Raw genomic sequence first — 57671 nt, forward strand, 5'->3', positions numbered from 1 at the left:
TAAGCATAAACGGCAATATCTTTATAATAACCTTCATTCTTTTCTGGTTGAGGTAGAATTATCTTATTAACTGAATTACTGATATTTATTTTTGATGAAACTACCTTTTGCATGGATAGTTCGGGCTTTATCCACGGACCGCCAGCTAAAGCGAAGCCATCACTAACATGCATCCCAAGTTTTAAATTTAAACGCTTGGCTTCATCCATAGCAAACTTAACCATCTCCCACCATTGTGGTGTAAGTTGTGTAATGGCTGGCGAATAAATTGGCGGATTGGCAGGACCTTTAATTGACATTAAATATGCACCGCCAATTCCATTCGTTTTCATGGCTTCTAAATCTGCAGTAATACCAGCCTTAGAAACCCCAGCTTGAATCCAATACCAAAATACCCAAGGTTTAGCCTGTTCATTTTGTTGCGCAAAAACCGTTGAAGAGGCAATGCTCAACAACAAAATCAACGTAAATATTTTAGTAATCCTTAGTTTCATTTTTATAATTTATATCGTCATTGTGAGGATTGGTTTTTCACCATCCGAAGCAATCTGCTTTTGTTTTGAGCATCTTCTATCCCATCGCTTTTTAGCAGATTGCTTCGTGCCTCAATGACGCACATTGTTTTAAATTATTTATGTGCGATTTTATAACCTCTTAAGCCAAAATATAAAATGATTAAAAAGCAAACTAGAGGAATGCTGTAGCCGATTTGGACATTATCATTATTGAAATCTATAACAGCACCCATTGTGAGCGGTATTATCGAACCACCAATAATCGACATAATTAGCCATGATGAACCAGGTTTAGTGTCATCTCCGATACCTTCAATTCCCAAAGCAAAAATGGTAGGAAACATAATTGACATAAAAAAACCTAAACCACCTAATGCATAAACAACTATGGAACCATGGCTAAATATTGCAATTAAACACAATACAATTGCAACACATGCATATATCGATAAAAGCTTTGGAGATTTTACATACTGTAACAATGCTGTTCCAACAAAGCGCCCAACTGTGAAAAGGATTCCGTAAATGAATAGATAAATACCTGCTGTTTTCTCATCAAAACCTGCTCCTTGCTGTGCAGCACGAATAAATGAACTTGTTACACAAACTTGAGCACCAACATAAAAAAATTGAGCTACAACAGCCCAACGTAAATGTTTATGTTTTAAAGAACCTAAAAAACTCCCTTTAGCCTCGCCATCAATGCTCTTAGTTTTTATTTCTGGAAACTTAATAAAACAAAAAGCTATCGCTATAAGTACTAAAACAGTTCCAAGAATGATATATGGTGTCTTTACTGAAGATGCCTCGGTTAAACGAAGGGCTTCGGTCATATTTGATAATTCATCTTTTGAATAGGTTTTGCCTGATAAGATATAATGTGTACCAACATAGCCAGCTACTGCGGCAGCTAAACCATTAAATGATGCTGCGAGGTTTAATCGACTAGCAGCTTTTTTGGGATCTCCAAGAACAGCCGCATAAGGATTTGCCGAAGTTTCTAATGTTGCCAAGCCACATCCAATGATAAAAAGCGCAATTAAAAAAGTAAAATAAGAAAGATTATTTGCAGCAGGAACGAATAAAAATGCACCAAAAGCGAAAACTAATAAACCTACAATCATAGTAGTTTTATAGCCCCATTTCTTAAGAATGATACCCGCGGGTATAGCCATCACAAAATATGCAAAAAAAATAGAGGTGTCGATCAGCATGGATTCGAGATTACTCAAATTAAATGCCTTGCGTAAATGGGGTATTAAGCTAGAATCTAGATTATGTGCCATCCCCCATAAGAAGAAGAGACTTATTACAAGAATGAATGGGAAAAGATACTTTTTACCTGATGAATTTTCATCTACAGTAATAATTTCGGGTTGATTGTGGTTCATATATTTGGTTTTATGTGGTTCAATAGTTCATTAGTCATTAGTTCATTGGTATTTAGAATTTAGCAAAGGATAAGTTCATTAGTTTGATTTGTCTAGGTATTTTGACAAATGAACGAGTGAACTAATGACTAATGAACCTTTTTCTTAACTACAAGCAGATGATCGCAAACTAAAACGACTTCTCCATGTTGATTGATGATTTCTACGTGTTCTGTTACGGTTCCATATCCTGGTCTTTTGCTCTCTCCTTTTTCTGAGATTGTAATTTCTGAGTGAATGGTATCGCCAATGAAAACAGGTTTTACAAAACGCAACTTATCATACCCCTTAGACATTGCTTCTGGATTGATTTCTGATGCTGTTAAACCGATCCCAATACTAAAAATCATTGTTCCATGGGCAATACGTTGTTTAAAAGGTTGTGTTGCACACCATTCTGCATCCATGTGGTGCGGAAAAAAATCTCCTGTGTGCCCAGCGTGAACAACAAAATCAGTTTCTGTTATTGTTCTACCTAAGGTTACACGTTTATCCTGTAATTGGTAATCTTCAAAAAATGTTGATTTGAAATACATTTTAATATTTTTTATTTAATGGTTGATGAGCCATCAGCCAAAGTTTCATTTTATTTATCTCACTTATATTTCGGTCGGTGAGACACCAACCGATAGGTAAAATATTTTTTAATTATAATCCCGTCATTGCGAGTTTTCGATTTTTCATCGAAACGAAGCAATCTCTCACGAAAAGTAGATTGCTTCGGCTCGCTCATCCCCTGTCTCTCAATGACGATATCCCTATTTAACCTTTATTCCTCCAATATCACTCGATTGATAAGCACTTTCTACGACTGCCATCGTATTAATTACATCTTCAACACTGGTATTTAAAACATCCGTCGATCCTTCATTATAGCGCATTAAATTGGCCATTGTACCAATAAATGCTTCGGGAAACCAAGAACCTTCCAGTTTAACTGTTTTCCATTCTGGTGATCTTCCTTCTTCAACAATACAATATTCAAAAACATCTGGAACCCCATCCGGATAATCCATAAGCAAGCCAATTTTAGCGATAATTGCCCCTTTTGTACCTTCCCATTTAATATAGCTTTCTTGATGATCGGGTCCAAAATCATGATCGTGATTGGTATTAATTACGGCATGCATCGTATCGCCATAATCGAACAATATAGTAGAACGAGATGACGATAAATTTTTAGCTGGATGTTTTAATGTTTTAGCCAAAACGGATGTTGGATTCCCCAAAAACGAACGGATTAAATCTACATAATGAATGCTGTGGTATTGAATTTCTAAACGAGGATGAACAATAACATGAGGGAAAATTTCCCATGGTGTTTTTATTGTCACTCGCACCTCCATATCGTACAATTCGCCAATTAAACCAGCATCAATTAGATATTTGGCCGCACTTACAAATGGCGCAAAACGCAATTGAAAATTAATAGCAGCTTTAAAATTTCGTTCCTTACACAAAGCCAAAATTTCTTTTGCTTGCTCAAAATTATCGCCCATTGGCTTCTGAATTAGAACAGCACTTCCAATTGGCAGTTGTTTTAAGGTTTCAATGTATTGCTCTGGAATAATGGTTAAATCATACACAGTATTTTCTGGAGCGTGGGCAACTGCTTCTGCAACAGAATTATAAACATTAGCGATTCCAAATTGATCTGCCAGTTTTTGCGCTCTTTCTTTTGTTCTATTTACAATCCCGTGAATCTTAAATCCGGCTATTTTGTAAGCTGGCAAATGTGCATCAGCTACAATTCCGCCCGCACCAATAATAATTATGGGTTGTGCAGTTTTGGGCAATTCGGGTTTATATTTTATATCAATACTCATTTTTCTAATTCATTAATTTTTAGTTGCGCATGTTCAACTAGTTTTTCTATTGGTTGATCGCTATTAACTACACTTAAAACCATTTCATCAATTACAGCAGCAATTGAAGCCCAATTTTTCTTTTGTGGCAACATTTTAGCCACTGTATGTAAAGCATCTAACTTGTGGTAATAAGGAATTATTTTATTGATTTCTGGATCATTCCAAGTCGACATTCTGCAACCAATGCCACCTTCTAAAGTTAGTAGTTTATCATTTTCTTGATTGGTTGCAAAACGTAGAAATTCATAAGCGACTTCCTTATTCTTACTTCCTTTACCAATGGTATATAACCAATAAACATTGAGCGAAGCTGAGATTTGATCTACATTTGAAGGTAAAACATCTACATCAATTTTACCTTTTACTTTCGAATTTTCATCTACTTCGCACATTGTAGCAAAGCCAAACCAATTAACCATCATTGCGGATTCGCCATTCATAAAAGCCAAGCCGGCAGCAACAGAATCAAATTGCGCAGAACCAGGATGTACAGCTGTTTGATCATTTACAATGCTTCTATAAAAAGTTAATCCTGCTATCGAAGCTTGCGTATTGATGTTTATCACGTCATTTTTATCGACCAAACTTCCACCTCTTGTCCACAATTGCAGGCAATAATCAAAAACAGTATTGTGGCCATCTGGATAGCAAGCGAAAATACTTCCGTATAAATTTGCTTCCGGACGATTAAAAAACTGGGCAATTTGATGGAAATCTTCCCAAGTTTTTGGCACCATTAAAGCTTTGCCATATTTGGATAAATAATTTGCCTGCTCTACATGGCTTTCAAAAAGATCCTTTCTGTAGATAAAACATTCTGGTCCATCATGAAAAGGCAAACCAGCCACTTCCCAGCCGAAACGCTGTAAGCTTAGAAGAGATTTGCTCCATCCTCTTGGAAAATCATCTGGTTTATTTTTGTTGATGTAAGGATTTAATATTTCGAAATCTTTGTTTAAATATCCCTCATAAATCCAATCGGTATTGATGTGGGCGAGATCGAAATCGCCATTGGCCATCCCCTTTTTTGTAATGGTTCGATCATAAAGCTCATGTAAATCCATCACGATCATTTCCAATTTCAAATCACAGCCAGAAATTGCACAAAACTTATCCCAAAATTTCTGCATCGCTGCTTCAAACGGAGCAAATTTTCTTACCGCAATTTTGAAAGTACTTTGGTTAGACATTGGTAACGGCATTTAAGGTGATGAATTCTTTAATAATATTTTGATTATCCTGTCCTAATTTGGGAGAACCTTTGGATGAAGTTAATAATTCTCCATCAATCCGAATCGGACAACGTGTAGTTTCGTATTTGTAGCCGTCAAGCATTTCTACTTCTTGAATCATATTTAACACTTTGAAACCGTCGTGTTCCATTAATTCTTTCCAATTTAAAACATCTGCGCACCAAATATCTGCAGGCTCTAAAAGTGAAAGCCATTTTTCTGTAGTGGCCGATAAAAGATGATTCGCCAAGATTGCCTTAATCTCATCGCGTTTATCAAATGCTTCTTTTATGTCGATATATATTAACAGATCTTCACAAATTAATAGTTTTCCAAGCATAGGAATTGAACCCATAGCCAAAGCGATATAGCCATTTTCAGTTTGGTAAATGCCGTAGGGAGCGCCCAAGTAAGCATTCGCATTGTTTTTCAAAGAGCGTTGTGGTAAAGCTCCACCATCATTCATGAAAGTAGTGATGGTTTCAAATTGAAAATCGTAGGCAGATTCCATCATGCTCACTTGCACCAAACCGCCCTCGTTTTTAATCACTTTGCGATATAAACAAGCTAAAAGCCCTTGTGCCAAATGTGCTCCAGCCAACATATCTACAATGGATAATCCCATGGCAATTGGCCCATTATCGGCATTGCCAGTTAATGAGGTTAAGCCAGTTACCGATTGCAAAAGTAAATCCTGACCGGGTTTATTCTTCCATTCGCCTTCGTTTCCAAAACCAGAAATTTCTCCATAAATGATGGTTGGATTTAAGGCTGAAACAGATTCGTAATCAAATCCTAATCGGTCCATTACGCCAGGGCGAAAATTATGAATCATTACATCTGCCTTTTTAAGCAATTCGCGAACCATTTCACAATCTTCTTCTTTTTTCAAATCGACTTCAAAACTTTCTTTATTGCGGTTTATAGCATGGAAAACCGAAGATTCTCCATTCATAATTAAGTTAGAAGTGTACAAAGTGCGACAGATATCTCCCACACCTAGGCGTTCAATTTTAATTACCCGAGCGCCCATATCGGCCAAGCGCAAGCTTGCCGATGGACCTGAAAGGAACTGACTAAAATCGATAACTAAATAATCTTCAAGCGGTCGCATATTTTTTTTGTCAATGCCGTCATTGCGAGAATTGGTTTTTTACCATCCGAAGCAATCTCCCTTGTGGGCAATATCAGATTGCTTCGTGCCTCGCAATAACGGACTTACGTTATTTTAAACTCCTGATTAATCTCTCTATTATTAATACCTAATTTTGGTGCTGCTACGGCTGATTTCAATTTTAAACCATCCAACCTAATCGGGCTAACTGTTGTTTTTATATTTTTCCCATCGCCTAAATCTAAATACTGTTCTATATCTAAATTTTTGTAAGCATTTAAAGCAGTTGCTTTTTGGTAATCCAATACTTCGGCGCACCAGATTCCATTAGTTTCTAAAATATTTAACCAACGCTGAGTGTCTTGCTTTTTAAAAGTTTCTGCTAATCTCAAAATTAACTGATCGCGATTTTCAAATGCAGCGTTCGGGTGGAGGTACAAATCGGTAATATCGCAGTTTATTAAAGCACAAATATTTTCCAAATTGCCCATTGCCATTGCCAAATAGCCATTATTTGTTTCGTACATTCCGTAAGGTGCACTTAAATAAGCATGTGCGCTTCCCTTTGCCGAACTGCGCTCTGGTAACTTGCCACCATCGTTTAAATAGGTTGTAATTACTTCAAACTGAACATCCAAAATTGATTCGAGTAAACTAACTTCAACTAAAACGCTCTTATTGGTTTTGGCTCTTTTAATTAATCCAGCCATCAAGCCCTGCGCCAAATGGTTGCCACACATAATATCAGAAACGGATAACCCAAATGGAACCGGACCATCAATATCGCTTCCAGATAAATAAGTTAAACCGGAAACGGATTGAACCAATAAATCCTGCCCTGGTTTGTTTTTCCATGGTCCTTCTGTACCATAACCGGTAACCATGCCATAAATAATTTTATCATTAAGTTGTTGAACATTAACATAATCAAGCCCGATTTTCTCCATAACACCTGGCCTAAAGTTATGAGTCATGATATCAGCTTTTGAGATCAATTTTTTCAGTTTTTCTAAATCTTCAGGATTTTTTAAATCTGCTGCATAGCTCTCTTTATTTCTGTTGATGGTATGAAAAAGCAAGCTGTCATCCTCTACAAAAAGATTTTTAATAGACAATTGCCTACAGGCATCTCCCCCTTTTGGTCGCTCAATTTTGATTACTCTTGCACCAAAATCTGCCAATTTTAATCCAGCAGAAGGGCCTGCCAAAAACTGGCAAAATTCTAGAACCAATACACCTTCTAACGGTCTGCTCATGCTAAGGTTAATGTTTTAGATTCTTGATATAGTTTATTTAAGTCTGCTAAAACCTGCTCTTCGTTGCCACCCTTCATCAGATAATCTCTAACAACATCGCCAGCATGATCTTGAAAAAACATACTTCCGTGGTAACGCGGACGAAGAAAAGCCCGTTCTAATGCAGGCAAAGTATTTGAAAAATAGTTCTGACTTTGTCTATTTACTTCGGCGTTTTTCCAAGCCATTAAATGCCCCGGCTGACCACCACTTTCAAAGAATAAGCTTTGTTGGCAAGCTGAAGAACCCACATATTTTACATATTCTACTGCGGTTTTCAATTCTTCGCATTTAGAAGAAATGGCCAATCCTGTTCCGCCCAAGGTGCTTCTTAAATTTGTTTTTCCATCTAATGAAATCATATCGTGGAAGTGCAAATGCTTACGACTATAACCATTTCTAGAGTAATTTGAATAGCCATAAGCAAACGGACAATATGCAATTTCATCCGTTAAAGTCATGGCTTCATAAACCTGAATTGGGTTTCTATTAAAGTTAGCCTCATCCATTTTTGTGGCCAGCTGGCGATACATTTTTAAAGCTTTTACCCCAATTTCTTTGGAAATAACAAGATCATCAGCTTGATAAGGATCTTCGCCCAATGAGCAACATAATGTGTAAAAATTCATTAAAACATCAATCGGGATACCGGCAAAAGCAACTAAGCCTTTATCTGCCAAAGCCAATAAATCTTCGAATGATTTTGGTAATGATAATCCCTTTTCAGCTAATAAATCTGGCCGACTAGAGGCTACAGGGGTTGCTGCATCAATTGGTAATCCCCATTGATGGTTATTAAAATTATAACTTTCGTAAGATGCGCCAACTGAGTTTTCTTCTTGATCTTTTAAATATTCAGGCGATAAATGATCATCCAATGGAATAATGGAGTTTGTTTTTGAAGCAAAACCTGCCCAGGGGTGATCGATCACCAACAAATCAAATCGCACTGCCAATTCTTGAATGGAAAAATCTGCGAACTGTTGCAAACTTCTTTTCTCCCAAGTGATTTGTACATGAGGATGAAGTTCGGAAAATCGTTGCGCAGTGGCCACCATGGGCAAAAACCCACGACTGTGATTCCAAGTTATTCCTTTTAAGTTAATTGTCTTCTTCACTTTATTTCCTCTAATTATTTCTGTCATTCTGAGCACGGCGAAGAATCCCTAACCTATTCCTTACAAGCCTAACGCCAGCTACTGCTTTGGTAAAGACTGTGTCTTATAGCCCGCAGATTCTTCGTTCCTCAGAAAGACAATACCTAAAATTTTATTCGTTTTACTTTATTGCTAACATCTTCCTTTTTTCCCTCAAAAGGCAAAAGATAAAAGCTGTATTTATAATTTTTTGATGGGATTTGGTATTTTGGTAAAGGCGCTGCAACATCGCTCCAGCTATCATTCCCGCCAACGCCCATCTGAATTAAATCTACGTTTACCGTTAAATAGCCCGCATCTTTAAGCTTATTGGTATGTTTAGCCGATTGAATATTTTCTTCTGTGTAAGGCCAAGCACTCATGCTTAATAAACTATCTGCAACGAAAACTAAGCCTGTCTTTTTCGCTGGGTTAGAGAAATACATCCAACGTACATCTGTACGATTTCCATTTTCTTGAGGAACAGCATAATTTTCCATAAAATCGTTAATGGGTTCGCTGTAAGTGGCAACATCGAAACCATAATTTTTATCGATGTAATTTTCCATCGGCCCTTTTCCATACCAAGTAATATTATCGTAATTACGAAGAATACCCATTTGCATGCCCACTTTAGGGATATTCGGCAAACCTGATTTAACTGTTAATGCATAATCAACCTTTACGATTCCTGTATTGGAAATGCTATAGCTCACTTTAACGGTTGCGCTATCGTTAATTAAACTGTAATTGCTCGTAATCATTATTCCCGAACCGGAAACTCCATCGAATTTGCCCATGCTAGAACCTGTAAACTTCAGATCATTTTGATACCACTGCTTTAATTTCTTGTTCGATTTCCAACCGCGTTTATCGTTATCTGTTAACGGACGGGTGAAATGTGGCAACAATGGGGCAGAAATCTGTTCAACACCTCTCCATTTATAAGATGTTAATGCGCCATTCTTTTTATTAATGTTAACTTCAAAATTTTGTCCGGAGAAGATTTCATTATCGATTGTAGAACTGTATTTTGGAGGAGAAATTTTATCTACAAACTTTGGTTCGGCCAAGCCGGTTAGAAGAAATTGATTGGATGCAACATCAAATCCTTTCTTCGCCCAAAGTTCATCTTGTGGTAATACAAAATGAATATCAGCCAAATATTCTGAGCCCGATTCAATTTTTGGCAAGTAAGTAGAAATATTGATTACCGTATCTTTTCCTGCTGAAAGGTTAATCTTAGGTAACGATTTTTTACTGATTACAAAACCATCCTTTCGCACAATCAAATAAACATCGTAACTGTTGAGGTTTTTAACCGAATGTCGATTGGTAACTTTTACAATCCCTTTTTTTGCATCTAATAATTCGCTTTCAGCACCTTGATAAACTCGTTTACATTCGTACATGGCTCCTTTTGGTTTCCCATCAGAATTAACCACGCCCTTGATTGTGAAATTATCAAAATATTTTTCGCCAAAATCTCCTCCATAAGCATAAAATGGAACACCAACACTATCAGTTTTTAAAATCCCCTGATCTTTAAATTCCCAGATGGCACCTCCAATAATTCGTGGTGTAGAACGAAAAACATCCCAAAAATCTTTCATATTCCCAACCGAATTGCCCATTGCATGTGCATACTCTACAAAGAATATCGGTCGATGATCACCATTATCTTGCTCTGCCAACATTTTTGGCGTGTAGATGCTTGGATACATTCTACTAATAATATCCACATAAGGCTCATCCTGTGGGTTTTGCAAACGGCGCGAATGATCATTTGGTTTTAGGTAAGCCGGATTACTCGGATCCATATAACCATCCAAACGCGGATTTCCCATTGCAGGCTCGTAATGTACCGGGCGTGTAATGTCAAAATCGTGAATCCATGCCGACATGGCCGCATGGTTTGGCCCTCTACCACTTTCATTGCCCAAACTCCAAATAATAATACTTGGGTGGTTTTTATCACGCATCACCATTCTACTACTGCGCTCTAAATAAGCAGAAGTCCAAGTTGGATCATTGCTCAATTTCCCACCTAAACCATGTGTTTCTAAATTGGCTTCGTCAATCACTAAAATTCCAAATTCATCGCACAAATCGTATAAATATGGATCCATTGGGTAATGACTTGTGCGGATACAGTTAAAATTGAAACGTTTAATGGTTAAAACATCCTGCAAAATATCTTCGCGACTTAAAGCTTTTCCCTTTGATGGGTGATGATCTGGGCGATTGATTCCATATAAATAAGTTTCCTTTCCGTTGATCAACAACTTACCATTGGTTTTAGAAAACTCGATACTTCTAAAACCCACTTTACAGGTTTTAACTTCTAATATTTTCCCTAAACTATCTTCTAATGAAATCGTTAGCGTGTAGAGATTTGGAACTTCATCGCTCCATTTTAAAGGGTTTTTGATTTTAGTTTCCAGTAAGCCAAATTTCACATTATCCAATCGAGGCCAAATCTCATTTATAATACTTTCCACAGTTCGCTCCAATGGTTTTTCCAGAATATCTTTTCCAGATTGATTAAAAAGTGATGCTATGACTTTATAACCTTTAACTTCTTTGCCTGTTAGGTTTTCAATTCGTGGGCGAATGCTTATCGTTGCATCTTTATAATCCTTGTCTAACTTTGTTTGTACAAAGAAATCGGCGATTCGTAATTTAGGTTCTGCCAAAAGCATTACTTCACGATGAATACCACTTAAACGCCAATGGTCTTGATCTTCCAAGAAACTTCCATCCGTCCAACGCATGACTTGAACTGATAAAATATTTTCTCCAGCCTGTAAATATGGTGTCACATTAAACTCTGATGAAAGAAAACTATCCTCAGCATAGCCTAAAAACTTGCCATTAACCCAAACTTTATAGCCCGAACTTACGCCTCCAAAATGTAAGGTGATGTTCATGTCTTTCCAGTTTTCGGGAATAGAAAAAGTACGCTGATAACTTCCAACGCCATTATAATCCATCGGTGGATTTGGTGGATTTACCGGACGAAAAGGATAAACAGCACTTTTGTAAATCGGTTTATCGTAACCTTTCATCTCCCAATTTGATGGAACTTCTATTTTCTTCCAGCCGCTTACGCGTGATTTATAGAAATCTTTTGGGGCATCTGCTGGCTTTAGTGCAAATGAAAAATCCCAATCTCCGTTGAGTGAAATCATTCTGGTTGATTTATCTCTATTGCCAGTTTTTGCATCTTCGATGTTGGTAAAGGAATAAGCCGTTGCACGAGATGCATCGCGATTAATGCCACTTACTAATGGATCTTCCCAGGGTTCTCTGTTGTAAATTTCGGGTACTTTTTGAACTGCAGTTGGGGTTTTATCAACGAGTTGGGCAGAGGCTGATATGGTTAAAAAAAGTAAACAGATTAAAGGATTTAACCATATAAGACATTTAAGAACATTTAAGTTTTTCGGCGCTAAAGATTTTTTGCCAAAAGATTGCTTCGTACCTCGCAATGACCATAATGGGAACGTCATTGCGAGACACGAAGCAATCTTTATATAATTAGGTCTCTTAATCATTTTCCTGTATTAATTATGATTGATGAAGAAGACAAACCAGCCGAACTTGCGGTTAACTTTATAGTTCCGGTTTTTTCTGTTGATTGAAGAATGCCCAAACATAAACCGTGAAATGCTTTACGATAATTGGCTTTAAATGGCTCTAAACTAGCTTGAAAACCATTATCTACCCCAGCTATAAAACCATTTCCTTCTATCTTGAAATCAACTAAATTATCAGCATTCGGCACAACATTTCCATTCGCATCTACAATCCGAACCGTAACAAAAGACAAATCCTTTCCATCTGCTTTGATATTTTTTCGATCTGCAATTAATTCAATTTTAGCTGGTGCGCCAGCGGTTTTAACTTCACTTACTAAAACCTCTTTTCCATTTTTACGAGATACTGCTTTTAATGTCCCAGGCTCATAATTTACGTTCCACTGTACGTGCAAATCTTCTCCTTGTTTGCTCTTTTTGCCAAGCGATTTCCCGTTCAAATAAAGTTCAACCTCATCGGCATTGTTGTAATACGCCCAAACCTCAACGGCTTTTCCCTTTTCCCAATTCCAATGCGGTAAAATATGTAACACAGGTTTGTTTGTCCATTCGCTTTGATACAGGTAATAAGAATCCTTTGGGAAACCTGCTAAATCTACAATGCCGAAATAGGAACTTCTAGCAGGCCAAGGATAAGGCAACGGTTCGCCTAAATAATCAAAGCCTGTCCAAACAAAAATTCCAGAAACATGATCGTATTTTTTAGCTTCTTTTAAAGTTTCTTCGTGAGTTGAACCCCAATAGGCCGAAACATTATCATAAGAAGAAGCCGACCATTCCGCATTGCCTTCAACAAACTTAGTTTTTCCATCACGTGGCCAACGGCGAATGGTATCTGCTGTATCATAAAAACCCCTCGTTTCTAAGGCTGAAGTCGTTTCTGTAGCGAGAAACTTAACATTTGGAAAGTTAATAGGGAAATCCTTATATTTTTTATGGTTGTAATTTAAGCCATAAACATCCAAAGCATTGGCTTGATAAATGAAGTTTTTCTTGGGGTCAGTTTCTGTCAATGCAGAAATTACAGGACGAGTTTTATCCAAATTTTTAACAATAGAAACAAGCTTTTTGGTTAAGGCGATTCCTGTGCTATCAAACTGTTCGCGAATTTCATTTCCAATACTCCATAAAATGATGGAAGGGTGATTGCGATCACGCTTAACCATATCTTCTAAATCTCGTTTATGCCATTCGGGAAAATTTAAGTGGTAATCATTTTTGGTTTTCTTTTTGGCCCACATATCAAAAGCCTCATCCATTACCAAGAAACCCATTTTATCGCATAAATCTAAAAACTCTGGTGCTGGCGGATTGTGTGCTGTTCTAATCGCATTAACGCCCATCGCTTTCATAATTTCGAGCTGGCGTTCCATCGCTCTAATATTTATTGCAGAACCTAAAGCACCTAAATCATGGTGCAAACAAACACCTTGAATTTTCATTGGCGTGCCATTTAGAGAGAAACCTTTTTGAGCATCAAAATTGAAAGAACGCACACCAAAATTGGTTTCATAACAATCTATTACTTTATTATTTAGCAAAATCTCAGTTACCAATTTATATTGCTTAGGGTTTTCTACCGACCAAAGAACTGGGTTTATAATTTGATTATCTGTGTTAACTGTAATTCCGAAAGTATCTATTTTAGTGTTGTAAGGCTTATTCTCTAAAACCAGTTTGCCATTAGGGTCATAAATTTTATTCCGCAGAACAATAGATTGAACTGAGAAGGTTTTATTTAAAATTTGCGCTTTGATTTGCAAACGGCAACATCTTTAGGTACAGATTGAGAACCATCAGCTTTAACTAAATTAGCGGTAACAAATGTGCCCCAATTTTCGACAGCCACTTTCGCTGTAGAGGTTAACCACACATTTCTATAAATTCCAGAACCAGAGTACCAACGAGAATCTGGTTGTGCAGAATTATCAACCTTTACGGCAATTGTATTTTTGCCCACTTTTAAATATTTGCCGATTTCGTAGGAGAAAGAGCTATATCCGTAAGGACGCTTCCCTAAAAAGTGGCCATTAACCCAAACTTCGCTGTTTTTATAAACGCCATCAAACTCGATGTTGATTAATCGATTTTTAAAATTTGAAGGCGCTATAAAATCTTTTCTGTACCATCCAATTCCGGTTGGCAAACCGCCACCTTCTGGCTTAGCCGGATTCTTTTCATCGAATTTTCCTTCTATGCTCCAATCGTGAGGCAAAGTTAATTTGCGCCATTTTGCATCGTTATATGCAGGAGATTTTGCAGTCGGTTCGTCGCCAAGAAAGAATTTCCAATTTTTGTTGAAGTTGGTTCTGGAGCGAGAACTATCGTCATTGCGAAGCTGGCCTTGAGCGAGCTGAAGCAATCTGTCTTTTTGAATGAGATTGCTTTGTGCCTCGCATCCGATAGCTATCGGATGACAAACCTCAAAACTTAACAATAACGCTGAGTTAGTCCTCGTTTCGACCGCAGTGGAGAAATCTTGGTTGTATGTACTAAAACCAAGTTCAAAGTTTTCTCCATTTCGCTTCGCTTCAGTCGAAATGACGGCAAAGGAAAGCACCATAAAAATCGTGAAACTAAAAATTCGATATGTAAATTGAGACATCTTCATTTAATTCTTCTTATCACCTATAAAATCCACTTTACTTTTACCTAAATCTTTTGATGTTGCCACAGCAATTCCGCGTTGATCTTGTTTATTTACAGCACAATAGAAATGGTAAACCACACCCTTATATTTTAACACAAAAGATTTATGCGCATACAATTCATCGTATTTTTCAGAGGACTCAATCAAATTTTCGCCTGTCCAATCTGTCCAGTTTACTAAATCTTTAGAAACCGCAAAGCGATTAAAAGCACCTTTTCGATCTTGCCAAAAAGCGCCAAAATAGAACATCACATAATTGAGCCCAATCTTTTGAATCACGCCATCGCCAGTAATTCCAACCGGATGATGGACTACAGGATCTTTTTGAAAGCGTTTCCAATTAACCATATCATCAGAAACAGCCATTCCAATACGCTCATACCAGCGTGTTTTTTTATTGTTTAGCAATGAATCGCCAACAGCGTTATAATACATTACAAAACGATGCCCTGTTAATTTTTCTTTGTCTTCTATTACAGTACTTTTAAAAAGCTTATTTCTGTTTTCCCACCATCTTACATCAGCATCAGCTGAAGTTAAAACAGGTTTTGGTAGCCTCGTCCATTCTTGAACAGTTGATGGATTTTTTGAGTCATAAGCCATTCCTATTGAAAGTGGTTCGGTTTCGTATCCTTTTTCTTTTCCACCAAAATATGACATCCAGTATTTTCCATCAAATTTGCCCAGCTTATAGCTTCCGCCCCATTCTGTATTTTGCAAGGCATTATATCCTGCCTTTTGGTTATCATCCCAATTACCAGCATCGCCAAACGACATTAATTTGCCCTGATTTTCCCAATTCAATAAATCTTTGCTTTTTGCCAACCAAGTTTCGTAACCTCTACCGCTGTAAATCAAGTAAGTCATATACCAGAATTTGCCTTTTCTAAATATAGTCGGGCAATCCATTTTATGCTGGTCATCATTTGGAACCATAACCAAACCATATTTAAATGGGGTTTTTATTTCCTGATAAATCTGTTCCATTTCAGTTTGAGTAACTGAGTTAGGCTTTTGGGCATTTAATTGTATTGAACAAGAAAATAAGAAAAAGAATAGGCTTAAAAATTTATAGAGTTTTTTGGTACGTGAGGACACGAACAAAGGCATTGAGGACAGGAACAAAAACACTAATCCGTGGTTCGTGCCCTCACGTAACACTGATCCGCAACGCCAACAAGCCACTTTTAAATAGTTTATTAGCTTTCTCATTTATATTGCACATTAAATTTGTAATAACCAGAACCGACAGCCAATTTAGACTTTCCTTTTTCTTCACCTAAATCGGTAAAAGTAGCATTGTATTCCTCGGTTAGAAGTGCATTAGGAAAGGTTGGCAGATATATTACAGCTTTAGTATTTGCTGGTATATTTACTTCCAACACAAAACCATTTACTGATTTTTTCCATTTGGTCGAAATCTCTCCATGGGGAGAATTATAACTTGTACTTGCTGAAGTTAAATCGCCAACAACTTCTGGCTTAATGACAATTTCTTTAAATGCTACCGAATTTTCTTGCTGCTGAATCCCACCAACACCGCTATAAAGCCATTCCATTAAATGCCCAAGCATAAAATGATTGTTTGAAACCGTTGGCAAGGCAGCCCAACTTTCAGTTAATGCTGTAGCACCTTTGGCAATTTGCATTCCATAACCAGGAACATCCGAACGGCTGTTCATATCGAAAATCACATCAGATTTCCCTGCATCTTCCAAAACGCGAAGTACATAGCGGTAGCCGATATCGCCAGCCGTTAAGCTGTTATTTTTGCTTTTTATATCTCTTACTAAATTATCGATTACTGTGTTTTTATCCTGTTCATTAACTAATCCCATGTATACAGCCATTGCGTTAGCAGTTTGGCTTCCTGTTCCATATTGTTTGGTTTTTACATCAAAAAATTTATCGTTGAATGATTTTCGCACCTCTAAAGCCAATTTAGAATAAGCCATTGCATCGGCCTTTTTCCCTAAATGAGTTGCAATTTTCTGCAAGATTTTCAGATCATAATAATAAATGGCTGTTCCTGTAATTCCCATTGGCGTAAGTTGTGAAACACCGGGTGCATTCGGACCTAAATCATACCAATCGCCTAATCCTTGAGATAAAATATGAGTATTAGCTTTGGTTTTTAAATAGCCAATATAACGTTGCATCATTGGATAATAATCTTTCATGGCCTGTGTTTCACCATACCATTGATACAAATACCAAGACATTAAAATACTGCTGCTTCCCCATTCTGGCGAATCGCGAAACATATCTCCACCCCACTCAAATTTTACGTATTCTGGTGCAATTTCTGGAATCAAACCTGATTCTGTTTGCGAATTTTGCATATCCTGTAAAGATTTCTTAAACAATGGTGCTACATCAAAATTGTACCGAACCGAACTGCCCATTAAATGCAATTCTTCTAGCCAACCTAATTTTTCGCGATGAGGACAGTCGGTAAAAACACTGACCATATTGCTCTTAATAGCCCAATCTATTAAACTAAATGTTTTATTGAATAACTCATTTGAGCTCGTAAAACTTCCAACCATTTTCGCCGAATTGCGAATATGTAGTCCTTTTAAATCTTTGATTACTATGCTGTTGGATGAATTTTCTTTTCCTATTGGGATACCGCCTCTAACTTGCAGATACCTAAACCCAGTATAAGTAAATCTTGGACGCCAAGTTTCCAAGCCTTCGCCTTTTAAAAGATAGGTAAAGTAAGATGGACCGCCAATATTTTTCTGTGTAACGTTTCCATCATCTTTCAATAGCTCGGCAGGCGTGATGCGAATGGTGTCGCCTTTATTACCGCGAACTTTTAATTCGATGATGCCTGATGCATTTTGTCCCAAATCGTAAACCCAATCGCCATTGGCCAGTTTAGTAATTGATTTAGCAGAAAAATTTTCAAATACTTTAACAGGTTCAGCACTTTGCGAAATCAATTTTGGGCCACTAACCAGCAAAGCTGATTTCCATTTTTGATCGTTAAAACCAGCAACATTCCATTCCTTTTGTTCCAAGTTTGCATTGTAATCTTCGCCTCCATAAATACTAGAAAAAGTTATTGGAGATGGTGCTGTTTTCCAGCTTTGATTACTGATGATGTTTGAAACTGAACCATCTGAAAATTCGATTGCCAAACGACAAATCATTTTAGGATAACCAAATGCAACCTTCAATTTTCTGTAACGGCCGCTAACTGGCGGAATGTTGTAAAAACCATTCCCCAGCAGTACACCAAGTGCATTTTCACCTTTTTTAATATGGCTGGTTAAATCAAAAGTTACATATAAAGCTTCTTTGTCGTATTTTGTCCACCCTGGGTCTAAAAAGTGATCACCCACTTTTTTGCCATTAAGACTCATTTCAAAATGACCTAAACCAGAGATAAATAAAGTTGCCTTTTTAATCGGTTTTGACACAAAAAATCCTTTTCGAAACATTGGCAAAACATTATTGCCTTTATAAGTATCTTTTTTACCATCAACAGGAAGAATATTTAAATTCGAATCGGCAATTTTTTCATAAGCAATCCATTTTGCGCCATTCCAATCTTCTATATTGAGCAGGCCCATTTGCCAAAAAGCAATTTCGCTTTTTGCAACTAAACCATAATTATTCCAGCTTTCTACCCGCCAGTAATATTTTTTAGTAGAAGATAATTTTAACCCTGAATATTTAACTTGAATAGATTGATTGGACATTACTTTTCTCGAATCCCAAACATTGCCCAAACCATTTTTAATACTTTCGGAGTTATCAGAAACTAAAATTCGGTAAGCAGTTTGAACCACATTCTGTTGATTCGATTGTATTTTCCAGCTTAAACTTGGTGAAACCTGATCTATTCCTATCGGGTTTGTTCTATAATCGCATGTTAAATCTGCAATTTTTAATTGTTGTGCAAAAACAGGAATGCTCAAGAGGTAAAGCCAAAAGAAAATTACAAGTTTGCTCATTTTATACATAGCCTAAGGCTAATTGGATCGCGTTGCGATTTTAGGTTAAATTTATACTTGGTTATCAGCACTTAAAATTAGAAACAAATGCAATTTATTTCTAAATTAAACTTTCTTTGCAAAAGCAAGAAAAACACAAAAGCACTAATTCAAATATAAATGTTTTTTTTAAATATGAAAACTATAATATTGTATTAATATTTACGACAGCTTCTAAACAGGAAATAAGAAAGCATTTTGTATGTTTGAATTTGTAAAAAAACCGATACAGCACCAACTAACCAAATGAAAGAAAAAGAATCAAAGTATCAAGCGCCTGCTTTAGATAAAGGCTTAGATATAGTAGAATATTTATCTGCACAGTCTATTCCTCTTTCTCAAACTGAAATTGCCATCGGGATTGATAAAAGTCCGAATGAAATTTATAGGATGTTAATGAGCTTAGAAAGCCGTGGGTACATTTTAAGGGATGAGGTTTCTGGAAAATACAGGCTCTCGTTAAAGCTTTTCTATCTTTCGCACAGGCACTCTCCAATTGATGAATTACGTAAGGCAGCGCAATTCCCTTTAGAGGAACTCGCCAATACGATTCGCCAATCTTGCCACCTTAGTATTTTGTATATGAACCAAGTGATGGTCATTATCCATGCAAAAAGCCCAGGACCAATTGCGCTTTCTATCGAAGAAGGAAATCTTTTTCCGCTTCCATTAACGGCATCTGGCAAAGTTTTATTGGCATATATGCCCGAAAACGAAAAAACGACTACACTTAAAAGTAACGCTATTTTCAAAAAGTATTCAAAAGCAGAACAGGATGAGTTTTTGAGTTCGTTAATCAATATTCAACAAACTGGTGCTTATTTAAAAAACAGCGACTCAGTTTCTGGTGTAACCGATATTTCTGTTCCAATCGGCATTGATAGCAACAATGGGATTATTGCTTGTTTAACCATTTCTATGTTAAGTGCTTTAAATGCCAATAAACCAATGGAAAATGACGTGATATTAGCTGAAGCGAATAAATGTGTTAAAAAAATTGAGCAAAGAATAGGAGTTTAATTTTCGGGAAGCTTTTTAAGCTCTCGAAAAATTTTAAACTAATAGAATATACTTGAGGCTACTACATTTTACTTAAACTTCGTTATAACGCAAAAAGGGCTTCGGCATACCGAAACCCTTTCTGTTCTTACTCGCGAATATTATTTGCCAGTATTTTTCTTGTCAGTTACTTCTGCACGGATTTCTTGTGCTAAAACTTTAAGATCTTGCATTGCTTTACGCACACGAGTACCAGCAGCTGCATTGCCAGCATTATAAAATTTTTCTACATCTGCTTCAATCGCAGCAACAGCAGCTTTAACTTTTGAGAATTTTTCCATCGCTAATTGATGTTTTTAAGGTTTAAAAAATTTATTTTTTCAATAATACATATTTACACTGAATTAACAACAGAAAGCAAATATTTATTTGAAAGAAGTTTTGCACATTTTAAAAGTCTTAAAAAATGCCCTAGCACTATTTTAATCCTATTTTTTAAATTTTGGCCTCCAAAATCAGACAGATATCTAACCTTTTAGTTAAGCTGTTTTGATAGCTTTATCAAATTCTCAAATGTTTCATTAGCGCTATTTACACAAGCCTTGTAATCTGCCTCAGATACGCTCTCGTTCAATATAGAAACAAAATTTTTCCATTTAGTGCCTAATTCATCTCCGTAAACTCCATAATAGTTTAATCCGCCCTCAGCAGTAGCAAAATTTGAATTTGCAAGAATGTGCTTCTTTATTACGTTTCCGCCTAATGTAGCCCCTTCCAATACATACAAGGCACCTAAAACTTCAGCAGTATTTTTTCTAGGAATAAATAATTCAAAATTTAATTCAGGAAGCGTTAAATTGTCTATATCCCAGTATTGCAAATCTTTTTCCAATGAAGAGAGTTTTAATCGATCATTCATTTTAAGCTTTTCTGCCAAATCTGCATCAAGCATATTTGCTAACTTATTTTCAAGCTTTTGATGGATAATATAATTTATTGTTAGCAGTTTTTTATAATCTATTACACTTAAGGAATTGTTCATAATCTCGTTAACGAACATTAACGATTCTAGTTCTTTGTGTTTATCTGCGGTTTCGGCTCTTAATATATTGGCAATCATGAATTGGGATCCTAAAGTTTAAAATTGATTAAAAAAGAAAAGATTCGAATTTACTAAATCCGAATCTTTAATTTATGTTGTGTTAATTAATTTAATCGTAAATGCTGGTTAAACCAGAAATCGTGTACAGAGTGTAAACACTTCACAAGATTATCATAACCATCAGGCTTTGTTAAGTATGCGTTAGCCCCAAATTCGATGGAAGCTTTAACATCGGCTGGATTATCAGAAGTAGAGAAAAGAATTACAGGAATGGATTTTAGATAAGGAATATCCCTAATAAACTTTAACAAATCTAATCCAGATAAGCCTGGAAGATTTAAATCCAATAAAATTAATTTAGGTTTCGTTTTACTTTCAGCAAAACTTTGCAATCTCTGTAAAGCTTCTGCCCCATCTTCAACAATTGTTAAGTTCAAAGTATCTTTAACTTCTTGTACTGCACTTTGCATAAAAAATGCATAGTCCAAATCATCCTCAACGTAAAATATATCCGGCGTTTTCATTTTATTTGTTTTTAAAGGCTACGTAAAAAGTAGATCCGACATTTAATTGGCTTTCAAACCAAACTCTACCATTATGTCTTTCAACAATCCTCTTTACAATAGCTAATCCTACTCCTGTTCCCTCTATGTCTTTAACGTTGTCCATTCGCTTAAAAAGCTCAAAAACTCTGTCATAATATCGGTTATCAATTCCTATACCGTTATCTTTAATACAATAAATTATTTCTCCACCATCAAGGTATCCATCAACCTCTATTTTAGGGTTTTGTGCCATTGAGGAGTATTTAACAGCATTACCAATTAAATTTGTGAAAACTTGGGCAATCATAGTTTTATCGCCCGATAATGTTGGCAAATGCCCTAAAATTAATTCAGCATTGTCTGCTTTAAAAGCCGTCCACACTTCTGTACTAATATCGTTAATGAGTTTTTGCACATCAACAGTTTCAAAGCTAATATCAGATCTACCAACTCTTGCTAAATTTAAAATCTCTTTAATTAAGAAATTCATTTTATCGGCGCCAGTTAAAATTCGATCCAACATCTTTTTTCCTTGATCATCAATACTTTTATTTTTAAGTAAAAGTTCTGCATAGGTTCTTATTGATGTTAAAGGTGTTCTTAAATCATGCGATATAGTATAACTGAAAGTATCAAGCTCCTCGTAAGCGGCTTGAAGTTTTTCATTTAGTAGCCTAATTTCATTAGCTCTTTTATTTATATGAGAAATAATAATCTCACGAATACGCAAAACTGAAGTTACTTCTTCTGGCAACCAACGTTCTGAAGTATTATTTACAACCTGCGACCAAGTTTCAAAAGACTTTCGTGGCGACAAACTGAGTAGACCATTTTCTGATGGTGTTACTGGTTTATCTGGATTTCCTGCCCAATTTACAGTGCTAATCTGTTCTGGCTTGAACCAAATAATCATCTCATCAGAATTTTTGCCGATTGTACATGCTAAAATACCTGAAGCAATATTTTTGTATTTCTTAGATGGGGAATAAATTTCAGATAATCGATGTGTGTAATAAACGGTTTCATCAGTAGATTTTTTTAACCATTGAGCCAATTCTTTAATATCTTCTTCATTAGGTACTGTTCCAAGAGTTTTTAAGGTGTTTTCAAAAATTATTGCTACTCCTGATGCTTGAGTAATATCCAAAATACTTTCATCATGATTCGTTATCGCCTCAATTAAATAGTGATCACGACTTAAATATTGAGCTAATATCTCTGCAGTATTTTTAAATTTCTCTACAATTTCGATGTCCTCCTCTTCCTGGCGATATTCCAAAGCTGAGGAAAGAATTTGTCCGACAAGCTTTGAACCCTCTCTGGCTTTATAATCAATAAATTTTGGGCTGTAGTTATGGCAGGCTATTAATCCCCATAATTCTCCGTGAGAAATTAATGAAATACTAAAGCTAGAGAACACGCCCATATTTTTTAAATATTGAATATGGATTGGAGAAACTGCCCTTAAACTTCCATTAGTTAAATCTAATGGCTCATTTTCATTAAAGGTAAGGATTGGAGAATCTTCTGTATTTACATCTGCTATTAATCTGGTTAAGTTTAGTTTATAAAGTTCTCTGGCCTGTTTTGGAATGTCCGACGCTGGATAATGAAGACCAAAAAATGGCTCCAAATGCTCCTCTTTTTCTTCGGCTACCACCTCACCATGCCCATCATCCAAGAACTTATAAATCATTATTCGATCATAATTGATAAGTTTTTTCACTTCAATTGCTGCACCCTTTAGCAGAGCAGAAACACTCTTGCCCTTTAACATTGCAGAAGCAGAACGACCAATAGAACTTTGAATGTCATACTGTAAAGTGACAGGTTCGAATTCTAATAACCAATAGTTGTGAGCAGCGGATATGATTAAATAAAATGGTTTCCCATTGATTGATAAGGGATGAGGACTTATAGCATCGAAGCTCTTTTTAATTACACCAAGTTTTAATAAATCTTCAATATTAAATTCGGGGCCATCTTGATCGATAAATGTATTGAATTGGGCTAATGGTTTGTTTAATAAATTTTTAGCATTTTCTTTTACGAACAAGTCAATATTTTCGCTTATGTACGAAATATTTAAGGCTGATTGATCTACTGCAATTAGAAAACCGTGCGACTGGATTTTGCCCGGAATATGGATTGGTTCTCTATCGCAATTGGTTAGGTCTACTGAAAAGTTATTCATAAAAAAAATAGGTATTACAAAAATATTAGTTTTTTTGGATTGGCAAACTTTAGATCTATTTTTAGAATAGTTCTATTTTAATCAATTCGGTTTTTCGATTTATTTTTTATTATATATTTGTTTTAAATTTTAATTACATCCCACACCTTGGCAAAGAAAAACATTTTGGTTATTGAAGATAACCACGCGATCTTAGATGTTATAACCCTTATATTAGAAAGCGAAGCTTTTAACGTTGCCGGACTTAATAAAGGTGCCGATTTTATACAGCATGTTCATGATTTTGAACCTGATGTAATTATTATGGACATCATGTTACCAGATATTGATGGACGTATTTTACTCAAGGAACTTAAAGAAACTGAAACAACTAAACACATCCCTGCGTTAATGATTTCTGCCAGATACAATTCTACGAACTACATACTCGATGGTGTTGAGGCTGATGATTTCATGGCCAAACCTTTTAACATTGATGAATTAATGGATAAGATTTACGCATTGTTAAAAAAATCTGCTATTTAATCTCCCATTCCAGGCAACTTTATATCTCCCGATTTTAAATTTTCCAGTAGCGCTTTCTGAAACGTAAGCTTAGTATCTGTAAAGCCATGTGCCTTTACCCACACATTTAAAGCAACCTTATATCCACTATCATCTAAACTGGAAACACCAATTCTGCGTTTAGGGGTTTTTAAGCAGTCTTTAAATTCATCAGTCGTTCTGTTAAAAATTTCTGCAATTTTATCGTAATCTATTCCATAACTAAACTTCAACTCTACATCCAAACGCCTGCTGCCTTCTCTACTAATATTAATAATTACTTCATTAGAGAGCTTACTGTTTGGAATTACAACTGTTCTATTATCAAATGTGGTAACTATAGTATAAAAAATCTGGATCGAGGTTACTGTTCCTTCCTGATTTTGGGCAATAATATTATCGCCAACTACAAATGGTTTTAGCAATAGAATAAGTACCCCACTTGCAAAATTTTGCAAAGTTCCGGATAAAGCCAAACCTGCTGCAACACTGATTCCACCAATTAATACAGTTAAAAAAGTTAGTTGGATACCAATAATTGGCATCACAGTTAAAACTAGTAAAATGCGTAATGTTATAACCAACAAACTTGTTAAAAAAGGACGAAGGGAAGGATTTACATCTCTTCGATGCATATCAGATTGGATCCATTTGGCTAAAAGTTTAATTAACCATAAACCAATAAACAACAATGCCAATCCAAATAGAATGTATGGTCCTCGGGTTAATACCCAATCGTAAACCTTGTTTGTAAAATAATCTATCTTATCAGCTTCAATCGTCATCCTTTAATATTAATGATCTATATTCCTTTATTTTTTGTCCTTAGTTACTGTTAATTTTTTAGCATCCTTTGCTGAAGTAACTTTTTCATCAGCACCTTTAGCTTTAGTATCTTTAGATGCAGTTGCTTTCTTGCTTTCTGCAGATGTTTTAGAATTTTTCATCTCTCAATTGTTTTAAGTTTAAATTAATCTTCGCTCAACCAAATTTTAGCTTCTTCAAATTCTTCAGGTTTAAAGCCTTTAGAACTTCCTGGTGTAGCGAAAGTAAAAATATCGCTAAACCATTCTACTCCTTTTTCAGCGCTCACTATCGCTATTTTTCTCCATTTGGTAAAGTTTTGTAAACCAGCTTTTGCATCCTGAATCCATGCTCCGGCCGTGAAATTTTTCACATCAGTTTCAAGCAATAACAAATATCTAATTTCATCAAATCGATCGGCAGTTCTTTTTAATCCAGGTAACAGAACGTTTTTTAAATCTTCGCTTTCTACCTCTCCAGTGGCTCTAACTCCGAAAATATTTTCGGGTAATCCAGTTATTTCTGTTAACATAAAGTCTAATTTTCTATATAGAACAACCCAAATACGGAAGATGTTTGAAAAATGATGAATTCTTAAATGTTGTGAGTACACTAAAACAGTTAATGAAAGTGAGTGTTATAGCATGAACATTAATACAAAAATTAACCCTATGAAAACCAATCTATTAAAAATTTCTACTGCGGTTTGTGCTTTAGCGATTACTATTTCGGCTTGTAACAGCGGAACAAAAACAACAACCACTACAACAGATTCTACCATAACCGACTCTACAAAAGTGACGAGCTTAAAACCCGCAGGACCAGCACCAGAATGGGGCAAAACAATAAAGCCAGAAATGCAGGCTGTTATAGAAAAACTGACTAGTTATGGCGATAAACCTATTGAAACACTTAGTGCTGTTGATGCCCGCAAAAACCATACGCCAACTGATGCGGTAATGGATCTTGTGAAAGAAAATAACATTAAAATGCCCGAATCAATGGTTGATACCATGGGGAAAGATATTGATGTAAGTAGTGGTAAAATTCACTTACGTGTTTATACTCCAAAATCGGGCAACGGACCATTTCCTTTAATTGTATATTATCACGGAGGTGGTTTTGTAATTGCTAATTTAGATGTTTATAATGCTTCGGCACAGGCTTTATCTGAGCAAGTTGGCGCTGTTGTAGTATCTGTAGCGTATAGATTATCGCCAGAAAACAAATTTCCGACAGCACATAATGATGCGTTCGCGGCTTATGAATGGGCAGTTAAAAATGCATCGAGCTTAAAAGCTGATCCAGCTAAAATTGCGGTTGTTGGAGAAAGTGCTGGTGGAAACTTAGCGGCCAATGTATCTATCATGGCTAGAGATAAACACATTATGATTCCTGTTCACGAAGTTTTGGTTTATCCAATTGCTCAGGCTAACATGGAAACAGAATCTTACAAAATGTATGCAAATGCAAAACCTTTAAATAAAGCAATGATGGCTTGGTTCACTCAAAAATACGTAAATACGATGATTGAAGCTCAAGACCCTAGAATATCATTGATTAACGCAAATTTAAAAGGATTGCCACCTACTACAATCATTACTGCAGAAATAGATCCGTTAAATAACGATGGCGTAATGTTGGCTAACAAACTTTCTGCTGCAGGTGTAAAAGTAGACAGTAAAAATTATGAAGGCGTAACACATGAGTTTTTTGGAATGGCAATTGCAGTTCCAGAAGCGAAACAAGCTCAAGCTTATGCAGCTGATCAATTGAAAGCAGCATTTAATAAATAGCATTTCTTACCTGTTGTGCATTTGGAAGAAGTTTTTGTATAAAAACGAGAGATTTCTTCAGCTCGCGGAAACCCAGCTTCTAAATGACGTATATACTATTGTCTTTGGGAGGAAGAATGACGAAGCAATCTTTTTACCTTAAAACACAACAGGTATTTCTTATATAATTTAACCAAAAAGCATCGCTAAAATAGCGATGCTTTTTGCGTTTATGGATTTAAGCACCCTTTTTAGAACCTAAGCTTTGCATTAATTGATCATACAAATCATCACTGGTTGCTTTTTGTGGTTTCATTTTCTTAACGGTAGCGCGTTTTCCTTTCGCTTTAGCTTTTATAATCTTTAAAAGCTCATCGCTATAATCATCCTTAAACGCACTTAAATCAAATTTGGAACTGTATTGTTTAATCAGGGCTAACCCAACATCCATTTCTTTTTTAGTAATGGTTACATCATCTACTTTCGTAATTTCAGAAAAACTTCTAATTTCCTGTTGAAACCTAATTTTAGTAACTACGATAACACCATCCATTGGGTGGATTACACAAAGATTTTCAGTATTTCTGAGAACGAAACGAGCAACGCCAGCTTTACCCGATTTTTCAAGGGCTTTTAAAAGCAAAGCATATGCTTTTTTACCTTGTTTTTCTGGCTCTGTATAATATGAAGTTTCGTAGAAAATTGGATTGATCTCTTTTATATCTACAAAATTTTCTAATTCGATAATTTTTGTTTTTTCTGGTGATGCCTCTTCGAAGTCGTGTTTATCCAAAATCACGTACTTATCTTTCAAAAAATAACCTCGTACAATTTTATCGTATGGCACCTCTTTATGGGTGTCTTCGTTCACACGTAAAAATTTAATTTTCGCGTGATCGCGTTCATCAAGCATATCCAAATCCAGATTACTATTCTGTACTCCAGAAAATAACTTAACAGGAATGTTAACTAAACCGAACCCAATTGAACCTTTCCAAATAGATCTCATATCATTTTTATAAAACTATCTTATTAACAAGCTCTTAAATGATATTGTTTTGGGATAAAAATGCGTAAATTGAGGAATTCCCAAACTATTTAGGTAATTGTATGTTATTTAAGTATCTAATCTTTCGAAATTCATATGAAAATAGCCTACATTTCTACCTACCCACCACGCGAATGCGGATTAGCTACATTTAACCAGAATCTAGTTAATGCTTTAAGCCTAAATCCATCATACGAGGCCAGCAAAAGTTTCATTGTAGCTTTAAATGAATCAGATAATTTAGATGAACACGCTTACCCAAATGAGGTTAAATTTATAATCCGTCAGCAAAACCAAAACGATTATATCGAAGCTGCTGATTTTATTAACAATAGCGAGGTAGATACTTGCATTATTGAGCATGAGTTTGGGATTTATGGCGGAAATAGTGGTGTATTCCTTCTTTCACTAATCAATAGACTAAAAAAACCTTTCGTTACCATCTTGCATACGGTTTTAAAAGAACCAAATTTTATGCAACAAACTATCATTAAGGAGATTGCATTAAAATCTTCAAAAATTGTAGTCATGAGCAAAAAGGCTGTTCTGTTTTTAAATAGCATTTATCAAATTCCTTCTACTCAAATAAAATTGATTGAACATGGTGTTCCAGATTTGGAGCCAATATTAAATAACGAATTATCACAAAGTGATTTATTCAAAGGAAGAAAAGTATTATTCACTTTTGGATTGATCAGTAGAAATAAAGGGCTAGAAACTGTTATTAAAGCACTTCCATCTATTGTAGCCCAACATCCTGATGTTCTATATATTATTTTAGGCAATACCCATCCTGGTGTTGTAAAACATAATGGTGAGGAATATCGCGACAGTTTAAAAACTTTAGCTAAAGATTTGGGCGTTGAAAATAATATCGCTTTTGTAAACAAATTTGTTTCTGAAGAAGAATTGCACCAATATTTAACAGCTTGTTATTTATATATTACACCGTACTTAAATGAGGCACAAATTACAAGTGGAACGTTATCTTACGCAGTTGGTGCAGGCGCAGCAGTGGTTTCTACGCCCTATTGGCATGCTCAAGAATTACTTGCTGAGAATAGAGGAAAGCTCTTCGATTTTAAAAACGACGAGCAATTGGCATCCATTGTTAACTCCTTATTAAATGATGAAAGTAAGCATAAAGCTTTAAAACAAAACGCATATAATTATGGATTAAAGTTGAGATGGCCTGCTATTGGCAATGTCTATTTAAATGTGCTAGCCGATGCCTTGGCAAAAGGTGAAAAACCAAAAAGAGTTGTACCTCCAATTATTGATGTGGACAGTATGCCGGCTTTGAATTTAAATCACATTTCTTTGCTTACTGATGATACCGGAATTATACAACATGCTCGATTTGGCATTCCTAATTTAAAGGAAGGTTATTGTATTGATGATAATGCGAGGGCTTTGATTATGGCTTTAATGGCTTATGATCAAGATAAAAATCCGAAGGCAGTAAAGTTGATGCCAATTTATTTGAGCTTTATCCAATACATGCAAACCGATGATGGAAACTTTAGAAATTTCTTGAGTTTTAACAGAAACTATTTGGATGAAGTGGGTTCGGAAGATTCATTCGGACGTACAATTTGGTCTTTGGGTTACCTTATATCCAGTGCTCCAAATAATTCATATCGCGAATTTGGAAGAGAAATCTTCTCTCACTCAATTCCTCATTTTAAAAATTTAAAGTATTTGAGAGGCATGGCCAATACTATAATTGGTTTATCTTATTATCTATGCGCACATCCTGGAGATGAAATTTTAGTGAAAGAAATTAATCAATTGGCTAATTCCTTAAAAGATTCTTACAAAAAAAATAAGGATGGCGACTGGCACTGGTTTGAAGATATTTTAACTTATGACAATGCCATTTTACCGCTAGCCCTATTGCATCATTTCGAAGCTACAGGGAATCAGGAATCGTACAAAATAGCAATGGAAAGCGTTGAATTCTTAAATACATTCTCTTTTGAAAATGGCTACTTAAATCCCGTTGGAAATGCTGGTTGGATGAAAAAACATGGAAAAAACCCAATTTATGATCAACAAGCGATAGAAACTATGGCCATGGTTTTGTTATATTCTAAAGTATTTGAGATTACAAAAGATGACAAGTTTTTAAATCAAATGCAAATGAGCTATGAATGGTTTTTAGGAAAAAATAGCTTACATATTCCTCTATACGATTTTGAAACACATGGTTGTGCCGATGGCTTACAATTTAATAGTGTAAATAGAAATCAAGGTGCAGAAAGTACATTAGCTTATTTCATCTCACATTTGGCTGTTCTTAAAGTAGCAGAAATAGAATATGAAACATTGGCTTCTCCCCTTGTGGAAACAGAGAAGTGCATATAAAAATTTAATGTCTTGGAATACAGAGCATGGTTCAATAAAATGAATCATGCTTTTTTTACGTCGAGTTAGAACCGTTTTCCTTTATGCTATTGCAAGTTGTTAAAAATAAAAAGGATGATAAAGCCTCGCTAAATCATCCTTTTTAATAGAAATATTTACAACCCAAATTATTCAGGCTTATTTTCCAATAGTTTATTTAACAACAATTCTAAATTAACTGTAGCAAAAGATGAGCTGTAATCAGATAATCCGTAAGGAATAATAAGCTCACCATTGCTAATAATCGATCCACAAGAATATACAACGTTAGGTACATAACCTTCACGCTCATCGTTATTTGGGATAATTAATGGCTCTTTCAAATGACCGATTTCTTTACTGGGATCTTCCAAATCCAAGAGACTCACGCCGATGCAATATCTTCGCATTGGGCCAACGCCATGAGTAATTACAATCCAACCTTTATCAGTTTCAATCGGCGAACCACAGTTTCCAATCTGTACCAATTCCCAATCGTATCTTGGCTGTTTAAGTAGAACTGGGTTTTCCCAAACATTCACTTTATCAGAGAACATTAGGTAATTATTCCAACCATCAATCCGGCTCATCATTACATATTTACCATTAATCTTTCTTGGAAATAATGCCAAATTTTTATTTTGGGCTCCATCTCCATAAAGTGGAATTACCTTAAATTCATAAAAATCTTCGGTCTGTACAAGTTTAGGAATAATTAAAGATCCATCAAAAGCGGTATAGGTAGCATAGTATAAAACCTTTCCATCTTCTTTTATAAACTTAACAAATCGGGCATCTTCAATTCCTTTACGTTCAAATTCGGAAATTGGAAAAATTACTCGGTCAGAAATATCTGTATCTTTAGAAAAACTAATAGTATGATAAGTATCTGATAACCAAAGCACTTTATCGTATTCTACCAAACGAGCAGGATTTTCTTTATTAAGCGTTTTAGAATCTTTAATGATATTACTTAAGCTTGTATATTCGAATTTATCATCCAATTTAGATTCAACCTCTTCCAAAACCGATGAATCGATTTGTGCATACGCAGCCTTTTTGAAAAAGAGCTTTTTAACATAAATGGCATTTTTTACAACTTCAGCTTCATCTACATAGTTTCCTACCGGTAAAACCTGAATATTATTTTTTGCATCTATTAGCGCTCTTCTAAAAACGATAGAAGAAATATGACCTTCACCAACAGCTCTAAAACTTATAATTACTCTTTTTTCTCCTTCAACCAAATCGGTTTGATCGGGATCATCTACAATACTTGGATTAAAAAACGCGGCCGATTCTATTGAATATTCATGGGTAAAATAAGCACCAATTAGCAACTTTGTATAAGGCTCAATATCTTCAAAATCAGTCCCTAATGTGGCAAATTGCTTTTTTAATTTCTTACAATGTCTAGTAAGGATTTTTGTAATGTTTCTATGCCTTTTAGAATATTCCTGTAAAATTGGAGAGATCAGAGAAAAAACCTTTTCATCAGAAAATTGAAGGACTTTTTTAATTACTTCTAATGCTCTCTCATCTCCATTAAAAAAGAATCTGGCAATTACTCGTTTGGTATCGGGGTTTACTTTAACTGGTTTACGCTCTATATATAATCTCATTATTTAAGCTTTTTTAATTAAGGGATAAGTTTTTACTGCACCACATCTTCATCTTATTATAAACTAAATTTAGGTAATAATTGTTTATAAATTCCCTGTTTTAAGCTTTTAAAAAAATCATAAAATTTGCGTTTAAGTTAATTAAGATAAATCTTTACCTTTAAAATTATTTTAAAGCAAAAAAAACACTATCCCCTAAATGCTTAATTTTAATTTACCCAAAAACATTGCGCCTGCTAATGAAGAAGCGAGATTAAAAAAGCTTCGCGAATATGAAATATTGGATACACCTGCAGAAAATGGTTTTAACCACATTGCGATGTTGGCCAAAGGAATTTTCGAGGCCGATAATGCTTATGTTACTTTTATTGATGAAGATAGAGTTTTTCTAAAAGCGAATGCAAAAAATCAAGAATCGGCCGAAATCAAGCGTAATGATAGTTTTTGCACACTCGCAATTTTAACTAAAAATATAACCGTTTTTGAAGATACAAACGCCATTTCTGGCTTCCTTCAAAATCCTTATGTAAAAAGTGGCGAAGTTCGATTTTATGCCAGTGCTCCAATAATTACTCCTGAAGGCTATATCATTGGAACCGTAAGCGTTACGGATAAATCACCAAGGAAACCAACCGAGGATCAATTAAATATGTTGAGTTTATTATCCAAAATTGCTTTGGATAAATTGGAAACTCGGTTGGCCATTAGAAAATCGCTAAGGGCGCACGATGATCGTTTACACATGCTGGTGCACGATTTAAAAAACCCAATGACAACCATTTCACTTCAATCTGAATTGGCCGGAAGAATTTCTGGTGCTGACGAAAAAGTTGCTTTGATTGCTGGAAAAATAAACCAACAATCTAAAAACATGATTGATAATTTAAACTTTATTTTAAGCGCAGCAAGAAGAGAGAAGGAAACCTTTAAAATGCAGAAAATTAAGGTTGATTTAAACGCGGTAATCAATCAGGTTATTAACGATCTGACTAAAATAAGTACAAATAAAAATCAACAAATAATTTTTATCGCAGAAGGGGTAATAGAGATTTACGGTGATCAAAACAAACTAAATCAAATTTTCAACAACCTAATCGAAAACGCAATCAAGTTTTCCGAGGTTGGAAAGGAGATCAAAATCTCGCTTACTTCAGAAGGCAATTTGGTAACCGTTTCTATTCAGGATTTCGGACAAGGCTTATCAAAAGATGATTTGGAAAGGTTATTCTTAAAATTTGCTAATTTAAGTTCTAACCCAACCGCAAATGAAGATTCTAATGGCTTGGGCTTATCTACCGTTAAAATGTTCGTAGATATGCACAAAGGGAAAATTTGGGCAGAAAGTGTAGGACAAAATTTGGGAACCACCTTTTATTTAGAATTACCGATTAAATAACTGGATCTATAAGTTCTGAGAGTTTCATCTCTTCTAGAATAATTCGTTCTGGATCTCCGTTCCGTAAAAAAGACCATTTAATCAGCCTAATAAAACCGGCATCAATCTCAATTCCGGTAATGTCGCCATCGCTAAAACAACAACACCCGCTGTTGAAATAGCTTGGTTTATATTGCCTAAATCTTGGCGCCTTATCCCCTTCCTTAATTCGTTTGCGCAATTCGGCATTTAAAAGTTCCAGCTGATTTTGATCATCATCTTTCTTAGCCTGCCTTTGTTTAATGTAAATTCTTTCTAAATGGGTTAACGAAGCAAAAACTGGTTGATGCGTATGTCCGGTAATTAAAGCAATATTTTTCTTACTTGCCACCCAGCTATACATCATTGTATTATGGGCCGTTTTTAACTGATTATCGTAAGCTGGCGTATTTGGGTTTATCTGTAAATAAGCTTGTAATGGCGCCCAAATCGTACTCACAAACCATTTACTAAACCAATTTCCATCACTCTGTAAATCGCCTTGATGGCCGTGAGTTAAAAATATATCCAAAGTTTGATTCCCAATTTCGGCCTTTAAAATTGCACCTTCATAAATGGGAATCTTTTTTCCATAAATACGATTCAAATTAAAGCCCGAGAGTGGATCATTATCCCAATACAAATCATGATTTCCAAATATTTTGGTAAAGGCATCTCTCACTATAAAAGCCTTTTCACACTCAAAAGTTTCTTTATTATGCTTAATAACCGATTCTAGCAAATTCTCCCAAAGCTCCTCACTGTCGCCCAAATTAATATATTTAAAATCTGCCTGATTATAATATTTTAAGGCCACTAAATAGTTTTTTTCGGCCAATGCAAAGTCGTCTGCATAATCTCGAGCCCCTTTATGCTGATCAGAAAGTATGATGTATTTATCTTGGTCGGTAAGTTTAAAAATCAATCCACGCTTGCCCGGTTCAGCATTTATTTTTTTAAAAAGTTTGTTCAACGCATCATGAATTCGTTTTCTATTTGGCCTTGAACCATATTTATTCGTCATCCGAATAATCCAACTACTTAGCCAACGTTGTAATAATTTTCGCATTAAGGGCTTTTGCTTTTAAAATTTAGTCGCAATGGCAAAATAACAAAAATTGGCATCAATCGTTTTAAAAGATTATTTAGTATTAATACTTAGAAAAAAAATCCGAGTAATCAGCGGGAAACCAAAATTTAATATACCTTCCCTCAAACCAGTCTCGTCATTGCGAACTGAAGCCTAGGTATTGCGGTGGAGTGAAGCAATCTTCTCGTTTTGCAATAACTTTCAATCTCCCGCAGATCAAGGTGATTTTCGCAGAACCGAAACGCTATTGCTACTTAAAAAAGATTGGCTTCGCAAGGATGACCTTTTTTATTAAGATATTCGGGAGATGCTTTCGCATTATTTCTAATCAGAAAAAAAATCAGCGTAATCAGCGTAATCAGTGAGAAACCAAAACTTAGCCTATTCCCTCAAACCAGTCTCGTCATTGCGAACTGAAGCCAAGGTATTGCAGTGGAGTGAAGCAATCTTCTCCTTTTTTGCACTAACTTTCAATCTCCCGCAGATCAAGGTGATTTTCGCAGAACCGAAACGCTATTTCTACACAAAAATATTTTAACCACAGATAAAAAGGATGAACACAGATATTTTTTTTTACCTATTGGTTGGTGTATCACCAAATGAAACCTTATATTAATCTAATAAGGAGATACTTCCGAATTATTTCTAATCAGAAAAAAAATCTGCGTAATCAGCGGGAAACCAAAACTTAGCCTATTCCCTCAAACCAGTCTAGTCATTGCGAACTGAAGCCTAGGTATTGCGGTGGGGTGAAGCAATCTTCTCCTTTTTTACACTAACTTTCAATCTCCCGCAGATCAAGGTGATTTTCGCAGAACCGAAACGCTATTGCTACTTAAAAAAAATTGGCTTCGCAAGGACGACCGTATCATAAGGTTTGCCTGTTAATTGGTGACTTACCGATCGAAATAATATGCTAATTAAATCGATCACCGATAACAAAAAAAGGTCGTGGAAAACTCCACGACCTAAAAAATAAATATTTAAACCTGTATTTAAGCGTAAGCAACAGCATCTCTCGATGCAAGTTTGGTAGATCCCATTAAGTATTCATCTACTTTTCTGGCAGCCTCCCTACCTTCAGAAATTGCCCAAACTACTAAAGATTGTCCGCGGCGAACATCACCAGCAGCAAAAATTTTCGCGATATTGGTTTGATAAGTATGCTCTGAAGCATTTACATTTCCTCGGTTATCCAATTCAATACCAAGCTTTTCAATTAAACCTTCTTTTTGAGGATGTAAGAAACCCATCGCTAAAAGAACCAATTCGCATGGTAAATCTCTTTCAGTTCCGGCAACTTCGGTAAACTTTACCGGTCTGCCGTTTGCATCAATTTCCCATTCAACATCAACAACTTTTAAAGCTTTCAAATTGCCATTTTCATCAGCAATAAAGTTTTTGGTATTAACCGACCAAGCTCTTTCTGCGCCTTCTTCATGCGATGAAGTATGTTTCAATAACATTGGATAAGTTGGCCAAGGCATATTGGAACTACGAATTTGAGGAGGCATTGGCATAATTTCGAACTGCGTTACCGATTTTGCCCCATGGCGATTAGAAGTACCGATACAATCAGAACCTGTATCGCCACCGCCAATAACAATAACATTTTTGCCTGTAGCCATAATGTCTTCCACCACAACATCTCTATTGGCAACCCGTTTATTTTGTTGTTTTAAGAAATCCATTGCAAAATGAACACCTTTAGCCGAGCGACCGTCAATTGGCAAATCGCGAGGAATTGTAGAACCACCAGCCAAAACCAATGCATTAAAATCTCTCAACAATGTGCTTATTTCTACATTTTCGCCAACGTTGGCATTACATTTAAAAATAATCCCTTCCTCCTTCATCAAATCAACACGGCGATCGATCACATTTTTTTGAAGTTTGAAATCTGGAATTCCGTATCTCAACAAACCACCTGGAGCATCATCACGTTCAAAAACGGTAACTTCATGCCCGGCTTTGTTTAATTGAGCAGCAGCCGCTAAACCTGCCGGTCCTGAACCAATTACAGCAACTTTTTTACCAGTTCTAATAAGTGGTGCTTTTGCTTTGATGTATCCTTTTTCAAAGGCAATTTCAATAATGTGTTTCTCAATTTCTTCAATAGAAACCGGCGGACGATTAATTCCTAATACACAAGCGGATTCGCATGGTGCCGGACAAATTCTTCCAGTAAATTCGGGAAAGTTATTTGTGCTTAGTAGAATATTTGCAGCCTGTTCCCATTTACCTTGATATACGGCATCGTTAAATTCTGGAATCACGTTACCCAATGGGCAACCCGACTGGCAGAAGGGAACGCCACAATCCATACACCGTGCAGCTTGTCTATTTAATTCTTGTGAGGGTAATTCATTTAAAAATTCCCCATAATGTTTTACTCTAGTTGTAGCCTCTTCTCGCGTGGGCGCAACTCTATCGTACTCTTGAAATCCTGTTACTTTTCCCATGGCTTAGTGTGTTTTTACTTGTTGATTACGTTTTGCTAAAACCGCTTTGTATTCTTTAGGGAATACTTTAACGAAATGGTTAGATTGAGTTTTCCAATCGCTCAAGATAAATTCTGCAACCTTACTGTCTGTTAAACGAATATGCGTTTTAAGCAAGGCTAAAATACGTTCTTCATCTTCAGCCTGTAAAGGATCAAGATCTACCATTTCCTTATTGCACTTGCGGGCAAAAGTTCCATTTGCATCATAAATCCAAGCCACACCGCCACTCATGCCGGCTGCAAAGTTACTTCCTGTATCACCAAGAATTAAAACTTCGCCACCAGTCATATATTCACAACCATGATCTCCAACACCTTCCACAACCGCAGTTGCGCCCGAGTTACGAACTGCAAAACGTTCACCAGCTTTACCACGGGCAAATAACTCACCAGATGTTGCACCATAAAGTGCTACGTTACCGATAATAATATTTTGTTCGGGAATAAAGGTTGAGTTTGAAAATGGATAAATCGCCAAGCGTGCCCCAGATAATCCCTTACCAACATAATCATTCGCTTCACCTTCTAGTGATAAAGTAACGCCACGAGCATTAAATGCCCCAAAACTTTGTCCTGCAGAACCCACAAATTTAAAGTTGATGGTATCTGGAGGTAAACCTGCGCCTAAATGTACTTTAGAAATCTCATTAGATAACATTGTACCAATAGAACGATTCGTGTTTTTAACCTCGAAACTTGCAAAAACCGGTTCAATGTTATTAATTGCCGGTTGAGCTGCTGCAATTAATTGGTGATCTAAAACGTGCTCTAAACCATGATCTTGACTTTCTGTATTAAATAATGGAAGACCATTATCTTCTGCTTTGTAAAGAATTGCCGATAAGTCTAAATGTTTTAACTTCCAGTCTTCAGTTGGCAATTCACGTACTTTTAAAATATCCGCTTGACCAATCATTTCGTGAATGGTTCTGAAACCAAGTTCAGCCATAATCTCACGCAGCTCTTCAGCTAAGAAATGGAAAAGATTAACAACGTGATCTGCATCTCCACTAAACAATTTCCTTAGTTCGGGATCTTGAGTGGCCACACCAACTGGGCAAGTGTTTAAATGACATTTACGCATCATTATACAGCCTGCTGTTACCAATGCAGCTGTTGCTACTCCCCATTCTTCTGCACCTAATAAAGCAGCAATTGCAATATCTCTACCTGTTTTTAATTGACCATCAGTTTGTAAAACAATGCGATTACGCAATTTATTTTTAACTAAGGTTTGATGTGCTTCAGCCAAACCAAGCTCCCAAGGAAGACCAGCATGTTGAATAGAAGTTAATGGAGAAGCACCTGTACCACCATCAAAACCAGAAACCAGAATTACATCGGCATGTGCTTTCGCAACACCGGCGGCAATAGTTCCAACACCAGCTTTAGATACCAATTTAACATTGATTCTAGCCGCACGATTGGCATTTTTCAAATCATAAATCAGTTGAGCCAAATCCTCAATTGAATAAATATCGTGGTGTGGAGGAGGCGAAATTAAACCAACTCCAGGTGTAGAGTGACGAACTTTTGCAATCCAATCATCCACTTTGTGCCCAGGCAATTGTCCACCCTCTCCAGGTTTTGCACCTTGAGCCATTTTAATCTGTAACTCATCGGCACTGGTTAAGTAATAACTGGTTACCCCAAAACGAGCAGATGCTACTTGTTTAATGGCAGAGCGCATACTATCGCCATTTGGCAATTTAGTGTAACGCATTTCATCTTCTCCGCCTTCTCCAGTATTGCTTTTTCCGCCAATTCGGTTCATCGCAATCGCTAAAGTTGAGTGTGCCTCATGAGAAATTGAACCAAAAGACATTGCTCCGGTTGCAAATCTTTTTAAAATTGCTTCGGTAGATTCTACCTCATTTAAAGGAACTGAAGGACGACTATAATTAAATTCGAACAACCCACGGATGGTATAAGCTTGTTGTGTTTGCTCATTTACCAGTTTAGAGTATTGCTTAAAAATATTGTAATCGTTTTTACGAGTTGCGTTTTGCAACAAGTGGATGGTTTGAGGATTAAATAAATGTGCCTCACCCCTACGACGGAATTTATAAGTACCGCCAGCTGGCAATAAATTTTCAATTTGCGTTGCAGGTCCGAAACTGCGATGATGTTTAATTAGAGTTTCTTTAGCAATTTCATCTAATCCCAATCCACCGATACGAGAAACCGCACCTGTGAAATAAGTATTTACAACTTGTTTATTTAAACCTAAAATTTCGAAAATTTGTGCGCCTTGGTACGATTGCAAGGTCGAAATTCCCATCTTAGAGAAGATTTTAAGCAAGCCACTATTAACCGCATAAATATAATTTTTGGTTAACTGCTCTATGGATAATCCAGATTCTTCTGCAAAACCATTGATGGTTTCCAAAGCTAGGTAAGGATTGATTGCGGTAACACCAAAGCCCAATAAGGTCGCAAAATGATGTACCTCCCAAATGTCTCCACCTTCTACAACTATCCCAACAGCACCACGATATCCTTTACGAATTAAGTGATGATGAACCGCAGAAACAGCTAATAACGAAGGCATTGCAGCATGTTCAGAATCGATTGCTCTATCTGTTAGTACGATAACCTGAAAGCCATCCTCAACCGCATCTACTGCATAACGGCACAAACGATCTAAAGCTTTCGCCATAGCGCCAGGCTTACCATCCGCTCTAAAATAAGTTTGCAAAGTTTTCGCCTGGAAAACCCCGGTATCAATACTTCTTAATTTTTCTAACTCTTGATTGGTTAATATTGGGTGTTTAATGGCCACACAATGCGATTGCAAAGGGTTTTCCTCCAACAAATTTCCATTGCTTCCCATAAAACTGGCCAAACTCATCACTACCTTTTCGCGGATCGGATCAATTGGAGGATTGGTAACCTGAGCAAATAACTGTTTAAAATAGTTAGATAAATGCTGAGGCCGTTTTGATAAAATTGCAAGTGGCGTATCAGTACCCATAGAACCAATTGGCTCTTTAGCTTCAATTGCCATCGGTTTAAGTAAAAGATCGATATCTTCTCTACTGTAACCAAAAACCTGCTGATATTTAAAAATAGATTCTTCTGATAGTCCGGTAAACATTACTCGAGGTTCAGGCAATTCCTCCAAACGGATTTGATATTGGTTAATCCAATCTGAATATGGGCTTTTGCTACAAACCTGTTGTTTTATTTCAGTATCGCTGATAATTCTACCCTGCTCCATGTCTACAACAAACATTTTGCCCGGCGTTAAACGACCTTTTTCTATAATTGTACTTTGATCAATTGCTAAGGCTCCAGCTTCAGATGCCATAATTACGCGATCATCAGAGGTGATTGCATAACGGGAAGGGCGTAAACCATTCCGATCCAAAGTTGCGCCAATCAGTTTACCATCAGTAAAAGCGATTGCTGCAGGTCCATCCCAAGGCTCCATTAATGTAGCATGGAACTCATAGAATGCTTTTTTAATTGGATCCATGTCTTCGTTGCCATCCCAAGCTTCAGGAACCAACATCATTAAAACATGAGGAAGTGTTCTGCCTGCATGAAGCAATAGTTCGATTACGTTATCTAAACAGCCAGAATCTGAGTTGGTTTCATCGATAACCGGAAGTAACATATCCAATTCTTCTGGTGTAAAATAGGCCGATGCAAAAGATTTAACACCTGCTCTAAACCAGTTTAAATTCCCCTGTAAGGTATTAATTTCACCATTATGTGCAATAAAGCGAAACGGTTGAGCTAAGCGCCAAGAAGGAAAAGTATTGGTTGCAAAACGCGAGTGAACCAAGCCTAAAGCAGAAACCATTCGCTTATCGCTTAGATCGGTAAAATAGGTACGTACTTGTAACGAAGTAAGCTGACCTTTATATATGATGGTTTGCGCAGAAAGCGAAACAATATAAAAATCTTTGCCACCGTGAACCGTATTGACGATTAGCTTGATTAAATAATTTTTAAAGATGTAAAGTTTGCGTTCGAAATCAGCGCCTTGCGCAACTGCATACGGACGAGCAATAAAAACCTGCTCAATTTCTGGCTCTACAGAAAGTGCCATATTTCCGATATCAGTGGTATCCACATCAACCTTTCTAAAACCTAGAATTTCTAATCCTAGTTTTTCGGCAGCACGATAAATTAACTCTCTGCATTCTTCTCTAGATCGAATGTCTTTCGGCATAAAAAGCATACCAACACCGTAATTATTGGTTTCTGGTAAGCTAAAGCCAGCTTTTAAACATTCATCGTAAAAAAATTCGTGAGGGATTTGCAGCATAATACCAGCACCATCGCCAGTATTTGGTTCTGCACCACAAGCTCCCCTGTGATCTAAATTTTCTAAAATAGTAAGCGCATCGGAGATAATTTGGTGTGATTTTCGCCCTTTCACATGCGCAACAAACCCAATACCGCAGGCATCGTGTTCGAATTGTGCATCATACAATCCACTGTTTGGTTTCATTCTTTGCTCGTTAGTTGTTAGTGTATAGGAAACACTAAGATAAAAAAAATGAGGCGCAAATTATAGAGTTTATATAATTTTTAAGATTATTTTAGTTTTTATGTAACAGACAAACTAAAATTTGAAATATTGCTAATAAAACAATTCAATAAATACGAAATCAGCAAACATAGAAACAGAGTCAAAAACTATATTTTTAGCAAATTAATCGATAAAAGACATCATATAATATTTTTACATATAAATATACTATTCATAAATAAATTTTAATATCACTTTAGATGTTTTCTTTCCTCTATTTAAATATTAGTGATTAACACTTATAAAAAACATAATTTTAGCAACAATAAAATTTTATTAATTTATTAATCAACCACATAGCCAAGATACTAAAAAAATTAAAAAAATGCATTTTGCAAAACCACTTGTTTTGCTACCTTTGTGGCGGGCAAGTCTTTTACGACCAGCTCCTTTTGAACTCCCCCAGGGCAGGAATGCAGCAAGGGTAGAAGGTTGTAGCGGTGCGATAGAAGGTGCTTGCCCTTTTTTTACTTTCCCTAATCCCCTGAAGGGGGAATACTAAATTCTTCAGGGTTTTAAACATAAAACTCGAATACTCATTTAAGAATTTATAAACAATGAAATTTTTTATAGACACAGCTAATCTTGATCAAATCAGAGAAGCACAAGACATGGGAATTTTGGATGGCGTTACCACCAACCCAAGCTTAATGGCTAAAGAAGGCATTACTGGCGAACAGAATGTAATTAACCACTACAAAGCGATTTGCGATATTGTTGATGACAACGTAAGTGCTGAAGTTATTGCCACAACATTTGATGAAATTGTTAAAGAAGGTGAAGCTTTAGCTGCCTTAAACCCAAAAATTGTTGTAAAAGTACCAATGATTAAAGATGGCGTTAAAGCCATTAAATATTTCTCTTCTAAAGGAATCAAAACCAACTGTACATTAATTTTCTCTGCTGGCCAGGCTTTATTAGCTGCAAAAGCTGGAGCAACTTATGTATCTCCATTTTTAGGTCGTTTGGATGATATTTCTAGCGATGGTTTGGTTTTAATTGAAGATATCAGAACTATTTTTGATAACTACGGTTACGAAACTCAAATTTTGGCAGCATCAATCCGCGGTCCATTGCATATTGTTAACTGTGCTAAATTAGGCGCTGATGTAATTACTGCTCCTTTGGCAGCAATTGCTGGTTTGTTAAAACACCCACTTACCGATAGCGGTTTAGCAACTTTCTTAGCAGATCATGCTAAGGCAGCTGGAAAATAAGCAAAAAAAAAATTAAAATGTAAAAGCTCAAATCATAAGATTTGGGCTTTTTGTTTGGAATTATTTTGCAAAGCTTGTTTTTGAAACCCCAACTTAGGCTTCTTAGGTGTTGAAAAATTTGGGAACGCTTTTAACCAAAAATATAGTCATGCTCCTTGCACCATGCGCACCCAAAACCAAAGATTGTTCAATATCAGCTGTTTTAGAAGGTCCGGCAATAAAGGTTCCGAAGCCATAATCTTGATTTTCAATAATTTTATAGGCTTCATGCATGTTTACGATAATATTTTCTTCTTCAACCACCATCCCTAAATGCTGGGTAATGAAAGGTAAAACACGTTGTCCCATTAAATCTTCTGTAATCCAAATGGCGCCATTTTCTGCAACTGCAAAATGAGTTTTAAAAAATGCAAATTCCGTATTTACAAACTGATGAGGTTTTTCATCTCCAGTAAAAGAAGTATAATATTTCAAACCTTCAATCGGTGTAATAATCTGATCGCTAACTTTGAAGTGCTCAGAAATATACAAATCAATATCTTCTAATTTATGAATTACGACAACTCGTCCACCGATTAAATTAATCATCTGAACAAATTTTTCGGTTATTACTTCTTTAGATGGGGAATCAAATTGCAAATATTCTGGCAGTTTGGTTGCTTGAGGCTGATTATTTAGAATTGCTGATAATATTGTTTCTCTACTCATTATTAATTTAAAATTTCGGTTGGTGAAGTACCAAATGATAGGTTTATTCGCCTAATTCCTACTCCGTGGTTTGTGTTTCCACGAACCGAAAAACAACCTTTATTTCTCAGTGTTGTTTCTTTTATACCATTCAGAAAATGATTCTTTAGGCGCTTCTGGCATCTCTCTATTTTTAAACCATAGATTAAATTGATTGTTAACCGTAAAAGGTGCATGCTTTAAAGTCCATCGACCAATTTTCCCAGCCAGTTTAAACCGCGTGGGAGAAGATAGCGTAAAATCCATCACTTTCATGGCAATCGTTTTCGCTACAGTTGTGTTTCCCTCCTTAACAATCACTTGACGCCATTTATAAAGCTGATCGTGGATGTCAATTTTAACTGGACAAACATTGGTACAGGAACCACATAAGGTAGATGCGAAAGGTAAATCTGCATATTCTTTCATATCCAAATTGGGGGCGAGAATTGCGCCAATTGGCCCTGCAATAGCATTATGATAACTATGGCCACCACTTCTACGATAAACTGGGCAGGTATTCATGCAAGCTCCACAACGAATACACTTTAACGAATTCCTAAAATCTTCCCTTCCCAATTGTATACTTCGTCCATTATCTACCAAAACAATGTGCATCTCTTGCCCTTTTCTAGGCTTTTTAAAATGACTTGAATAAGTTGTAATCGGCTGTCCTGTAGCACTTCTAGTTAACAACCTCAAGAAAACGCTTAGGTGCTTTTTCTTTGGAATTATTTTCTCAATGCCCATGCAAGCAATGTGTATATCTGCTAAATGAGCACCCATATCGGCATTACCCTCATTGGTACACACCACAAATTCACCTGTTTCAGCGATTGCAAAATTGACACCTGTAAGCGCCGATTTTCGAGTTAAAAAAGTTTCTCTTAAATGAATCCGAGCGGTTTCCGTTAAAATCTGAGGATCGGAAACACCAGCTTCCGTTCCTAAATTTTCGTGAAATATTTGTCCAATTTCTTCTTTCTTTTTATGGATACAAGGCAATACAATATGGCTTGGGGGTTCTTTAGCCAATTGTACAATTCTTTCTCCCAAGTCAGAATCAATAACATCAATCCCATTATCTTCTAAATATTGATTTAAATGACATTCTTCAGTAAGCATCGATTTACTCTTAACCATCTGGTTAATTCCTTTAGACTGAAGTAGGGAAAGTACAATTTTATTATGTTCCTCAGCATTTGCCGCCCAATGTACTTTTATGCCATTGGCTTGCGCTTTAGATTCGAATTCTATTAAATAATTGTACAGATTAGAAAGTACATTATTCTTAATTTGAGAAGCTGTTTCTCGTAGAAGTTCCCATTCTGATATACCATGAGCAGCCTTATCTCTCTTAGCCCTTATCCACCAAAGTGTGTCATCATGCCAATTTACCCGTTCTTCATCTTTATTAAAAAGATCTGATAACTCTGAATGCTTGAGCGTATTTAACTTATCCATTACGATTCTGCATTTAAAATTTCGGCAATATGAAGCACTTTTACTTTACTATTTTGGCGCTTCAAAATTCCTTCCATATGCATTAAACAAGACATATCAGCGGCTGTAATATATTCAGCTCCATTTAATAAATGATCTTCTACCCTATCTTTGCCCATTTTTGCCGATACAGCTTCCTCTGCCACACAGAAAGTTCCACCGAAACCACAGCATTCATCTGGACGAGTTAATTCGATCATTTCGATTCCCTTAACCTGATTCAACAACTGTAAAGGCTTTGAAAATGGAACATCGACCAACTCAGTCATGGAGGAAAGATGTAACCCTCTTTGTCCGTGGCAACTTTGGTGCAAACCTACCTTAAACGGAAAGCTTGCTGAAATCTCTTTAACCTTTAAAATATCTGTTAAAAATTCTACCAGTTCGTAAACTTTACAACGAACTTTAAGTGCATCTTCTTCGCGTTTATCATCATGCAAGTGATCTTTTACATGAAGCACACAACTTCCAGATGGAGAAACGACGTAATCGAATTCTGCAAAATTTTCAATAAATAAGCTGTTGCAATTTTTAGTAAGGTGTTCATAACCAGAGTTGGCCATTGGCTGACCGCAACACGTTTGGTTTTGAGGATAATAAACATCAACCCCAAGTTTTTTAAGCAAATTCAAGGTTGAAATTGCAGCGTTGGGATAAAACTGATCAACATAACATGGAACAAATAAACCTACTCTCATTCTTTTACTACCTTTTCTTGTTTACACGATTCAGCTGAAATATTAGCATGAAAATTTTTTATAATACTGGTTAGAGATTGCATGGCCAAGATATATTAAAAATTACCTGAAACCGTTATGTACAATCATGGCTTTATGACGGTTTATGGAAGAAATAATTATTTAACAAACTTGTATGTTGTACTTGTTTTATAGGTTTCACCAGGTTTTAAAACCGTAGATGCGAAATTTGGATGATTCGGTGCATCTGGAAAATGCTGTGTTTCTAAACAAAAAGCAGAGCGAAGAGGATAAGATTTCCCTCCCTTTCCATCCTTATCAATGCCAGTCAAGAAATTTCCGCTATAAAATTGAAGTCCAGGTTCTGTGGTGTAAACTTCTAAAACTATTCCAGTAATTGGACTTTTAACTTTAGCTACTGGAGTTTTTCCATCGTGATGAGTTAAAACAAAGTTATGATCATAACCTTTTCCAAACTTTAATTGCTCATCTTTTTCTTCAATAGATTGACCAATTGTTTTCGCTTTATTAAAATCGAAGGCAGAGCCTGCAACTGGCTGAAGCTTTCCTGTAGGAATTAAAGTAGAATCTACTGGGGTATATGCATTTGCATCGATCATTAGTTCGTGATCCAAAATTGTTTCATGTCCTTCCCCACTCAGATTAAAATAAGCATGATTGGTTAAATTTACAACGGTAGTCTTATCTGTTGTAGCTGCGTAATCAATTTGCAAAGCATTATCATTTGTTAAGCTATACACCACTTTTACTTCAAGTTTACCCGGATAACCCGCTTCACCATCGTTAGAAATATAGGTAAGTTCTAATTTTTGAGCATCAATTTGTTTCGCATCCCAAACTTTTGAAAAGAAACCATCCGTACCACCATGTAAAGTATTTGCACCATCATTAAGTTGTAAATTATAGGTTTTACCATCCAAAGCGAATTTCCCTTTACCAATTCTATTGCCATAACGGCCAATTAAAGCACCAAAAAAAGGCTCGCCTTTTTTACGATAAGCGCCAATACTATCATAGCCTAAAACCACATCCGTTAATTTATTATTTTGATCTGGAACGAGTAAAGAAACTATACGGCCGCCATAGTTGGAAATTGAAACAGAACTTCCTAACTTATTTTTTAAAATGTAGAGTTTTACGTTTTTACCACCAATTGTAGCATCATATTTTGCAGAATCATTTTTTTCTGTTATCTGCTCTTTTTTAGCTGTATTAGAATTGCAAGAAGAGAAAGCTACTGCTAAACAAATGGCAGCCATAGGCAATGCTTTTAGAAACATTTTTTTCATAAAGATTTATTTTTGGTTAGAGCTAAAGTAAGAAAATAAATTAACGTTATTTTAACGATTATAAATAATATTCATCTATAATTGAACGGATTATCCAAGATCAAAAAAATCATCTAATTTAGAGGCTCAGTATGCAAGATTTAACCTTTAAGCCCAAGGCTTTTCTTTTTGATTTAAATGGCACCATGATTAACGATATGGAATATCATACCATGGCTTGGCATTCTATTATGAATGATGAATTAGGTGCCAATTTATCTTATGATACCGTTAAGAAAGAAATGTATGGCAAAAACTATGAAGTTTTAGAACGCGTTTTTGGAAAAGATAAGTTTAGCCCCGAGGAAATGGAAAGACTATCCATCGATAAAGAAAATAGATATCAGCAAGGCTATTTCCCACATTTGGCATTAATTGATGGCTTAGATCGTTTCCTTGAACGTGCAAAACAATTAAAAATTTTAATGGCTATTGGCTCTGCCGCTATTCCTTTTAATATTGATTTTGTGGTAGACGGTTTAAATATTAGGCATTATCTTAATGCAATTGTGAGTGCCGATGATGTTAAAATCAGTAAGCCTGATGCAGAAACTTTTATCAAGGCTGCGCAACTTTTAAATGTAAACCCAGAAGATTGCATTGTTTTTGAAGATGCCCCTAAAGGTGTAGAATCTGCAAACCGTGCAGGGATGAAATGTGTTGTGCTGACAACAACACACGCTATTGAAGAATTTGAAGATTACCCGAATATCTTGGGCTTTATTACCGATTACAACGCTCCTATTTTAAACGCTTTATTTTAATCATGGCAAAATATATAAATCAAAATCCGGTTTTAGTTGCAGTAGATTGTATTATTTTTGGTTATGATGGCGATCAGCTAAAACTTTTAGTGATTAAAAGAGCCATAGAACCTGTTAAAGATAAATGGAGTTTAATGGGTGGTTTTATAGGCGCTAATGAAGATTTGGATGGCGCTGCTAAGAGAATTCTCTTAGAACTGACAGGTTTACACGATGTTTATTTGGAGCAACTTCATGCCTATGGAAGTCCTGATCGTGATCCGATTGAACGGACAGTTTCGGTGGTTTATTTTGCTTTGATTGATATTAATAAATATAGCAAGCAGATTAACGATCAATATCACGCTGAATGGTTTAAATTAAAAGAAGTGCCTCAACTTATTTTTGACCACGATATTATGGTTAATGCCGCTATGGATAAAATCCGTTATCAGGCAGCGCTCCACCCCATCCTATTTGAACTACTTCCTAAAAAATTCACCATTCCGCAGCTTCAGGCTTTGTATGAGCAGGTTTATGATGCTCCGATAGACAATAGAAATTTTATTCGCAAAATTACAGCCAGCGGATTGTTGATTAAGCAAACAGAGAAAGATAAATCGAGTTCTAGACGAGGCGCATTTTATTTTAAATTAGATAAAAACAAGCATAAGGCACAATTTCAATCTTTTTTAAACTTCATTCCGAAAGCAAAATAGTTTGTTTAAGTAACTGTTTAATTTCGAAAGATTAATTTTTGTTTCGTGGTGACACGAACTATGGCACAAGATTAAAATGCCATTTACGAATGAACTCTATTTAATTCCGAAGGATTAAACTTCGCAACCAAGCCGTGTTACCTGTCTTCATGCACCACCGAAAACTACACAAAACACAGCATTTTTAAACCATTTTAAATATTTTGTTTACTTTTTTCAAATAAAAAACGCCTAATTAAAAACCATAGAATTTTTAAAATCAAGCACTTACGAATGCACGAAATAAGCCAAACAAAAAACATTAAAAACATTTAGAAAAAAATGTTGGCACGAATGGTTTTAATTTCTATATTTGCACCTCCTTAAACAAAAGGAAATGATTCCGTAGCTCAGCTGGTAGAGCATTACACTTTTAATGTAGTGGTCCTGGGTTCGAATCCCAGCGGGATCACCAAAGGCGCAAGAAATTGCGCCTTTTCTGTTTAAAACATATTTTAAACCGCAATTCTGAAAAAATAATAAGTCATTTCAAACCATCTTAAACCATTATGACTGGTGCCCAAACTGGTGCCCAATTGTAATCGGTAAATTTGGGCACCAGTCATACTTGATCAATTTGAGCTAAAGTACTGAAGAACAATCTAAAAACAACTAAAATGTTTTACAAAAAGATTGAGAAATGAAAAGCAACCAAACCCTAAAAGTCCTATTTTGGCACCGTAAATCTAAGGCAGATTCCAAAGGTTTCGCCCCTATTATCTGTAGAATTTCCATAGATGGAAAAGATGCGGAGTTTTCCACCACGTTAAAAGCACATGTTGAACACTGGAACGTTGAAGCAAAAAAAGTCATGAAATCAGCTGATTCAAAAAAAATCAATTCAGTCCTTAATCAAATTGAGAATTCGCTAGAGGTTAATTTCACGGTTCTGAAAACCCAGCATGACTTTATCAATCCCATGATGCTGAAGAATATTTTCCATAACCGTCCAATTGAAAGCAAGAAAGGAAAAATTGAAAAAATTGAGCAGAAAACACCTTCATTATTGAAATTGACTGAAATCCATATCAAGGATTTTTCCGAATTGGTGGAAAAAAAATTGCGGTCAAAAGAAACATTAAAACAATGGAAGGCTACCCAAAAGAAAATTAGTGAGTTTTTAAAATTTGAATTTAAGGTTGATGACCTAAACCTATCCGAGATTGAGTATTCATTTGCACAAAGACTTTATAAATATCTAACTGTAAAAAGAAACCAAGTTCTGAAGGATGCGGCAGCTATGAAGCAGATTAAAAATTTGAAGCAGATATTGAATATTGCAGAGGCGAATTTATGGATTACTAAGAACCCTATAGAAAAGTTCAAATGCGGCTCGGAGGAGCCTGAGATCATACCTCTTGAAATTTTCGAGGTAGAAAAAATATGGCGAAAGAAATTGAGTATCGAACGCCTAGCTAAAGTTAGGGATGCATTCATATTCCAGTGCTTTACCGGTTTTGCTTATCAAGACATCTACAACCTCAGCAAAGAGCATATCATGTACGTTGGATCAGACAAAGAACCTTGGCTGGTGAAAGAACGAGGCAAAACAAAAGTTACCGAGATGGTGCCTATACTTCCCATTATTACCGAATTGATAGAAAAATATAAAGATCATCCCTATTGCAAAGTTAATGATCGTTTAATTCCTGTAAACAGTAACTTTAGGTATAATTCCTATCTTAAAGAATTATCTGATATATGCGGTGTTGGAAAACCACTAAATAGTCATCTTGCCCGACACACTTTTGCAGACATGATGTTAAATGTACTCCACTTTCCATTAGAGGATGTAAGCAAAATGCTGGGGCACAAGAATATCCGCACTACTCAAAGATATGCCAGAGTAAAAAAAAGCAGGATTGGTAAAAAGATGAATGAAGCAAAAAGTATATTATTTGAAGATAATGGGGAACTGAAAAAGGCTTTACAGCAGACCTGATTCAGTATTCACCATCCTTAAGCTTTTTAGGACTGAAAATCTTCTAATTGACCAACGTACCAGTAATAAAATACAGCTATAAAAACTTAAAAGCTCTAATTGTTAAATACTTTGCTGGAAAAATGGGCATTTCAAATTAAATTTTCCAGATATTCTGTCTATTACAAAGCCAGCTTTAATAGATATTATCATTTGACTATTTTATTTAATGGAGAAGAGTAAGGTTAACTTATTCCAAACTTATAACGTGGCGAAACGGAAATGTAAGTTTAATTTCTTTTGCTAAATTTCCAATAGACTTTAAAACTTCGAATTTGGATTAAGTTTTTTTGCTTCGTCCAAAAGATATGTAGCATAGCCTCTTGGTTTGAGATATTTACTTTTTAAATAAGTAGGAATTTTAAAATAAGTACTGGTAGCACCAGTTAGTGCAAAGATCTCTCTTCCTATTTCCGCCAGATAAAAATGTTCGCCTGTGGAGAATACATATATACTGTCCACATTAAAAGGCCAACACTTATAATTAGATGATGATAAGAGTTTTTTCTTTGAAAAACTTATCAGTCTAAAATACTTCAGTGACGGCCATGATATCGGATAATAAGAGTCGCTAGGCACAACCTTTCTTTCAGCATATTTCATGCTTCCTAGGTTTTCATCTTTTAAGAGGATAAAGTTCGAAAAATCAGCATAGTATTGCCTTCCAAGATCAGCAAAGCCAAAAATAAAAAATCTAGATATCCCTCTTAAACCCCTTTCAATGCAGATAATTGTGTTTTTGATAGCCAAAGTGTCCGCTTGTTCATAAGTGAGCGTTTCCTGATCGACACCATCTAAGAAACTGTAGAGAAAATCCTTAAAAAGTTCAAATGGGTTTATAGCTGAGTTTTCTTTTTCCATTACAATTGTATCTATATAAAAATACCTTTGAATAATGGAAAACTCAGTCAAAATGTGGACAAGCTGCTTAAACTTAATATCTTTCTTTAAAAAAAGAACATCTTCCCTAACAAGCTGGTTTGATGACAACTCCTCAACATCATCGCTATATTCCAATAATTCTTCCAGCATAACATTAATGCCATGACCGCCTCGATATTTATTAAAGAAAGATTTTCCTGAAAAAAGTTTAGGATAATGTCCTGTAAGATGTTTTTCCTTTAACAGCAGTAAGATCTTAATTATCCGTTCAAAGCCTGAGGATAAAAGCTGGATGGTTACATGGTTGTTAGATACCAATGTTTTTTGTTCACGGAGATTTAACAGCCCTAATTCAACAAACTTGAAAGATGCTTCCACTTCTTGAGTTATCGCAAGCACTTTTTCCATTTGAATAGACCTCTCATATAGCTCAATTTCGATTTTTGATTTTTTTTTCATTATAATTTTTGACAAACTAATTTTGAGCCCTATATTATACATTTAAACTTCTTACTTAGAATAAACTATCTTTCCAAGAAAAACGAACCAAGTATTAAAGCTTTTTTTAAAAATGGCTGTCAAATCTCTTCAATTGCATATCTATGAAAGATAAAAAAATTAATGAACTCATAGGTAAATGTTTCACAAAAGCACAATCATCGAAGCGTAAATGTTTCGTTGAAGGATGTAATAATAATGCAATCAATTCTCATCTTCTTCAAAAAAATGGCACACTAAGCCTTTTAGCTGAAAAACAACATGTCTGGCAAACTAGTTACGACAAATTTCCAAAAGGAAATTACACGATAAAAGAGGTTGGAGTTAACAATTCTCTTACATTCAAAGGCTTCTGCAATCTTCATGATACTCAAATTTTTAAGTCCATTGAAAGTGGTACCATTAATTTTGACGAGTATAAAAATCTTCTATTGTTATCGTATAGAGCACTTCTCAAAGAATATAGAGATAAAGAAACTATGAATGATTGCTTTAGATTAATACTCAAACAAGTAAACGATTTAAAAAGTAAATCATCGTTTGAAGCAATGATAACCGCAAACCAATATATGATGTGGGATCTGGAGTATGATATGGCGTGCATAAACGAAGATTTAAGTACAGAAAGTAGAGTCTTTCATTTTGAAGTCCTTGCCTTACCGAAACTTGAGGTATGCTGCTCTGCATGTTTCTCACTTGTATCAATAGCAGATAGCTTGAAGATAACTGAATCTGGATATATTAAAACTGAACCTATTCCCGCTGTTATATTAAACCTGATACCGGAGGCCAATGAGACAAAGCTCATTTTGGGTTACAATAAGATTAGTGAAAAATACTTGCTAGACCCAATTTCTGAATTTCGAAATCTGAGAGATGATGAACTTTTAAAAAAAGTTAGTGATTTTATTATCCGTAGCGTCGAAATTTGGATATGTTCGAACACTTTCTACCAAGAGAAAATATATCCCAGAAAAGAAAAAATTATCACATTATTAAATCATTTTGTTTTGCAAGGGCAATTCTCAAAAGAAAAAATTGACCTCAATCTTTTTAAGTAAAAAAACAAGATTAGGTCAATGATCTTCACATCTTGATAAAGGGTTACGCTATAACCAAATCTTTTGAATGGTAATTATCCTTGTTGTCTCCGCTAATGTTAGTGTTGATCTTATTTATAATTTACTTCAAGCAAACGCTAATTAAAGAAGAATGAAGAATAGGGTAATAAGGAAAAGCTTTTGGAAAGACACAAAAAATTTAGATAGAACAATGGTAGTTCTCCTCTTATAACTAAAGCCAGTCAGAAAATGCTAGTAAGTAAATGACTACCCTTTCGATTTTTTATTTGCAATATCGCTTATTTTCCAAAGCCGATAATTAATATTATACAATATCTTAAATGCCCTACTTGCCTTTTCGATTAGACTTGGCCAGTCTGTAAGCTGCGCATCCCATTTAAGTATAAACTGACCAAGTTCCAAATTCTCTGGTTGCTGATAATTACTCCCGTTCATCTTTTCGGTTTGATAAAGCATAAAATTACGGATCAGTTGAAATACGCTGCTTGTCTTGTTTTCAAAAAACGGACGTTCTTCTTTTGTCAACGACCGCATCTCCAAAAACTCAAAATCTCCTAGATACTTAAGTTCCATAAGTAGAGCATAAAAATCATCGGTCATGTAGCGCAAATTTTCTCCACAGATAATATAGCTCTCCAAATAAAATTGATCATTTTCCAGGCCCCATTGAAAAACGGTATCCATCTTTTCAGATCGTAATAAAATATTCTGCCCATAAACGTTCATATAGCACTTAGAATTGTCCCAGCTGTCCTTAAAATTGGCGAAACTGAAAAAGTTATTCGCAATCGACATCAAAAACTCATTGGATTGATAGAAGATCCTTTCAAGCTCTTTTTCTTCTTTATCTAGAATGTTATACCTCGCATCGAGATGTTCATCTATCATTTTATCCCACTCAGGAAAATGTTTTGCACTAGAGGCTATTAATTTAGCAATATCCATGTTTTTAAATGATTTAGATTGTTAAAAAGAAATGTTACAAGATACGTCTTAAGAACACAAATTCTCAAGCAAAAGCTTATACTTCAGTAAAGTTCAATTATTGACATCTCTAAATGATAAACGAATTGCCTTTTAATCAAGAATAAAAATTAACAGATATACAGCCTTATAATTATAAACGATCACTTTAAAAAACATTCAAAGCACTTAAGGCGCCGACAAAAAAATGCCCTCTCCATTTATTAATGAAGTGGACATTTTTTTTATTACTACAGCTTAATTTAAGGCTTCCACGCCACTTTTAGCGAAGCTATTACATAAATCGAATGCGGTTTGACTTCTTTGTAAACCAGTCCCATACATGATGGATTTAAATTTACTTTCATCGTCCTTATAATTTCTTACATTCTGAAAATAACCTGTAACCGCATTGTATGCACCAAATACTGTTCCTTTGGTACTAACTTCCTGCTGGGTCGGACTTGTTAACGCATATTCTAAAACATTGTTTACTATATTGTTATATGCACTTGAAAACTCATCCTGTTTATTAGATTTAAGATTTTTTAATGTCGCTTTATTTGGAGCCATTGCCAACTGAACCAATCTTTTAACCTGCCTATCCGTAATCCTTACTTTAGACCAATGGTTAAAAACGTCTTCTAATTCGTTAGCCAATTGATTAGTAATTCCTAAAATTTGGTGCGCCTGTTTTAACCTTTCCTGTGCGCTAGCGGTATGGCGTATCTTAATGGAATTGGTATGGTTTTTTAATGCAGCATTTAAGGTATTTTGGCAACAAACTCTGACTGGTGTAAATGATGCGGTTATACTACCAAATCCATCGTGGGAAGAAGTAAGAAACAAATATTTTTCAATGCAATCTGTCCTACCTACACGGATATAATCGGGCAGTTTTGCAGTAATAAAAATACGCTCGCCTTTACCCAAAGCCCCAGCAGTTTCATATAAAACCCCATCCTTTCCGCCAACTATATTATCAAAAAAGGCAAATGCGTCTACGTTTTGTACAATATTATAATCCTTACCGACAACGCCTAAAACTTCGTTAGTATCGGTTCTTACATTTGCATAAAAATTATCTACTTCGATATCAGGAATACTATTTGGCAATCCTTGTTGGTCGAGGTATTCAGAAAAAGTAATCAAGCTTCTCTTTGCTACTAGATAATCTAGTCCTGCATGTTTTATAGCTTCTGCACTTGTTGGGTAATCGGTAATGATTTGTCCCAATCCATGCCAGGCTTTTTCTTTTACCGAAAAAAAACTATGTTTTTCAGTCTTGCTATTATAATTCAGGTTGTGTGCCATGGTTGATATTTTTAATGTTCCTCACTCGTGAAACTAAAATTTCAGTTTCTAAAATATTGATGTTAGCAGTATCGCTTAATGTTAACTTTGATTGGGTTTCTATCTCATGTACAATATCTCCCAAATTCGTATGGTCGGCATGGACTGCCACCCGAGCCATAATAAATATAGTTTCGTATCTCATTTTTTTTAAAAGATTAGATGAATAAATAAACGCCCTCTGCAAAATGCAAAGGGCGTAATTTGGTTTAGGCAGGAATAAAAATCTCTCCCTCGATTTCAGCTAATTTAGCAACACATAAAGCATTTACCCTGCTTGCTACCTCACGAATGATGAAAGGGTTTTTAGTGGTAAACTCTCTACCCTTATCATCTTCAATGGTAAGGGTACAGCCTTGAAAAAAGTTGGTATCTGTTTCGTCCGCATCATCTTTTTGTGCTACTTCAAAGGCTTCTAATGTGTTTATTGTTTCCAATAATTTACCTCTCTGATTGATACGGCGGTTTAAGTCTAACGCCAACTTGATGGTTTTTTCTAAATTAAGGGCAGGTTTTTCTTCTTTCAACTGTTCCTTGATTTCAATCTTGGTAGGTTCAACTTTTGGTTGCTCTACTGCTGGCGTTCCTGCTTCGGGTTTTACCTGTTCCACATTTTTTAAATCGATTGATTTGGCGATGTCCTTAACCTCTTCGGCTTTTGTCTATACCTTATTTGCTGTACCATTGTTTACAGGTTGAATAATTTTAACTTCTGATTTTCCATTTACGGCTGAACCGTTTAATTGTGCAGTTTTCATAACTTTTGATTTTAAATTTTTATTGATAATGATTTGAATAATTTCCCCTATTGGGGCAGTCCTGTTTAGGCGGTCGCTTTTTGCTTTACCGCTTTGGGTGGGTGGGCTTCTGTCTTTTGTTGCTATCATGGGGCTATCTTTTTTATAAATCCAGTCGGCAGAGCCTCCTGGCTTTTTGTTAAACCACCGCTCCTGACACAAGCCCTTTGTAAGGCAAGGCTTTGCGAAAAAAAATACGCTCCGAGCGCAGCGAGTGAGGAAGATTTTTTTTCAGCAAACCCGTAGGGCTTGGCCTTGACGTCAAAGGGCTTGTTCAGAAATTTTGCAACAAAAAGCCTAGGTGGAATTTTTACCCTGATCTTTCCGAAAGTTTATGGAAGATGATGCTGATATGATGTATTAGAAAGCGCAACGTTGGCGAGGCACGAAGCCATTGTTGCATAAATGCGGAAATCGGCTGAAGCGAGGTACGAGCAAAGCGGTTTTACCGCTGACTTATCATTCAGCTAAAATTAAAAAAGAACTAAACCTGTAAAAAAAAGGCAAAAAAAATGCCTGACCGTTTCCAGTCAGGCATTTACCAAAACAGCTATGCTGTTTATTTTTCGTTCTTTTTGGCAGTAACTTCGTTACGGATATCCTGCGCCAAAGTTTTTGTCTGCTGTAACGCATTTCTTAACCTTGTTCCAGCTGCTTTGTTATTCTTTTCAAAAAATGCAGTGGCATCTGCTTCTGCTGATGCAATCAGCGCCTTTAACTCTGTGAATTTTTCCATGCTATTTTAAATTAAATTTTTAAGGTTTTGAATTGCCTTTCAACAATTCCTTTATTTACATTTATTAAATCTACAAGTACAAAAAACTAGGATATTAAATTATCTCCTCACGCCTTGGCTCTCGCTCATTTCTTTTTCTTGAACTTTAGTGTTTTCCTGCTTACTTGAAAGTGCAGTCTCTTTCAAAAACTGTTCCCTTTTTTCTGGTTTACCGTTCTCTGCGTACATATTCAACTGGCTGTAACGCGGTACGGCTTCCAAAAACACCTTCACCACCTGCCCTTCTTTTTCAACTGTTACAAGTGGTCTGTTGCCATTACGCAATGATGCTTCAAGCAGCACTCTTTTAGCAGGATCTTCCAACTCTTTGATATTGAACTTATCTAATACTTTATTGATATCGAAACCATAGGACGGATCATGGTACTGGTTGATACTATAATTCTGAAAACGGTCTTTACCCTTATCAAAATCCAATTTAATCCATGCTTTATAAGTCTCCCCACCCATATTCATCATGTCATCACGATAGACAGAACGGCCTTGTATCAAATTGGCGGCTTGTTCAGCTGTAAAGCCTTTACCACGCTCCAGCCAAATGGTCTGGGTTGCAGGGCTTGCATAATAGGTACGGTTGAACTCCTTTGCTACATAATTTACCTTACCATTTTCCATGCTAGCTACCATTACTTTATTGGCCGCATCCTTCCCTACCGCAAGTTCACTATTACCTTTCTGCTCCTTAAAGAAAGCAAGTGCATCGCTCACATTTTCATGTTTCTTAACGATATTCTTTCCTTCTTCATTTTTGGTAATGACCATATACTGCTGACCTTCCTCCAATGGTTTACCTTGGTTATGGCTAACAGTAAACTTGTTGAAGTAATAGAAATCAGATTGTCCGGATTGCTTAAAATGAAGTGCAAGATCAACCTGTCCCTTTGTGGCGGCAATACTGTCGTTGAGCGTAAACTC

The 57671-nt window shown here is 35.8% G+C and carries 47 protein-coding genes, 1 tRNA gene and 1 other RNA gene (2 of these 49 cut by a window edge); 12 read left to right on the forward strand and 37 right to left on the reverse strand.

What is annotated here, in order from left to right:
* The 13 genes from H7U22_RS03370 to H7U22_RS03425 all read right to left on the reverse strand — a co-directional run.
* Nucleotides 1-494, reverse strand: the 5' portion of a protein-coding gene (locus H7U22_RS03370) for a glycosyl hydrolase (protein WP_187069924.1). The gene continues 2899 nt to the left of window position 1, outside the view; the window shows 494 of its 3393 coding nt (coding positions 1-494); its start codon is at nucleotides 492-494; the stop codon falls past the left edge of the window.
* 134 nt (nucleotides 495-628) lie between these two features.
* A complete protein-coding gene (gene fucP / locus H7U22_RS03375; RefSeq protein WP_187069925.1) occupies nucleotides 629-1906 on the reverse strand; it encodes an L-fucose:H+ symporter permease in 1278 nt (425 codons plus the stop codon).
* A 128-nt stretch (nucleotides 1907-2034) separates the two neighbouring features.
* Complete coding sequence (locus H7U22_RS03380) at nucleotides 2035-2481, reverse strand: MaoC/PaaZ C-terminal domain-containing protein (protein ID WP_187069926.1); 447 nt, start codon at nucleotides 2479-2481, stop codon at nucleotides 2035-2037.
* Nucleotides 2482-2703: 222 nt separating this feature from the next.
* Nucleotides 2704-3771: a Gfo/Idh/MocA family protein gene (locus H7U22_RS03385; protein ID WP_187069927.1), complete on the reverse strand. Its 1068-nt coding sequence runs from the start codon at nucleotides 3769-3771 to the stop codon at nucleotides 2704-2706.
* Complete coding sequence (locus tag H7U22_RS03390; RefSeq protein WP_187069928.1) at nucleotides 3768-5003, reverse strand: extracellular solute-binding protein; 1236 nt, start codon at nucleotides 5001-5003, stop codon at nucleotides 3768-3770. The genes H7U22_RS03385 and H7U22_RS03390 overlap by 4 nt, the downstream gene beginning before the upstream one ends.
* On the reverse strand, nucleotides 4996-6159 hold the full coding sequence (locus tag H7U22_RS03395) for a CaiB/BaiF CoA transferase family protein (protein ID WP_187069929.1): 1164 nt from the start codon (nucleotides 6157-6159) through the stop codon (nucleotides 4996-4998). The genes H7U22_RS03390 and H7U22_RS03395 overlap by 8 nt, the downstream gene beginning before the upstream one ends.
* Nucleotides 6160-6263: 104 nt before the next feature.
* Nucleotides 6264-7415, reverse strand: a complete 1152-nt coding sequence (locus H7U22_RS03400; RefSeq protein ID WP_187069930.1) for a CaiB/BaiF CoA transferase family protein — start codon at nucleotides 7413-7415, stop codon at nucleotides 6264-6266.
* Nucleotides 7412-8599, reverse strand: coding sequence for an ABC transporter substrate-binding protein (locus H7U22_RS03405; protein WP_187069931.1), 1188 nt, complete (start codon nucleotides 8597-8599; stop codon nucleotides 7412-7414). Before H7U22_RS03405 ends, H7U22_RS03400 begins: the two co-directional genes overlap by 4 nt.
* A 116-nt stretch (nucleotides 8600-8715) precedes the next feature.
* Complete coding sequence (locus H7U22_RS03410; protein WP_187069932.1) at nucleotides 8716-12102, reverse strand: glycoside hydrolase family 2 TIM barrel-domain containing protein; 3387 nt, start codon at nucleotides 12100-12102, stop codon at nucleotides 8716-8718.
* 41 nt (nucleotides 12103-12143) lie between these two features.
* On the reverse strand, nucleotides 12144-13952 hold the full coding sequence (locus tag H7U22_RS03415; RefSeq protein ID WP_248284668.1) for a glycoside hydrolase family 2 TIM barrel-domain containing protein: 1809 nt from the start codon (nucleotides 13950-13952) through the stop codon (nucleotides 12144-12146).
* On the reverse strand, nucleotides 13928-14794 hold the full coding sequence (locus H7U22_RS23010; protein ID WP_248284669.1) for a sugar-binding domain-containing protein: 867 nt from the start codon (nucleotides 14792-14794) through the stop codon (nucleotides 13928-13930). Before H7U22_RS23010 ends, H7U22_RS03415 begins: the two co-directional genes overlap by 25 nt.
* A gap of 6 nt (nucleotides 14795-14800) precedes the next feature.
* The gene (locus tag H7U22_RS03420) at nucleotides 14801-15826 is read right to left on the reverse strand and encodes a glycoside hydrolase family protein (protein ID WP_248284670.1); all 1026 of its coding nucleotides are present in this window, start codon (nucleotides 15824-15826) and stop codon (nucleotides 14801-14803) included.
* A gap of 221 nt (nucleotides 15827-16047) precedes the next feature.
* A complete protein-coding gene (locus H7U22_RS03425) occupies nucleotides 16048-18804 on the reverse strand; it encodes a family 78 glycoside hydrolase catalytic domain (protein ID WP_187069933.1) in 2757 nt (918 codons plus the stop codon).
* A 285-nt stretch (nucleotides 18805-19089) separates the two neighbouring features.
* Here H7U22_RS03425 and H7U22_RS03430 point away from each other — a divergent pair, with 285 nt between their 5' ends.
* Nucleotides 19090-19863, forward strand: a complete 774-nt coding sequence (locus tag H7U22_RS03430) for an IclR family transcriptional regulator (RefSeq protein ID WP_187069934.1) — start codon at nucleotides 19090-19092, stop codon at nucleotides 19861-19863.
* A 140-nt stretch (nucleotides 19864-20003) separates the two neighbouring features.
* On the opposite strand, the gene H7U22_RS03435 is transcribed toward H7U22_RS03430, so the two are convergent.
* The 4 genes from H7U22_RS03435 to H7U22_RS03450 form a co-directional block, all read right to left on the reverse strand.
* Nucleotides 20004-20183 carry a histone H1 gene (locus tag H7U22_RS03435; protein WP_116249844.1) on the reverse strand — a complete coding sequence of 60 codons (180 nt, stop codon included), beginning with the start codon at nucleotides 20181-20183 and terminating at the stop codon, nucleotides 20004-20006.
* A 194-nt stretch (nucleotides 20184-20377) separates the two neighbouring features.
* Entirely contained in the window at nucleotides 20378-20962 is a 585-nt protein-coding gene (locus tag H7U22_RS03440; protein WP_187069935.1) for a biliverdin-producing heme oxygenase, read from the reverse strand.
* Between the two features lie 86 nt (nucleotides 20963-21048).
* Entirely contained in the window at nucleotides 21049-21468 is a 420-nt protein-coding gene (locus tag H7U22_RS03445; protein ID WP_187069936.1) for a response regulator, read from the reverse strand.
* Nucleotide 21469: 1 nt separating this feature from the next.
* The gene (locus tag H7U22_RS03450; protein ID WP_187069937.1) at nucleotides 21470-23683 is read right to left on the reverse strand and encodes an ATP-binding protein; all 2214 of its coding nucleotides are present in this window, start codon (nucleotides 23681-23683) and stop codon (nucleotides 21470-21472) included.
* A 147-nt stretch (nucleotides 23684-23830) separates the two neighbouring features.
* On the opposite strand from H7U22_RS03450, the gene H7U22_RS03455 reads away from it, so the two are divergent.
* Nucleotides 23831-24208 carry a response regulator transcription factor gene (locus H7U22_RS03455; RefSeq protein ID WP_187069938.1) on the forward strand — a complete coding sequence of 126 codons (378 nt, stop codon included), beginning with the start codon at nucleotides 23831-23833 and terminating at the stop codon, nucleotides 24206-24208.
* On the opposite strand, the gene H7U22_RS03460 is transcribed toward H7U22_RS03455, so the two are convergent.
* The 3 genes from H7U22_RS03460 to H7U22_RS03465 are packed head-to-tail and all read right to left on the reverse strand — an operon-like array spanning nucleotide 24205 to nucleotide 25562.
* Complete coding sequence (locus H7U22_RS03460) at nucleotides 24205-25011, reverse strand: mechanosensitive ion channel family protein (RefSeq protein WP_187069939.1); 807 nt, start codon at nucleotides 25009-25011, stop codon at nucleotides 24205-24207. The two genes, H7U22_RS03455 and H7U22_RS03460, sit on opposite strands and share 4 nt — an antisense overlap.
* Nucleotides 25012-25038: 27 nt before the next feature.
* Entirely contained in the window at nucleotides 25039-25173 is a 135-nt protein-coding gene (locus tag H7U22_RS23265; RefSeq protein WP_262890346.1) for a hypothetical protein, read from the reverse strand.
* Between the two features lie 23 nt (nucleotides 25174-25196).
* A complete protein-coding gene (locus tag H7U22_RS03465; RefSeq protein WP_187069940.1) occupies nucleotides 25197-25562 on the reverse strand; it encodes a SpoIIAA family protein in 366 nt (121 codons plus the stop codon).
* Between the two features lie 139 nt (nucleotides 25563-25701).
* Between H7U22_RS03465 and H7U22_RS03470 the strand changes: the two genes are divergently transcribed.
* The gene (locus H7U22_RS03470; protein WP_187069941.1) at nucleotides 25702-26826 is read left to right on the forward strand and encodes an alpha/beta hydrolase; all 1125 of its coding nucleotides are present in this window, start codon (nucleotides 25702-25704) and stop codon (nucleotides 26824-26826) included.
* 217 nt (nucleotides 26827-27043) lie between these two features.
* On the opposite strand, the gene ku is transcribed toward H7U22_RS03470, so the two are convergent.
* Entirely contained in the window at nucleotides 27044-27814 is a 771-nt protein-coding gene (gene ku / locus H7U22_RS03475) for a non-homologous end joining protein Ku (protein ID WP_187069942.1), read from the reverse strand.
* Between the two features lie 135 nt (nucleotides 27815-27949).
* On the opposite strand from ku, the gene H7U22_RS03480 reads away from it, so the two are divergent.
* On the forward strand, nucleotides 27950-30220 hold the full coding sequence (locus H7U22_RS03480; RefSeq protein WP_187069943.1) for a glycosyltransferase family 4 protein: 2271 nt from the start codon (nucleotides 27950-27952) through the stop codon (nucleotides 30218-30220).
* A 167-nt stretch (nucleotides 30221-30387) separates the two neighbouring features.
* Here the strand turns inward: H7U22_RS03480 and H7U22_RS03485 are convergent, their stop codons facing one another.
* A complete protein-coding gene (locus H7U22_RS03485; RefSeq protein ID WP_187069944.1) occupies nucleotides 30388-31860 on the reverse strand; it encodes a glycoside hydrolase family 130 protein in 1473 nt (490 codons plus the stop codon).
* 199 nt (nucleotides 31861-32059) lie between these two features.
* On the opposite strand from H7U22_RS03485, the gene H7U22_RS03490 reads away from it, so the two are divergent.
* On the forward strand, nucleotides 32060-33256 hold the full coding sequence (locus H7U22_RS03490; protein WP_187069945.1) for a GAF domain-containing sensor histidine kinase: 1197 nt from the start codon (nucleotides 32060-32062) through the stop codon (nucleotides 33254-33256).
* On the opposite strand, the gene H7U22_RS03495 is transcribed toward H7U22_RS03490, so the two are convergent.
* The 3 genes from H7U22_RS03495 to gltB all read right to left on the reverse strand — a co-directional run bounded on the left by H7U22_RS03495 (nucleotide 33249) and on the right by gltB (nucleotide 41329).
* On the reverse strand, nucleotides 33249-34343 hold the full coding sequence (locus H7U22_RS03495) for a metallophosphoesterase (protein ID WP_187069946.1): 1095 nt from the start codon (nucleotides 34341-34343) through the stop codon (nucleotides 33249-33251). The genes H7U22_RS03490 and H7U22_RS03495 overlap by 8 nt on opposite strands.
* A gap of 1016 nt (nucleotides 34344-35359) precedes the next feature.
* Entirely contained in the window at nucleotides 35360-36826 is a 1467-nt protein-coding gene (locus tag H7U22_RS03500) for a glutamate synthase subunit beta (RefSeq protein ID WP_187069947.1), read from the reverse strand.
* 3 nt (nucleotides 36827-36829) lie between these two features.
* On the reverse strand, nucleotides 36830-41329 hold the full coding sequence (gltB, locus tag H7U22_RS03505; protein ID WP_187069948.1) for a glutamate synthase large subunit: 4500 nt from the start codon (nucleotides 41327-41329) through the stop codon (nucleotides 36830-36832).
* A 446-nt stretch (nucleotides 41330-41775) separates the two neighbouring features.
* Between gltB and ffs the strand changes: the two genes are divergently transcribed.
* Nucleotides 41776-41875: signal recognition particle sRNA small type (ffs, locus tag H7U22_RS03510), an RNA gene on the forward strand.
* A gap of 92 nt (nucleotides 41876-41967) precedes the next feature.
* Complete coding sequence (fsa, locus tag H7U22_RS03515; RefSeq protein ID WP_187069949.1) at nucleotides 41968-42627, forward strand: fructose-6-phosphate aldolase; 660 nt, start codon at nucleotides 41968-41970, stop codon at nucleotides 42625-42627.
* A gap of 102 nt (nucleotides 42628-42729) precedes the next feature.
* On the opposite strand, the gene H7U22_RS03520 is transcribed toward fsa, so the two are convergent.
* The 4 genes from H7U22_RS03520 to H7U22_RS03535 all read right to left on the reverse strand — a co-directional run bounded on the left by H7U22_RS03520 (nucleotide 42730) and on the right by H7U22_RS03535 (nucleotide 46864).
* Complete coding sequence (locus H7U22_RS03520) at nucleotides 42730-43335, reverse strand: LutC/YkgG family protein (RefSeq protein ID WP_222621787.1); 606 nt, start codon at nucleotides 43333-43335, stop codon at nucleotides 42730-42732.
* A 99-nt stretch (nucleotides 43336-43434) separates the two neighbouring features.
* Nucleotides 43435-44817 carry a lactate utilization protein B gene (locus tag H7U22_RS03525; RefSeq protein ID WP_187069950.1) on the reverse strand — a complete coding sequence of 461 codons (1383 nt, stop codon included), beginning with the start codon at nucleotides 44815-44817 and terminating at the stop codon, nucleotides 43435-43437.
* Entirely contained in the window at nucleotides 44817-45554 is a 738-nt protein-coding gene (locus tag H7U22_RS03530) for a (Fe-S)-binding protein (protein ID WP_187069951.1), read from the reverse strand. Before H7U22_RS03530 ends, H7U22_RS03525 begins: the two co-directional genes overlap by 1 nt.
* Before the next feature lie 158 nt (nucleotides 45555-45712).
* Nucleotides 45713-46864, reverse strand: coding sequence for an aldose epimerase family protein (locus H7U22_RS03535; RefSeq protein ID WP_187069952.1), 1152 nt, complete (start codon nucleotides 46862-46864; stop codon nucleotides 45713-45715).
* 131 nt (nucleotides 46865-46995) lie between these two features.
* Here H7U22_RS03535 and H7U22_RS03540 point away from each other — a divergent pair, with 131 nt between their 5' ends.
* The 4 genes from H7U22_RS03540 (at nucleotide 46996) to H7U22_RS03555 (ending at nucleotide 50346) form a co-directional block, all read left to right on the forward strand.
* Nucleotides 46996-47667: an HAD family hydrolase gene (locus H7U22_RS03540; RefSeq protein WP_187069953.1), complete on the forward strand. Its 672-nt coding sequence runs from the start codon at nucleotides 46996-46998 to the stop codon at nucleotides 47665-47667.
* Nucleotides 47668-47669: 2 nt separating this feature from the next.
* Entirely contained in the window at nucleotides 47670-48365 is a 696-nt protein-coding gene (locus tag H7U22_RS03545; protein ID WP_187069954.1) for an NUDIX hydrolase, read from the forward strand.
* Nucleotides 48366-48743: 378 nt separating this feature from the next.
* A tRNA-Lys gene (locus H7U22_RS03550) sits at nucleotides 48744-48819 on the forward strand.
* A 225-nt stretch (nucleotides 48820-49044) separates the two neighbouring features.
* Nucleotides 49045-50346 carry a site-specific integrase gene (locus H7U22_RS03555; RefSeq protein ID WP_187069955.1) on the forward strand — a complete coding sequence of 434 codons (1302 nt, stop codon included), beginning with the start codon at nucleotides 49045-49047 and terminating at the stop codon, nucleotides 50344-50346.
* Nucleotides 50347-50646: 300 nt separating this feature from the next.
* On the opposite strand, the gene H7U22_RS03560 is transcribed toward H7U22_RS03555, so the two are convergent.
* On the reverse strand, nucleotides 50647-51726 hold the full coding sequence (locus H7U22_RS03560; protein ID WP_248284671.1) for a hypothetical protein: 1080 nt from the start codon (nucleotides 51724-51726) through the stop codon (nucleotides 50647-50649).
* Between the two features lie 143 nt (nucleotides 51727-51869).
* On the opposite strand from H7U22_RS03560, the gene H7U22_RS03565 reads away from it, so the two are divergent.
* On the forward strand, nucleotides 51870-52826 hold the full coding sequence (locus H7U22_RS03565; protein WP_187069956.1) for a hypothetical protein: 957 nt from the start codon (nucleotides 51870-51872) through the stop codon (nucleotides 52824-52826).
* A gap of 267 nt (nucleotides 52827-53093) precedes the next feature.
* Here the strand turns inward: H7U22_RS03565 and H7U22_RS03570 are convergent, their stop codons facing one another.
* The 7 genes from H7U22_RS03570 to H7U22_RS03600 all read right to left on the reverse strand — a co-directional run.
* Complete coding sequence (locus tag H7U22_RS03570; RefSeq protein WP_187069957.1) at nucleotides 53094-53792, reverse strand: hypothetical protein; 699 nt, start codon at nucleotides 53790-53792, stop codon at nucleotides 53094-53096.
* A 276-nt stretch (nucleotides 53793-54068) separates the two neighbouring features.
* Nucleotides 54069-55124 carry a DUF932 domain-containing protein gene (locus tag H7U22_RS03575; protein WP_187069958.1) on the reverse strand — a complete coding sequence of 352 codons (1056 nt, stop codon included), beginning with the start codon at nucleotides 55122-55124 and terminating at the stop codon, nucleotides 54069-54071.
* Nucleotides 55102-55308 carry a hypothetical protein gene (locus tag H7U22_RS03580; protein WP_187069959.1) on the reverse strand — a complete coding sequence of 69 codons (207 nt, stop codon included), beginning with the start codon at nucleotides 55306-55308 and terminating at the stop codon, nucleotides 55102-55104. Before H7U22_RS03580 ends, H7U22_RS03575 begins: the two co-directional genes overlap by 23 nt.
* Nucleotides 55309-55372: 64 nt before the next feature.
* A complete protein-coding gene (locus H7U22_RS03585; protein WP_187069960.1) occupies nucleotides 55373-55774 on the reverse strand; it encodes a hypothetical protein in 402 nt (133 codons plus the stop codon).
* A gap of 51 nt (nucleotides 55775-55825) precedes the next feature.
* Nucleotides 55826-56050: a hypothetical protein gene (locus tag H7U22_RS03590; RefSeq protein WP_187069961.1), complete on the reverse strand. Its 225-nt coding sequence runs from the start codon at nucleotides 56048-56050 to the stop codon at nucleotides 55826-55828.
* Nucleotides 56051-56519: 469 nt separating this feature from the next.
* A complete protein-coding gene (locus H7U22_RS03595; protein WP_090993259.1) occupies nucleotides 56520-56696 on the reverse strand; it encodes a histone H1 in 177 nt (58 codons plus the stop codon).
* Nucleotides 56697-56795: 99 nt separating this feature from the next.
* On the reverse strand, nucleotides 56796-57671 hold the 3' portion of the coding sequence (locus H7U22_RS03600; RefSeq protein WP_187069962.1) for a hypothetical protein. It continues 105 nt past the right edge of the window; only the last 876 of its 981 coding nucleotides appear in the window; its start codon lies off the right edge, out of view — the gene reads right to left on this strand; its stop codon occupies nucleotides 56796-56798.

The sequence above is a fragment of the Pedobacter fastidiosus genome (assembly GCF_014306625.1).
GTDB lineage: Bacteria > Bacteroidota > Bacteroidia > Sphingobacteriales > Sphingobacteriaceae > Pedobacter > Pedobacter fastidiosus.

Coding starts and splice junctions, on each gene's coding strand:
- fucP (WP_187069925.1), bottom strand. CDS start 1,906: ATGAACCACAATCAACCCGAAATTATTACTGTAGATGAAAATTCATCA.
- H7U22_RS03380 (WP_187069926.1), bottom strand. CDS start 2,481: ATGTATTTCAAATCAACATTTTTTGAAGATTACCAATTACAGGATAAA.
- H7U22_RS03385 (WP_187069927.1), bottom strand. CDS start 3,771: ATGAGTATTGATATAAAATATAAACCCGAATTGCCCAAAACTGCACAA.
- H7U22_RS03390 (WP_187069928.1), bottom strand. CDS start 5,003: ATGTCTAACCAAAGTACTTTCAAAATTGCGGTAAGAAAATTTGCTCCG.
- H7U22_RS03395 (WP_187069929.1), bottom strand. CDS start 6,159: ATGCGACCGCTTGAAGATTATTTAGTTATCGATTTTAGTCAGTTCCTT.
- H7U22_RS03400 (WP_187069930.1), bottom strand. CDS start 7,415: ATGAGCAGACCGTTAGAAGGTGTATTGGTTCTAGAATTTTGCCAGTTT.
- H7U22_RS03405 (WP_187069931.1), bottom strand. CDS start 8,599: ATGACAGAAATAATTAGAGGAAATAAAGTGAAGAAGACAATTAACTTA.
- H7U22_RS03410 (WP_187069932.1), bottom strand. CDS start 12,102: ATGACGTTCCCATTATGGTCATTGCGAGGTACGAAGCAATCTTTTGGC.
- H7U22_RS23010 (WP_248284669.1), bottom strand. CDS start 14,794: ATGTCTCAATTTACATATCGAATTTTTAGTTTCACGATTTTTATGGTG.
- H7U22_RS03420 (WP_248284670.1), bottom strand. CDS start 15,826: ATGGAACAGATTTATCAGGAAATAAAAACCCCATTTAAATATGGTTTG.
- H7U22_RS03425 (WP_187069933.1), bottom strand. CDS start 18,804: ATGAGCAAACTTGTAATTTTCTTTTGGCTTTACCTCTTGAGCATTCCT.
- H7U22_RS03430 (WP_187069934.1), top strand. CDS start 19,090: ATGAAAGAAAAAGAATCAAAGTATCAAGCGCCTGCTTTAGATAAAGGC.
- H7U22_RS03435 (WP_116249844.1), bottom strand. CDS start 20,183: ATGGAAAAATTCTCAAAAGTTAAAGCTGCTGTTGCTGCGATTGAAGCA.
- H7U22_RS03440 (WP_187069935.1), bottom strand. CDS start 20,962: ATGATTGCCAATATATTAAGAGCCGAAACCGCAGATAAACACAAAGAA.
- H7U22_RS03445 (WP_187069936.1), bottom strand. CDS start 21,468: ATGAAAACGCCGGATATATTTTACGTTGAGGATGATTTGGACTATGCA.
- H7U22_RS03450 (WP_187069937.1), bottom strand. CDS start 23,683: ATGAATAACTTTTCAGTAGACCTAACCAATTGCGATAGAGAACCAATC.
- H7U22_RS03460 (WP_187069939.1), bottom strand. CDS start 25,011: ATGACGATTGAAGCTGATAAGATAGATTATTTTACAAACAAGGTTTAC.
- H7U22_RS23265 (WP_262890346.1), bottom strand. CDS start 25,173: ATGAAAAATTCTAAAACATCTGCAGAAAGCAAGAAAGCAACTGCATCT.
- H7U22_RS03465 (WP_187069940.1), bottom strand. CDS start 25,562: ATGTTAACAGAAATAACTGGATTACCCGAAAATATTTTCGGAGTTAGA.
- H7U22_RS03470 (WP_187069941.1), top strand. CDS start 25,702: ATGAAAACCAATCTATTAAAAATTTCTACTGCGGTTTGTGCTTTAGCG.
- ku (WP_187069942.1), bottom strand. CDS start 27,814: ATGAGATCTATTTGGAAAGGTTCAATTGGGTTCGGTTTAGTTAACATT.
- H7U22_RS03480 (WP_187069943.1), top strand. CDS start 27,950: ATGAAAATAGCCTACATTTCTACCTACCCACCACGCGAATGCGGATTA.
- H7U22_RS03485 (WP_187069944.1), bottom strand. CDS start 31,860: ATGAGATTATATATAGAGCGTAAACCAGTTAAAGTAAACCCCGATACC.
- H7U22_RS03490 (WP_187069945.1), top strand. CDS start 32,060: ATGCTTAATTTTAATTTACCCAAAAACATTGCGCCTGCTAATGAAGAA.
- H7U22_RS03495 (WP_187069946.1), bottom strand. CDS start 34,343: ATGCGAAAATTATTACAACGTTGGCTAAGTAGTTGGATTATTCGGATG.
- H7U22_RS03500 (WP_187069947.1), bottom strand. CDS start 36,826: ATGGGAAAAGTAACAGGATTTCAAGAGTACGATAGAGTTGCGCCCACG.
- gltB (WP_187069948.1), bottom strand. CDS start 41,329: ATGAAACCAAACAGTGGATTGTATGATGCACAATTCGAACACGATGCC.
- fsa (WP_187069949.1), top strand. CDS start 41,968: ATGAAATTTTTTATAGACACAGCTAATCTTGATCAAATCAGAGAAGCA.
- H7U22_RS03520 (WP_222621787.1), bottom strand. CDS start 43,335: ATGAGTAGAGAAACAATATTATCAGCAATTCTAAATAATCAGCCTCAA.
- H7U22_RS03525 (WP_187069950.1), bottom strand. CDS start 44,817: ATGGATAAGTTAAATACGCTCAAGCATTCAGAGTTATCAGATCTTTTT.
- H7U22_RS03530 (WP_187069951.1), bottom strand. CDS start 45,554: ATGAGAGTAGGTTTATTTGTTCCATGTTATGTTGATCAGTTTTATCCC.
- H7U22_RS03535 (WP_187069952.1), bottom strand. CDS start 46,864: ATGAAAAAAATGTTTCTAAAAGCATTGCCTATGGCTGCCATTTGTTTA.
- H7U22_RS03540 (WP_187069953.1), top strand. CDS start 46,996: ATGCAAGATTTAACCTTTAAGCCCAAGGCTTTTCTTTTTGATTTAAAT.
- H7U22_RS03545 (WP_187069954.1), top strand. CDS start 47,670: ATGGCAAAATATATAAATCAAAATCCGGTTTTAGTTGCAGTAGATTGT.
- H7U22_RS03555 (WP_187069955.1), top strand. CDS start 49,045: ATGAAAAGCAACCAAACCCTAAAAGTCCTATTTTGGCACCGTAAATCT.
- H7U22_RS03560 (WP_248284671.1), bottom strand. CDS start 51,726: ATGAAAAAAAAATCAAAAATCGAAATTGAGCTATATGAGAGGTCTATT.
- H7U22_RS03565 (WP_187069956.1), top strand. CDS start 51,870: ATGAAAGATAAAAAAATTAATGAACTCATAGGTAAATGTTTCACAAAA.
- H7U22_RS03570 (WP_187069957.1), bottom strand. CDS start 53,792: ATGGATATTGCTAAATTAATAGCCTCTAGTGCAAAACATTTTCCTGAG.
- H7U22_RS03575 (WP_187069958.1), bottom strand. CDS start 55,124: ATGGCACACAACCTGAATTATAATAGCAAGACTGAAAAACATAGTTTT.
- H7U22_RS03580 (WP_187069959.1), bottom strand. CDS start 55,308: ATGAGATACGAAACTATATTTATTATGGCTCGGGTGGCAGTCCATGCC.
- H7U22_RS03590 (WP_187069961.1), bottom strand. CDS start 56,050: ATGATAGCAACAAAAGACAGAAGCCCACCCACCCAAAGCGGTAAAGCA.
- H7U22_RS03595 (WP_090993259.1), bottom strand. CDS start 56,696: ATGGAAAAATTCACAGAGTTAAAGGCGCTGATTGCATCAGCAGAAGCA.